The sequence below is a fragment of the Polaribacter sp. genome, assembly GCF_051251875.1.
Lineage (GTDB): Bacteria > Bacteroidota > Bacteroidia > Flavobacteriales > Flavobacteriaceae > Polaribacter.
In genome coordinates this window covers 57672-115342 of the sequence record NZ_JBPOGL010000003.1, presented here as the reverse complement: position 1 = coordinate 115342, position 57671 = coordinate 57672, and the positions used below count along the sequence as shown (strand labels likewise).

At 30.5% G+C, this 57671-nt stretch carries 52 protein-coding genes (2 of these 52 cut by a window edge); 34 read left to right on the top strand and 18 right to left on the bottom strand.

All coding sequences use genetic code 11. The annotated features are described in order from the left end of the window. From ACSHW5_RS02670 to ACSHW5_RS02660, 3 genes are all read left to right on the top strand, one after another. Positions 1-405 carry the 3' portion of a lysophospholipid acyltransferase family protein gene (locus ACSHW5_RS02670; protein ID WP_435674562.1) on the top strand. 324 nt of this gene lie to the left of the window's left edge, so the window shows 405 of its 729 coding nt (coding positions 325-729); the start codon falls outside the window, past its left edge; its stop codon occupies positions 403-405. Between the two features lie 6 nt (positions 406-411). Then, positions 412-1392 carry an acyl-ACP desaturase gene (locus ACSHW5_RS02665; RefSeq protein ID WP_435674561.1) on the top strand — a complete coding sequence of 327 codons (981 nt, stop codon included), beginning with the start codon at positions 412-414 and terminating at the stop codon, positions 1390-1392. 171 nt (positions 1393-1563) lie between these two features. After that, on the top strand, positions 1564-3741 hold the full coding sequence (locus ACSHW5_RS02660) for a PDZ domain-containing protein (RefSeq protein ID WP_435674560.1): 2178 nt from the start codon (positions 1564-1566) through the stop codon (positions 3739-3741). A 1-nt stretch (position 3742) separates the two neighbouring features. Here the strand turns inward: ACSHW5_RS02660 and ACSHW5_RS02655 are convergent, their stop codons facing one another. The 8 genes from ACSHW5_RS02655 to ACSHW5_RS02620 form a co-directional block, all read right to left on the bottom strand. Then, on the bottom strand, positions 3743-4933 hold the full coding sequence (locus ACSHW5_RS02655) for a DUF1501 domain-containing protein (RefSeq protein ID WP_435674559.1): 1191 nt from the start codon (positions 4931-4933) through the stop codon (positions 3743-3745). A gap of 12 nt (positions 4934-4945) precedes the next feature. Next, positions 4946-6319, bottom strand: a complete 1374-nt coding sequence (locus ACSHW5_RS02650; RefSeq protein ID WP_435674558.1) for a DUF1800 domain-containing protein — start codon at positions 6317-6319, stop codon at positions 4946-4948. Between the two features lie 156 nt (positions 6320-6475). After that, positions 6476-6979, bottom strand: coding sequence for a GDYXXLXY domain-containing protein (locus ACSHW5_RS02645; protein ID WP_435674557.1), 504 nt, complete (start codon positions 6977-6979; stop codon positions 6476-6478). Next, positions 6966-8042 (bottom strand): DUF4401 domain-containing protein, encoded by a 1077-nt coding sequence (locus tag ACSHW5_RS02640; RefSeq protein ID WP_435674556.1) that lies wholly within the window; start codon positions 8040-8042, stop codon positions 6966-6968. Before ACSHW5_RS02640 ends, ACSHW5_RS02645 begins: the two co-directional genes overlap by 14 nt. Continuing rightward, positions 8030-8977, bottom strand: coding sequence for a DUF2157 domain-containing protein (locus ACSHW5_RS02635; RefSeq protein ID WP_435674555.1), 948 nt, complete (start codon positions 8975-8977; stop codon positions 8030-8032). The genes ACSHW5_RS02640 and ACSHW5_RS02635 overlap by 13 nt, the downstream gene beginning before the upstream one ends. Before the next feature lie 176 nt (positions 8978-9153). Further along, positions 9154-11010 carry a glutamine--fructose-6-phosphate transaminase (isomerizing) gene (gene glmS / locus ACSHW5_RS02630; protein ID WP_435674554.1) on the bottom strand — a complete coding sequence of 619 codons (1857 nt, stop codon included), beginning with the start codon at positions 11008-11010 and terminating at the stop codon, positions 9154-9156. A gap of 15 nt (positions 11011-11025) precedes the next feature. Next, positions 11026-12630, bottom strand: a complete 1605-nt coding sequence (locus ACSHW5_RS02625; protein ID WP_435674553.1) for a DUF4270 family protein — start codon at positions 12628-12630, stop codon at positions 11026-11028. A gap of 10 nt (positions 12631-12640) precedes the next feature. Beyond that, positions 12641-13453 carry a glycogen/starch synthase gene (locus ACSHW5_RS02620; protein ID WP_435674552.1) on the bottom strand — a complete coding sequence of 271 codons (813 nt, stop codon included), beginning with the start codon at positions 13451-13453 and terminating at the stop codon, positions 12641-12643. Between the two features lie 97 nt (positions 13454-13550). Here ACSHW5_RS02620 and panC point away from each other — a divergent pair, with 97 nt between their 5' ends. The 10 genes from panC (at position 13551) to ACSHW5_RS02570 (ending at position 21256) form a co-directional block, all read left to right on the top strand. Beyond that, on the top strand, positions 13551-14399 hold the full coding sequence (gene panC / locus ACSHW5_RS02615; protein ID WP_435674551.1) for a pantoate--beta-alanine ligase: 849 nt from the start codon (positions 13551-13553) through the stop codon (positions 14397-14399). Positions 14400-14426: 27 nt separating this feature from the next. Continuing rightward, a complete protein-coding gene (gene panD / locus ACSHW5_RS02610; protein WP_435674550.1) occupies positions 14427-14777 on the top strand; it encodes an aspartate 1-decarboxylase in 351 nt (116 codons plus the stop codon). A gap of 2 nt (positions 14778-14779) precedes the next feature. Further along, positions 14780-15730, top strand: a complete 951-nt coding sequence (locus ACSHW5_RS02605; protein WP_435674549.1) for a lysylphosphatidylglycerol synthase transmembrane domain-containing protein — start codon at positions 14780-14782, stop codon at positions 15728-15730. A gap of 171 nt (positions 15731-15901) precedes the next feature. Then, positions 15902-16162 carry a hypothetical protein gene (locus ACSHW5_RS02600; RefSeq protein ID WP_435674548.1) on the top strand — a complete coding sequence of 87 codons (261 nt, stop codon included), beginning with the start codon at positions 15902-15904 and terminating at the stop codon, positions 16160-16162. Then, positions 16163-16471: a type II toxin-antitoxin system RelE/ParE family toxin gene (locus tag ACSHW5_RS02595; RefSeq protein ID WP_435674547.1), complete on the top strand. Its 309-nt coding sequence runs from the start codon at positions 16163-16165 to the stop codon at positions 16469-16471. A gap of 90 nt (positions 16472-16561) precedes the next feature. Continuing rightward, positions 16562-17923, top strand: coding sequence for a DNA repair protein RadA (gene radA / locus ACSHW5_RS02590; RefSeq protein WP_435674546.1), 1362 nt, complete (start codon positions 16562-16564; stop codon positions 17921-17923). A gap of 182 nt (positions 17924-18105) precedes the next feature. Further along, positions 18106-18546, top strand: a complete 441-nt coding sequence (locus ACSHW5_RS02585; protein WP_435674545.1) for a 3-hydroxyacyl-ACP dehydratase FabZ family protein — start codon at positions 18106-18108, stop codon at positions 18544-18546. Between the two features lie 23 nt (positions 18547-18569). Beyond that, positions 18570-19844 carry a beta-ketoacyl-[acyl-carrier-protein] synthase family protein gene (locus ACSHW5_RS02580; protein WP_435674635.1) on the top strand — a complete coding sequence of 425 codons (1275 nt, stop codon included), beginning with the start codon at positions 18570-18572 and terminating at the stop codon, positions 19842-19844. An 82-nt stretch (positions 19845-19926) separates the two neighbouring features. Continuing rightward, the gene (locus ACSHW5_RS02575; RefSeq protein WP_435674544.1) at positions 19927-20694 is read left to right on the top strand and encodes an enoyl-CoA hydratase/isomerase family protein; all 768 of its coding nucleotides are present in this window, start codon (positions 19927-19929) and stop codon (positions 20692-20694) included. A 4-nt stretch (positions 20695-20698) separates the two neighbouring features. Further along, positions 20699-21256: an MOSC domain-containing protein gene (locus ACSHW5_RS02570; protein WP_435674543.1), complete on the top strand. Its 558-nt coding sequence runs from the start codon at positions 20699-20701 to the stop codon at positions 21254-21256. Between the two features lie 133 nt (positions 21257-21389). Here ACSHW5_RS02570 and ACSHW5_RS02565 read toward each other — a convergent pair whose 3' ends face one another. Continuing rightward, positions 21390-22532: an ATP-binding protein gene (locus tag ACSHW5_RS02565; protein WP_435674542.1), complete on the bottom strand. Its 1143-nt coding sequence runs from the start codon at positions 22530-22532 to the stop codon at positions 21390-21392. A 179-nt stretch (positions 22533-22711) separates the two neighbouring features. Between ACSHW5_RS02565 and ACSHW5_RS02560 the strand changes: the two genes are divergently transcribed. The 20 genes from ACSHW5_RS02560 to tsaB all read left to right on the top strand — a co-directional run bounded on the left by ACSHW5_RS02560 (position 22712) and on the right by tsaB (position 44752). Then, on the top strand, positions 22712-23899 hold the full coding sequence (locus tag ACSHW5_RS02560) for a phosphoglycerate kinase (protein WP_435674541.1): 1188 nt from the start codon (positions 22712-22714) through the stop codon (positions 23897-23899). Between the two features lie 243 nt (positions 23900-24142). Then, on the top strand, positions 24143-25183 hold the full coding sequence (locus ACSHW5_RS02555; protein ID WP_435674540.1) for an aldo/keto reductase: 1041 nt from the start codon (positions 24143-24145) through the stop codon (positions 25181-25183). Between the two features lie 348 nt (positions 25184-25531). Next, the gene (locus ACSHW5_RS02550; RefSeq protein ID WP_435674539.1) at positions 25532-26689 is read left to right on the top strand and encodes a homogentisate 1,2-dioxygenase; all 1158 of its coding nucleotides are present in this window, start codon (positions 25532-25534) and stop codon (positions 26687-26689) included. A 228-nt stretch (positions 26690-26917) separates the two neighbouring features. Next, entirely contained in the window at positions 26918-28081 is a 1164-nt protein-coding gene (gene hppD, locus ACSHW5_RS02545) for a 4-hydroxyphenylpyruvate dioxygenase (RefSeq protein WP_435674538.1), read from the top strand. Positions 28082-28270: 189 nt separating this feature from the next. Further along, entirely contained in the window at positions 28271-29188 is a 918-nt protein-coding gene (locus ACSHW5_RS02540; protein ID WP_435674537.1) for a tryptophan 2,3-dioxygenase family protein, read from the top strand. Between the two features lie 134 nt (positions 29189-29322). Beyond that, positions 29323-30102: a DUF3108 domain-containing protein gene (locus ACSHW5_RS02535; protein WP_435674536.1), complete on the top strand. Its 780-nt coding sequence runs from the start codon at positions 29323-29325 to the stop codon at positions 30100-30102. A 90-nt stretch (positions 30103-30192) separates the two neighbouring features. Next, entirely contained in the window at positions 30193-31458 is a 1266-nt protein-coding gene (locus ACSHW5_RS02530; protein WP_435674535.1) for a peptidoglycan DD-metalloendopeptidase family protein, read from the top strand. Positions 31459-31465: 7 nt separating this feature from the next. After that, positions 31466-33034 carry a glucose-6-phosphate isomerase gene (gene pgi, locus ACSHW5_RS02525; RefSeq protein ID WP_435674534.1) on the top strand — a complete coding sequence of 523 codons (1569 nt, stop codon included), beginning with the start codon at positions 31466-31468 and terminating at the stop codon, positions 33032-33034. A gap of 218 nt (positions 33035-33252) precedes the next feature. Next, positions 33253-35814: a TonB-dependent receptor gene (locus tag ACSHW5_RS02520; protein ID WP_435674533.1), complete on the top strand. Its 2562-nt coding sequence runs from the start codon at positions 33253-33255 to the stop codon at positions 35812-35814. Between the two features lie 11 nt (positions 35815-35825). After that, positions 35826-36962: a hypothetical protein gene (locus ACSHW5_RS02515; RefSeq protein ID WP_435674532.1), complete on the top strand. Its 1137-nt coding sequence runs from the start codon at positions 35826-35828 to the stop codon at positions 36960-36962. 237 nt (positions 36963-37199) lie between these two features. Then, the gene (gene cyoE / locus ACSHW5_RS02510; protein ID WP_435674531.1) at positions 37200-38102 is read left to right on the top strand and encodes a heme o synthase; all 903 of its coding nucleotides are present in this window, start codon (positions 37200-37202) and stop codon (positions 38100-38102) included. Positions 38103-38191: 89 nt separating this feature from the next. Beyond that, positions 38192-38779 (top strand): cytochrome c oxidase subunit 3, encoded by a 588-nt coding sequence (locus ACSHW5_RS02505; protein WP_435674530.1) that lies wholly within the window; start codon positions 38192-38194, stop codon positions 38777-38779. Between the two features lie 55 nt (positions 38780-38834). Further along, the gene (locus ACSHW5_RS02500) at positions 38835-39815 is read left to right on the top strand and encodes a cytochrome c oxidase subunit 3 (RefSeq protein ID WP_435674529.1); all 981 of its coding nucleotides are present in this window, start codon (positions 38835-38837) and stop codon (positions 39813-39815) included. A 21-nt stretch (positions 39816-39836) separates the two neighbouring features. After that, positions 39837-40175, top strand: coding sequence for a cytochrome C oxidase subunit IV family protein (locus tag ACSHW5_RS02495; protein ID WP_435674528.1), 339 nt, complete (start codon positions 39837-39839; stop codon positions 40173-40175). 79 nt (positions 40176-40254) lie between these two features. Then, entirely contained in the window at positions 40255-40917 is a 663-nt protein-coding gene (locus ACSHW5_RS02490; RefSeq protein ID WP_435674527.1) for a hypothetical protein, read from the top strand. Next, a complete protein-coding gene (locus ACSHW5_RS02485; protein WP_435674526.1) occupies positions 40914-41621 on the top strand; it encodes an SCO family protein in 708 nt (235 codons plus the stop codon). The genes ACSHW5_RS02490 and ACSHW5_RS02485 overlap by 4 nt, the downstream gene beginning before the upstream one ends. Positions 41622-41652: 31 nt before the next feature. Further along, entirely contained in the window at positions 41653-42192 is a 540-nt protein-coding gene (locus tag ACSHW5_RS02480) for a DUF420 domain-containing protein (protein ID WP_435674525.1), read from the top strand. A 66-nt stretch (positions 42193-42258) separates the two neighbouring features. Continuing rightward, positions 42259-42468, top strand: a complete 210-nt coding sequence (locus ACSHW5_RS02475) for a hypothetical protein (RefSeq protein ID WP_435674524.1) — start codon at positions 42259-42261, stop codon at positions 42466-42468. 127 nt (positions 42469-42595) lie between these two features. Then, positions 42596-43957 carry a TolC family protein gene (locus tag ACSHW5_RS02470; protein ID WP_435674523.1) on the top strand — a complete coding sequence of 454 codons (1362 nt, stop codon included), beginning with the start codon at positions 42596-42598 and terminating at the stop codon, positions 43955-43957. A gap of 108 nt (positions 43958-44065) precedes the next feature. Further along, entirely contained in the window at positions 44066-44752 is a 687-nt protein-coding gene (gene tsaB, locus ACSHW5_RS02465) for a tRNA (adenosine(37)-N6)-threonylcarbamoyltransferase complex dimerization subunit type 1 TsaB (RefSeq protein WP_435674522.1), read from the top strand. Here the strand turns inward: tsaB and ACSHW5_RS02460 are convergent. The 3 genes from ACSHW5_RS02460 to ACSHW5_RS02450 all read right to left on the bottom strand — a co-directional run bounded on the left by ACSHW5_RS02460 (position 44742) and on the right by ACSHW5_RS02450 (position 46240). After that, on the bottom strand, positions 44742-45542 hold the full coding sequence (locus ACSHW5_RS02460; RefSeq protein ID WP_435674521.1) for a mechanosensitive ion channel family protein: 801 nt from the start codon (positions 45540-45542) through the stop codon (positions 44742-44744). The two genes, tsaB and ACSHW5_RS02460, sit on opposite strands and share 11 nt — an antisense overlap. A 66-nt stretch (positions 45543-45608) precedes the next feature. After that, positions 45609-45965 carry a DUF1304 domain-containing protein gene (locus ACSHW5_RS02455; protein WP_435674520.1) on the bottom strand — a complete coding sequence of 119 codons (357 nt, stop codon included), beginning with the start codon at positions 45963-45965 and terminating at the stop codon, positions 45609-45611. 74 nt (positions 45966-46039) lie between these two features. Next, positions 46040-46240: a dodecin family protein gene (locus ACSHW5_RS02450; RefSeq protein ID WP_435674519.1), complete on the bottom strand. Its 201-nt coding sequence runs from the start codon at positions 46238-46240 to the stop codon at positions 46040-46042. A gap of 172 nt (positions 46241-46412) precedes the next feature. Between ACSHW5_RS02450 and ACSHW5_RS02445 the strand changes: the two genes are divergently transcribed. Next, complete coding sequence (locus tag ACSHW5_RS02445) at positions 46413-46769, top strand: toxin-antitoxin system YwqK family antitoxin (RefSeq protein WP_435674518.1); 357 nt, start codon at positions 46413-46415, stop codon at positions 46767-46769. 449 nt (positions 46770-47218) lie between these two features. Here ACSHW5_RS02445 and ACSHW5_RS02440 read toward each other — a convergent pair whose 3' ends face one another. The 6 genes from ACSHW5_RS02440 to ACSHW5_RS02415 all read right to left on the bottom strand — a co-directional run. Beyond that, the gene (locus ACSHW5_RS02440) at positions 47219-47938 is read right to left on the bottom strand and encodes an energy transducer TonB (protein ID WP_435674517.1); all 720 of its coding nucleotides are present in this window, start codon (positions 47936-47938) and stop codon (positions 47219-47221) included. A 64-nt stretch (positions 47939-48002) separates the two neighbouring features. Next, positions 48003-48293 carry a VanZ family protein gene (locus ACSHW5_RS02435; protein ID WP_435674516.1) on the bottom strand — a complete coding sequence of 97 codons (291 nt, stop codon included), beginning with the start codon at positions 48291-48293 and terminating at the stop codon, positions 48003-48005. A 52-nt stretch (positions 48294-48345) separates the two neighbouring features. Next, complete coding sequence (gene gcvH / locus ACSHW5_RS02430; RefSeq protein ID WP_435674515.1) at positions 48346-48726, bottom strand: glycine cleavage system protein GcvH; 381 nt, start codon at positions 48724-48726, stop codon at positions 48346-48348. A gap of 32 nt (positions 48727-48758) precedes the next feature. Further along, positions 48759-55928 carry a cell surface protein SprA gene (gene sprA / locus ACSHW5_RS02425; protein ID WP_435674514.1) on the bottom strand — a complete coding sequence of 2390 codons (7170 nt, stop codon included), beginning with the start codon at positions 55926-55928 and terminating at the stop codon, positions 48759-48761. Between the two features lie 4 nt (positions 55929-55932). Next, positions 55933-56514 carry a Holliday junction branch migration protein RuvA gene (gene ruvA / locus ACSHW5_RS02420; RefSeq protein ID WP_435674513.1) on the bottom strand — a complete coding sequence of 194 codons (582 nt, stop codon included), beginning with the start codon at positions 56512-56514 and terminating at the stop codon, positions 55933-55935. A 218-nt stretch (positions 56515-56732) separates the two neighbouring features. Then, positions 56733-57671 carry the final stretch of an NADP-dependent malic enzyme gene (locus ACSHW5_RS02415; protein WP_435674512.1) on the bottom strand. It continues 1347 nt past the right edge of the window, so the window shows 939 of its 2286 coding nt (coding positions 1348-2286); the start codon falls outside the window, past its right edge; the stop codon is at positions 56733-56735.

The window sequence follows — 57671 nt, the reverse complement described above, 5'->3', positions numbered from 1 at the left end:
AAAGGGATTCCTAGTATTTCTTATAATTTACGAAATGGTGGGGCAGCATTAATAGATAGAAAAGATGCAAAACAAGCCATTGTAACTTTGGGTAAGTTTGCCAAAAATATTCAAAAACAAAAATGGTCTGCTGTTATCTTTCCGGAAGGCACTAGAAGTAGAGACGGAAAACCTAAAAAATTTGCTGCAAACGGATTAAAAATGATAGCAAAGTACAATAAAGAAGGATTTATTGTACCTTTAACTATAAATAATTCTTGGAAAGTATTTAAATACGGAAAATTTCCTTTAGGTATTGGTAGTCCAATTACTATAATTACCCACCAACCTATACAAATTTCATCCATGCCTTTTGATGAATTAATGGAGGCAACAGAAGAAGTAATTAAACAACACTTAAATTAAAAAATTATGTCAGTACAAAATATAAGAAAAGAAGTAATGGGTACGCTGGAAAAGAACATTGGCGATTTTGTAGATAAATTTTTAATTCCTGCAGAAAAAATTTGGCAACCTACAGATTTTTTGCCAAACTCTCAAAAAGATTCTTTTATTACTGAAGTAGAAGAAATAAGAGAACTATCTAAAGAATTACATGATGATTTTTGGGTAGTTTTAGTTGGAGATACTATTACAGAAGAAGCCTTACCAACATACGAATCTTGGTTATTAGACTTAGACGGCGTAAATCAAGATCCTGATAACGGTTGGGCAAAATGGGTAAGAACCTGGACCGCAGAAGAAAATAGACATGGAGATGTGTTAAATAAATATTTATATTTATCCGGACGTGTTAATATGCGCGAAGTAGAAATATCTACCCAACATTTAATAGCAGATGGTTTTGATATTGGTACTTCTACAGATCCGTATAAAAACTTTGTTTATACAAGTTTTCAAGAATTAGCAACTTATATTTCACATAATAATGTAGCAAAAATTGCTCGTAAGAAAGGACATAAAGCATTGGCAAAAATGTCTAAAATTATAGCAGGTGATGAAATGCGTCATCATCAAGCATATTCAGAATTTGTAAAAGAAATTTTTAAAATAGATCCTTCAGAAATGATGTTGGCTTTTCAACACATGATGAAATACAAAATTATAATGCCAGCAATGCATTTAAGAGAATCTCATGGTGCAAAAGGTAGTTTGTTTGATGATTTCTCTGCGGTAGCACAAAGAGTTGGTGTTTACACAGGTTTTGATTATGTAGATATTTTAAAGAAATTAAATACTGCTTGGGAAATTGATAAAATTACAAACCTAACACCAGAAGCAGAAAAAGCAAGAGATTATTTAATGAAATTGCCAGATAGAATGTATAGAATTACAGACAGAATTGTAGTTCCAGACACCAAGTTTAATTTTAAATGGATGCTTCCTGCCTAATTTTTTTTAAAAATTAAAAAAGTATAAATTGATTGCTTTTTTAGATGTTTTTACAACATTTAAAAAAGCAATTTTTGGTTTTAAAAGAGTGTGAAAAAGTAATTTTTAATCAAAATTTAATACATAAACTAACTTTATTAATTTTTTTTTATATTTAAATAAAAATTAAACATGCTTAAATCTACTTCTTTTTATATACTACTCCTGTTTTTTATATCCTCTTTACCGCTTACCGCGCAAGAAATACAAAATGAATTTTATAATTTTTTTAAATCTATGGAAAATGAGTTTCAATATGATTTAAAAGATTTAACTAGAGAAGAAAAATTAAAATACAATTCTTATAAAACTTCTATAGAAGGAATAGGAAGTATGAAAACGGAAACAGCCCAAATAATTAAAATGGACAATGGTGTTGTTTTATACGTCAACTATTTAAAGGAGCAAAAAGAAGAGATTATAAAATCTTTAGAATCCTTTCCTTCTTCTAGGGGTTATGAAATAGAAACCTTATCTAAACAAAATAATGTTATAGAATATCTAGTTAAGAAAAAATACGGTAAGGTTATTGGATTTTTAAAGTTTTATGTTTCCAAAGAAAACCTATGGGGTTTTCATGCATTGATACCTTATAAACTCGAAAAATTTGAGGTTGATATAAAAAATGTTTTAAACCATGCCAAGGATGGTTTTGTTCATCTAAAAAAAACATATATTAAAAATGAAGCTGGGGTTGCAATTTATGCTGTTGATAAGACTTATAATTATATTACAAACTCTTACTATAGCAATGTTGAGGATAAAAAGTTTAAAATTTTGTTTTTAGATTACAAAATGGGGCATTTTGAAGCTTTAAAGTATCAAATTAAAAAGATGAATTTGTCATTGCCCAATTTTAAAAGAGTGCAATATAAAAACGAAGAAAACTTATTTGGGTATCAATTTATCAGTAATAATAATGAAATTCAAATATTAATTTCAGCCAAAGATGGTCATTTAGAACCTACTATTAGTTTTTATTTTAGAGAAAATAAAAATACTCCTAAAAAAAGAAAAGATGTTAGTACCAAACTTATTAATAATGCAGGAAATAAGTTAGCAAAAACACTTACGTATTATAAACAAATATCTAAACAGCTAGAGCAAATAGCCAACGAGAAAAATACCATTAAAGTAGGTAGATTAAAAGACATTGTACGGCCAACACTAAAAATGGCAAATACGCTTGATGTAAATCAAAATGCAATTTTAAAAGATATCCAAATTATTAAAAAAGTACTTGTGCAGACAGATTGTATAGAGGCAAAGAAGGAGATAGAGGCAGCTCTTACCTTAATGAATGGTTTAATTAACAATATTAATAATTATAAAAAGGAAGTAAGTTTATGTTTGTCTAAAACCGGAAATACCGCATTATCTCATTTTAAAGTAGCTTATAAATCTTTTGAAGCTAGTTTTAAGGAATTATTTCCGACTGCAAAAAGGATAGATAACGTTTATACTGCTCCTTGTTTCTATGCTGGAGAAATAGATTTAAAAGAAACAAAAACCAACGAAAAAACACACAATAACAATGTTAAGACCACTAAAAAGTTACCAACTAAATATTATGATGTTGGCTTAACGGTAGATAATGATAAGAGTGTAAAACATATAAAAGTAGTGCATGTAAAACCAGGTTCTCCTGCGGACAAAGCAAATATTAAAGAGGGGGATATTGTTATAAAAGTAGGTAATCAACTTATGGCAAAATTATTTGGAAAATGGGCACAAGGTTATTTTAAGAATAAAGTAGAAGGCAAAAAAATTAGAATGGAAGTATATTCTAAAAAGAATGATAAGGTTAGAACTTTATTGGTAGAAACGGGTCCAAATGGTAATTTTCAACTAATAAAAGAAGAACCTTTTAAAGCAACCTTTAAAAAAATTGAATATTCTGACAATTCTGTATATGAGGGACTAACTAAATTTGGTGTGCCACATGGTAACGGAAACATGATTTGGAAAGACCAAAAAAAATCTTATAAAGGTAACTTTGAAAACGGAAAATGCCACGGCAATGGAGTTTATATAATGAGCGAAACAGAATCTTATGAAGGTACTTTTAAAAATGGAAGTATGACAGGAAAAGGAAAAAGATTTTATAGAGATGGTAGCAGTTATGAAGGCGAGATTTATAAAGGTGTTCCTTACGGTCAAGGAACCTACATTTTTCCGAACGGAAATCGCTATAGAGGTAAATTTGTAGATAAAAAAAGAGAAGGTGTTTTTTATTGTATTATTGATGGAAAAAAGTATGTTTTAGAATATGAAAATGATAAAGTAGTAAGTAAAAAGTTATTAGAATGACCTAAACAAAATTCAATTTAGAAAAAGTTTTATTTAAAATTGCAACATCATCTACTTGCAACCATTTGTCTAAAATAGTGGCGTAGATTTCTCTAAAATCTATCTCAAATTTAAGGTTACCATTTTTATCTAAATCACCTAAGTTTGGTAGGTTATTATACAAACCTTGTTTCTTTAAGTTTTTTCCCATCACAAAAACATTGTTAGCCGTTCCGTGATCTGTTCCTTTAGATTCGTTTTGTTTTACGCGTCTTCCAAATTCAGAAAAAGTAAGAATTAACACATCATCAAACGTATTGTTTTTTTGTAAATCATTGATAAAAACCTCCATACTTTCTGCATACACTTTTAACAACCTTTCTTGCGTTCCTGCTTGATTTGCATGTGTGTCAAAACCACTTAAACCTGCATAATAAACTTGAGTTTCTAACCCAGAATTTATAAATTGAGAAATGGTTTTTAACTGTTTTCCAAAGATATTTTTAGGATAGGCCGCAGCCGTATTTTTTGTATTGCTTTTTTCGTAAATGTGTTTTGCAGATGATTTTGCATCAATCATAGTATTGTACAAATACCCCAAGTTATGTTCACTTAAATGCGCATCATTATAATTGGTTACAACATTGTTAAAAAAGGGTGCATCCATAGAATTATAAAACATTTTTGGATCTGTAATTGCCAAACCGTTTTGTGTTTTTCCTTTTAGCATTAAAGACAAACTTTCATCTACTTCAATTGCATTGTACGGGTTTCCTTTGGTATAATCTAAATAGCTTCCAACCCAACCATTTTGTAAATATTCATTGCTATCACTAGCCGTTTGCCAAATATCTGTAGATCTAAAATGTGATAAATTAGGGTTCGGATATCCCACGTTATTTATAATACTTACAAAGCCTTTATTATATAAATTTTGCAAAGGTTGCAAACTTTTATGAAGCCCAACCTCATCAGAAATTTTAAATAAATCGTTTTGTTTTATGGCGATGTTATTTCTTTGTTGATAATAAATATCGTTGTTAAAAGGAACCACAGTATTTAACCCATCATTACCTCCTTTTAACTGAATAATTACTACCTTTTTATGGCTAAATGTTTTTACAGGAAGTTGTTCAAAAGCCTTTAAAAATTGAGGCACAAAAAACATCCCTGAAGCAAAAGTTGTCTGTTTTAAAAAATCTCTACGTTTCATAATTCTTAAAATTTAACAAAGTTGATATTCAGGTAAACTCATTAATTGCACAACAAAATCGTGCTTAGAAAGCTTTTGATTTCTTTCTAACATTTCTTTTGTGCCACTATTTATTTTTGATGTTATAATTTGATGTACCAATTCTTTATTTGATTCATTTTTATAATTTTCTTCAAAAGAATTCCAATCTGCAGTAACTTTTATAAAAGCTTTTCTTCGTAATTTTCTTTTCTTAAAATCGGTAATCATAGTTTCTTCATCACCAATTTCTGAATAGGCAATTTCTGCATTGTTTAACAACACAGAAGGCAAACGCAACCGTGTAACAATGGTATTGCTATCAATCCAATTTCTACCTGTTTTCCAACCAGCAACATTTGGTGGTCTCATTAAAACTTGCCCTAATAATCGTTGTAGTAATATAACTTGTCTAGATCTTTCTATTTTATAAGGCACAACGGTATTCATTCCTACCAAAAATTCAATAGGCGATTTTATTTTGGTTCCGATGTTTTCATCAGCATAAAACCAACTAGAAAGAAGCACAAAACGCATTAAATTTTCTATACTGTAATCTTTATAAAACACTTCTACCATTTCATCTATATGCTGTTTATGAATGTTTTCGTTTACAAAATAAGCATAGATTTTTTCTGAAATAAAACGTGCACATTGTTTTTTCTGTAGAATGATATCTATAATATCATCACCCTTAAAATCACCAGATTTATCAAAAAAAGTTTTTTCATTAGTATCATGATGTCTTTCCCTAAAGGAAAATTTTCCAACAAAATTATGGTTGTACCCTGTAAAAGCTCTTGCAGATTCTTTTATATCATTTTCGGTATATTGATCTTGCCCCAAGGTAAAAAGCTCCATTAATTCGCGCGCAAAGTTCTCATTCGGACTTTTTTTCTTGTTTTGTTTGTTGTTTAAATAATTAAGCATTGCGGCGTCTTTGGCTACAGATTTTGTAAAATCGCTAAAATTACCCAAAGCATTTTTACGCAACAGATTATTGTAATTCTGTACAAATACTATGTTTTTATTTTCGCACACAAAATGATTTGCCCAAAACAGTGTCATTTTTTCACGTAAAATTTCTGAAGGATTGTTTAACCGTTGAAACCATGCTTGAGAAAATTCTTGCACTTTTTCTCTACTAAATTTTTGAAGATCCTTTCGTTTATTTTTGTTTTTAAAATCTTTAATAGAAAGCTCTTTTAAATAAGAAGTATCTACAGATAAAGTAGTTGTTTTCTTTGAAGAAGCAAATAACGCATTCACTACATTTTTTTTGCTTTTCTTAGTTAAACGCGTCAATTCTTTTGGTATAATACCAAAACCAACTCTGTTATATAAATGTTGTATATGTGCTGATTTCATAAACCTTAGACTATAAAAATTAAAGATAGTTTAATTTATAGTATATAATTATAAGAATATGAAAAAAAGCTCTATCAAAAACCAATACAAACTAAAATTTATTCCTTAATTTTAATTTGTTTAAGAATAAGTTTTATACTATTTGAAACTGCAGAATTATTGTTTTTCAGATTGTTTAATTTCATTCAAATTTTCATCAAATAAACCAATTAAAAGACTGTTGCCTTTATGGTCTACTTTTAGTCCACCGTATTTGGCTTTTTCATATTTATACCCATCTCCCTCCTGAAAAAAGAAAGATTCTGCACCAATATTTAAAGTTCTCCAACCTTTAGAAGTATATTTTATTGCATACTCTTTATCATCAATTGGTGTTTTATTTTCTTGTATTCGAACCTTGTTAGCAATTCCATTTTCTTGTAATTTCACAATACAAAAACCAGTTTTAGAAATGCTATCATATTTAATATTTTCAGAAATAGCATATCTTAACCTCATATAATCTCCTTGTATTAAAGAACGTGGATCTACAGGCGCCAATTCTAATAAAATTAGTTTTCCATTAGAAAGTAATAGTTCTTTTTTTAGTATAGAATTATGAAACAATCCAAGTAACAAAACAAGATTCACAAGAATGATTATCACCTTATATTTTTTCATCTGAATGTAGATTTTTTGTTGTGAATAGATAAAATAACAGGAATAAAACTCCCGAAACAAATAAGAGTATTGATTTTGTTAATAATGTAAAATTTAAATCATAATAATACTGAGAAATAAAATAAATAAACGCAATAATTCCGATAATTACACCTGTTTTATAGTTTACCAAAAAACTTAATAGCATAATTAATATTGCACCTGAAATAGCAGGAGAGAATACCGTTGATAGCAATATAAAAAAACTTAAAGAGTATATTAATATTTTACTTTTTATGGCCTTAATTTGGTTTATTTTGATAATGATAGATACCAAATACAGAATTACCATAATCATTATTATTGATGATAACCAAAGATAATTTTCTTGAATTGGTAGTACATTTTTTTTACCAATTGCAACAAGACCAAATAATAAAGAGAGAATTAAACCAATTCTAACAGGATTATATAGTTTAGATAATTTTTGGTGGGTTACAATTATTTTTGCTTCATTTAGAAATAAATAACACATTATTAAAGTAGTAAATGCAATGTATAAATGCACTAAATTGTATAATTTATTTGAAACGATGAGCGAAAGGCAACAACCAAAAATGGTAAGTATAGAAATAAGTGATAAAAGATAGTTTTGTGTGATGCATAAAGAACAAATAGCAATGGCACTTATCAATAGAATAATACTATTTTCTTCAACTTTTAACCCTGTTAATCCTATGGCTAGCATTGCAAAACCAATAATATAAATTGATATACTAAAGGTGTCAATAATTAGTTTATCATATACTTTATTCAACCAAATAGCCAAAACAATAAAACCAATTCCGAAGAGTAACAATCCAGATTCAGAATTGTATAAGCCAGCAATTCCTAAAAAACCAAGAAATGCAAGCATTGCTAAAAGACCTCCAAAAATAGAAAGTATTTTAATAGCCAAGCTAGATTTATTTTCTAAAAGCAGTTCATATTCCTTAAAAACCGCGTTTTCATCGCATTCAAAATTAACACCTTCTGACAAACGAATAGTATCTAATAAAGCCTTTTTACTTGTTAATTTATCCATTTTTTCTGAAGGTCTATTAAGGCTTTAATGACATAGGTTACACTCACAATTACAAAAATACTGATGATGAAAAACATCCCTGCATCATTAGATAATTTTATAAGAAATGCAGTTATAATAATGATACAACTAAAAGGAATTATGGAAAGATAGAAAGCTTTTTTTGCTTTTAGTCCATACCTAATACCCAATGTATAAAATACTAAAGTAATAATGATTAGTACAAATAATGAAGTCTGTTGTTTACTAAAAAGACCAAAAGAAATACCCATTGTACTATAAGAAACACAGCCCAAAGCAATGAAGTTAGAAAACCAAATAGGCTGTTTTAATTCTTTATTTAATTTTTTTCCGAAAAAGGGAATCAATAAGAAACACAGATTAATTATAAAAAGTACGCTAAAAACAAAAACTTCTGACCAATTATGAGCAACTTGTTGCCAATACAATATAAATGTTGTGTTTACCAACACTATAAAAACAAGCCACAAAGGCGCAAAATTAGAAACTGTTACCCAAAGTGTGATGGCTATTGTCCACCCTAAAAAAAAATCATAGGCGTTTGCACCCGTTTGATATATTTGTCCGAAAACAGCAAATAAAACACCCACTAATATTGATGCTGATGTGAGCAGTATCTTTTTTAAATCTAACTTTAGTTTCGAGAATAAGGCAATTAAAGTTATGCTAACAATAAGGCTTTCAATGAGCCCTATTTTTATAAATTTATGAAGTTCGGTCCAATTATAGGCAAAAAAGAAAAGAATTCCGACGGTTGTAAAACCAACTCCTAAACTAATAAAAAGTAGATTTAGAAATTTAAGCCAAGACTCTTTTGTGCTATATATTTTCTCTTTATACACATGATTAATACTCTTTTCAGACCAATTACTGTGTCTACTTATTATTTGAATATCTTCTCTTTCAATTTTCATCTTCAGATTTAGTATTTTTTTAGTATTTCTTAAATAACAAAATTCATTTGTTATGATTACAATAATATAAGATATTTTTCTTCACGAAGTAAAATGACCGGTAGATAACTTTTTTAATGCAAAAAAGACTGCCTTATCAGACAGTCTCTTTAAAATATATACTTTACATCAAAAAATTACTCAACAGTTACTGACTTTGCTAAGTTTCTTGGTTGATCTACGTTTTTACCTAACATAACAGCAATATGGTAAGATAATAATTGAAACGGAATGGTGGTTAACAAAGGTGTTAAAGCCTCTTCTGTTTCTGGTATTTCTATTACATGATCTGCAATTTCTTTTACTTGGGTATCTCCTTCCGTAACAATTGCAATAATTTTTCCTGCTCTAGATTTTATTTCTTGAATATTACTAACTACTTTTTCATAATGTCCTTTACTTGTAGCAATCACAAAAATTGGCATATTTTCATCAATTAAAGCAATTGGACCATGTTTCATTTCTGCTGCAGGATAACCTTCTGCATGAATATAAGAAATTTCTTTTAACTTTAAAGCACCTTCTAAGGCCACAGGAAAGTTAAAACCTCTACCTAAATACAAACAATTTTTTGCATCTTTATAAACCGATGCAATCTCTTTTACTTTACTATCAATCTTTAAAAGCGCCTCTACTTTTGCAGGTATTAATTGCATTTTATGTAAAAACTCTCTTAATTCAGATTTAGAAATCTCTCCTTTTTTAGACGCTAATTTTAATGCAATTAATGTTAAAACTGTAATTTGTGTTGTAAACGCTTTAGTTGACGCAACACCAATTTCTGGTCCTGCATGCGTATATGCTCCGGCATCTGTCTCTCTAGCTATAGAAGATCCTACAACATTACATATTCCAAAAACAAATGCTCCTTTAGATTTTGCCAATTTAATGGCTGCTAAAGTATCTGCAGTTTCACCAGATTGAGAAATAGCAATTACTACATCTTTAGAAGTAATAATAGGGTTTCTATATCTAAATTCAGATGCATATTCTACTTCAACAGGAATACGAGCTTTGTCTTCTATAAGATATTCTCCTACCAAACCAGCATGCCAAGAAGTACCACAAGCTACTATAATAATTCTTTCGGCATTTAAAAACCTGTTCATGTTATTGTCTATACCAGACATTCTAATAATTCCTTCATCTGCCAACATTCTACCTCTGTAGGTATCTATAATAGCTTTAGGTTGCTCATGAATTTCTTTAAGCATAAAGTGTTCATAGCCACCTTTTTCTATTTGCTCTAAACTCATTTGTAACTCCTGAATTTTGGCATCAACTAAAGAATCATCATTTATATTACGAACACGTATATTTCTTCCTAACTTTATAATTGCAAGTTCTTCATCTTCTAAATAAATAGCATCTTTTGTATACTCTAAAAAAGGAGAAGCATCTGAAGCAATAAAAAACTCAGAATTGTCTTTACCTACTCCAATAGCTATTGGGCTTCCTAGTCTTGCAACAATAAACTCATTGGGTTTTGTTTTATCAAAAACAGCAATTGCATAAGCACCAATTACATTGTTTAATGCCAATTGTACCGCCTTACCTAATTTACATCCTTCTTGCTTTTTTACTTCTTCTATTAAATTAATAAGAACTTCAGTATCTGTATCACTTTTAAAAGTGTAACCACGAGAGATTAACTCTTTTCTTAGTGTATCGTAATTTTCTATAATTCCATTATGAACAATTACTAGATTTCCAGATTCAGAAAAATGAGGATGAGAATTAATATCATTTGGCACACCATGAGTTGCCCAACGTGTATGGCCAATACCAATATTTCCGTTTTTTCTTTCTACTTCTTTATTTGTAATTACCTCTAAATCTGAAACTTTCCCTTTAGTTTTTGAAAGATGAATATTTTTTCCATCATATATCATTACTCCAGCACTATCATAACCTCGGTATTCTAATCTTTTAAGGCCGTTTATAACTATTGGGTATGCTTCTCTAAAGCCAATGTAACCAGTAATTCCACACATAACATTTTTTTTAAGTTAATTTTTCTTCTTTGTATAAGATATTTTTAATTCAGCTTTTTTATCTCCGTTTATTTCAGAGTTATTAAATAATGTAATCGCTTTTGGGTTCCAATTAAAGCGTGTAAAAATAGTATCTGAAACTACAGCATCTGTTGGATTATACACTTTTAACTTTAATGTAGGTGAATAATTAGATTCACCGCTTAAAAGATCAGACACATAATCTGTAATTTTAAAAGTGTATTTTTCGGCTTTACCGTAATCAGCATCACTTTCATCTGTAACTCTTTCTAAAAACCCACCAAAAGTGGTTTCACTATACGTATCTTTTATTTGACTTAAGATTGAATTTTGAGTTGCATTTTCATCATCTTTATATAAATACAATCTATAAGGCAATGCCGTTGTATCTGCAGATTGATTGATATAAAAACTTAAAGAGGCATCATTTACCAATAAATTCTGAGCTCTTAATTCTTCAATTTTATCAGCTATATTATTACCATCTAAATCTGCACCAAAAAGATCTATTTTAGCCTCATTACCCGCAGCACCTTGCACAATAACTTCATTGTTTATTGGATAGATTTTATTATCCATTTTATAAGAAGCTACACGTATTCCAGATAGAGAATAAGAATCATTTTCGCTAAAAGTCTTAATAGTATCATTTGTAGCTGTTTCTAAGACAGTGTTGGTGTAATAAACCTCTATAGACGGGTTTAAAGCAGCAGAAGTATTGTTAAAATTAAAAGAAATTAAAGAGCCTTCTGTTCCTGTTGCTTCTAGGATAATTCCTCTGAAGTAATCATTAAAAGCATCTTGTGAATCAAATTCTGATAATTCATATTTGTCTAAAAACAGTGTTTTTATAAGATCTTCTTTTAAAGGAATTCTTGCAAAAGGGTAAGGAACTTCAGATGAAGAATATTGAAATGTATCTTTTTTTATGAGCACATTTGTACTTGTTCTTCTGCTTACTATAACTACAGTATCATTTTCATTTGGAATAAACTGATAGTTGAGTTGGCTATTTAATTCACTTCCAACTTTATCAAAAACATCATTAGAATAATACTTATTAACTTGCGAAGGTTCCGTAGGATTTAATCTACTTAAATACGTACTTGTTTGATAGGCATTAAAAGTAAAGGCTTTATTAGAATCTCCAATAATTGAATCTAAAGTATATGTTGGCCCTGTAGAAATATTATCTGTTAAAGTTGCCTGATACGGAAGCTTTATAAAAGCCGTATCTATTGTTGTAACAATATGTGTTGTTCCTGTTTCATACTTTGTAATTGTATCTGCATGAGCAACCGTTAAAGCAGTACTAATAGCTACCTGAGAAACAATAGAAGCCTCTATTTTCTCATAATCTGAACTTGCAAAAACACCTAATAAATATTGTCCTGGTTCACTAGTAAGATTGTCTGATGGCACTTTTTCTACAGCGCTATTTTCTAAAGAAATAGCTACCGGTATAAAGGTTGTAGAGAATTTTGTATTACTAACAATACTTGTACCTATGTCTGTAAAATCTTTTTCACAAGACATAATTCCTGAAAAAATAAGCATTAAACCGCCTATTAAAACACTTTTTCTAATAATATTTTTCACTTTAAAATAATTAATTAACCGCAATTAAATCGGTATAGAAATTTAAATAATTTTCTTTTAAGTTTTCTGGTAAATAGGCCAAAACAGGTAAATCTTTTTCTTTAATAAAAGAAGTTAGTTCTTCCGCAATGGTTTCACTACCAAGAATAATTGCATCAGAATTTTCTATGGCGCTTTTTAAAATATTAGTATGATTTGGTGTTTTTAATGTAGTAATTTTATCATCAGAAACTAAATCAAACTTTACCTTATTGGCTAAATCTTCATTTAAAGTTCCTTCAAAATTATTATTATTATACAATGAAGTTACTATCTTACTTTCTGTAAATAAAGGTTCTTCATTATAAAACTCTCTTAAATATAACGGTAACAAAGAAGCCATCCATCCATGAACATGAATAATATCTGGTGCCCAATTTAATTTTTTAACAGTTTCTATAACTCCTTTTGCAAAGAAAATTGCGCGTTCATCATTGTCTTCAAACAACTCATCATCCTCATCAGTAAAAACTGCTTTTCGTTTAAAATACTCTTCGTTGTCTATAAAATAAACTTGCATTCTTTCTTTAGGTATAGAAGCTACTTTTATTATTAATGGCATATCCATGTCATTAACAACCAGGTTCATACCAGACAAACGAATGACTTCGTGTAATTGATGTCTACGCTCATTAATTACGCCAAATCTTGGCATAAAAATACGTGTTTGTACTCCTTTAGAATGTGCGTTTTTAGCTGCATTAAATGCTGTTAGTGATAATTCTGTTTCAGGCAAGTAGGGCACTACTTCAGACGAAACAAACAATATTCTCTTGTCCTTCATTAAATCAATCTCTTTTATAAGAAGTGCAAAAATACAAATTATTATGCTAATATCGTGTTAAATTGGTAAGTTTGCAGACTTTACTTAATTTTTAAGGATGAAAATTTTCACAACAATACCAGATTTAAAATCATACGTATCAACCCAGAAAGCAGAAAATAAAACCATAGGTTTTGTTCCTACCATGGGTGCGCTTCATCAAGGGCATTTATCTCTAATTAAAAAAGCGAAACAAAAAAACGATATTGTTATTGTTAGTATTTTTGTGAATCCTACACAATTTGATAATACAGAAGATTTAAAAAAATACCCTAAAACCTTAGAAAACGACACTAAACTATTAGAAAGCGTTTCTTGCAATGTACTTTTTTCTCCATCCGTAAAAGAAATGTATAGCAATAATATTTCATCAGAAAAATTTGACTTTGATGGCTTAGAACATCAAATGGAAGGCAAATTTAGAGACGGTCATTTTAATGGAGTTGGCACCATTGTAAAAACACTTTTCGAAATTGTTACACCCAACAAAGCATATTTTGGTCAGAAAGATTTTCAACAATTACAAATTGTAAAAAAAATGGTTGAAAAACATCACCTAAATGTAAAAATTAAAGGATGTGACATTTTTAGAGAAGATGATGGTTTGGCCATGAGTTCTAGAAACACAAGATTAAGCAAAGAACATAGAAATGCGGCACCTTTTATCTACAAAACACTTAAAAAAGTCAGAAAAAAATTTGGCACAGAAAATGCTACTAAAGTAACAGAATGGGTAGAGAAACAGTTTAAAAAACATCCTTTATTAGATTTAGAGTATTTTACAATTGCTGATGAAAAATCATTAGAAACCATAAAAAACAAAGAATCTTCTAAAAAATATCGTGCTTTTATTGCTGTATTTGCAGGGAATATTAGATTGATAGATAACATTCAATTAAAAAATTAATAACCAAAAAAATAGTATTTTTGCCGCATGTTAGTACAAGTTGTAAAATCTAAAATCCACCGTGTAAAAGTTACTGGTGCAGATTTAAATTATATAGGAAGCATAACCATAGATGAAGATTTAATGGATGCAGCCAATATTATTGAAGGGGAACGCGTTCAAATTGTGAATAATAACAACGGAAACCGTTTAGAAACATACGCAATTCCTGGCCCTAGAGGAAGTGGTGAAATCACTTTAAATGGCGCAGCATCGCGTTTGGTTGCCGTTGGCGACGTCTTAATTTTAATCGTATATGCGTTTATGAAATTAAAAAAAGCAAAAACATTTAAACCTTCGTTGGTATTTCCTAACGAAACAGATAATACGCTTACCTAAGTTTGAATTCATCAACCAAAAAAATATTAAAAACCACTTTGCCTCTCTTATTGGGAGGCTTTTTAGTTTGGTATTCACTATCTAAAATTTCTATAAATATCTTAATAGGATATTTTAAAGAAGCCAATTATAGCTGGATTTTCCTTGGGTTATTCTTTGGCATTTTAAGCCATTTATCTAGAGCCTATAGATGGAAATTTATGCTAGAACCAATAGGCTTTAAACCCAAGTACACAAATAGTGTTTTAGCCGTTTTAGTAGGTTACTTAGTTAACTTGGCAATTCCAAGAGCAGGAGAAGTTAGCAGAGCTTTGGTGTTAACAAATTACGAAGAAGTACCTTTCGAAAAAGGATTTGGAACCATTGTAGCAGAAAGAATTGCAGATTTAATAATGATGTTGTCTATCATGTTAATCACACTTTTTGTTCAGTACGATTTTATTTACGAACTCCTAACAAAGAATTTTAACCCCGTAAAAATAATTATTGGATTGGCCATTTTAATACTAGGTTTTTACATTTTAACATCTTTTGTAAAAAAAGCAACATCAGGCTTTTTACTAAAAATTAAAACCTTTATCGCTGGTTTGGTAGAAGGTGTTACCAGTATTTTTAAAATGAAAAATAAATGGGCATTTATTTTTCACACAGTATTTATTTGGGCAATGTATGTAGCCATGTTCTGGGCAACAATACCTGCTATTAACGGCTTAAATGTTCCTTTTGGCGGAATTTTAATTGGCTTTATTGCCGGAGGTTTTGCCATTGCTGCAACCAATGGCGGCGTTGGTTTGTACCCAATTGCTGTTGCTAGCGCCTTGGCTTTATTTGGCGTACTAGAAGAACCTGCAACTGCTTTTGGTTGGATAATGTGGACCGCACAAACAGCCATGATTATCATTTTTGGAGGATTAGCCTTCTTGTTCCTACCAATTTACAATAAAAATAAATAATATTTGGGCGTTCCCTAAAGGTCGCGCTTTCATTACTCGCTTTTTTTGAAAATAAAAAAGAGCTCAAACATGCCATTCAATCGCTAACGCAACTGTTTGCCAACTTTTAGCAATTCACCAACATTTCGTTTATTTAAAAAATCAGTATATTTGGTATAAATCATTATTATTATGGATGATCAAGAAAAACGAAAAGCATTGGCCAAATGGATTTTAGAAACAGATAAAAATGTGCTAAATGAAGTAGAAGCTATCTATAATACACATTCTAAAAACGAAGAAACTTCGTCTAAAATTGTTGGTTATACCATTGACGGAAAACCTTTAACCAAAGAAACCTACATTCAAAAAGTAAAAGAAGCAGAAAAAAGCATGGAAGAAGGGCATTTTATAACTTCCGAAGATTTGAAAAAAAAAATGGCTTCTTGGTAAATGAGCCTTACAGTAGATTGGTCTTTAAAAGCTGAAAAAGATTTAGAAAAAATATTTGAATACGTAAAAGAAAAAACTCTTTCAAATAATTTAGCTTCAAATGTTGTAAATGATATTTTTGAAACAACTATGAATATCCATTTTATAAATCAATTTCAAATAGATGAAATTATAGGAAACCCATATAGAAGAATAATTGTTAGAAACTATAAGGTTATCTACGCCCCTAAAAACGAAAATGAAATAAGAGTTTTTCGAGTTTTTAATACACATCAAAACCCTGAGAACTTAACTGCGTCTAATCTCTAAAATAATACCTAATAAGTTCCATCAATTTAAAGGCTTTCAATTCAAAAACGTTGTAACTTTGTTACATTAAAACTTTGCAACTTATTTAAAATGGCTAAAACCAAAACAACTTTTTTTTGTCAGAATTGTGGCACACAACATGCTAAATGGGTTGGCCAATGTGGCGCCTGTAAAGAATGGAATACCATTGTAGAAGAAGTTATTCAAAAAGAAGAAAAACGAGTTTGGAAACAAGCCACTACCGCCAAACAAACCGTAAATAAGCCTTTAAAAATAGTAGATATTCAGCTAAATCCCGAAGAAAGAGTTGTAACCAATAACCAAGAATTAGACACTGTTTTAGGTGGTGGTTTAGTAAAAGGTTCTGTAACACTATTAGGAGGAGAACCAGGTATTGGTAAATCTACTTTATTATTACAAGTTGCCTTAAATATTAGTCAGAAAGTATTGTACGTTTCTGGAGAAGAAAGTCAGTCTCAAATAAAAATGAGAGCAGAAAGATTAGATGCAAATAATTCTAACTGTTTAATTCTTACAGAAACCAACACACAAAACATCTTCAAAAATATTGAAGAAACAGAACCAGAAGTTTTGGTCATAGATTCAATTCAAACATTACACACTAGCTCTATAGAAGCTTCTCCTGGTAGTATTTCTCAAATTAGAGAAACGGCAGCAGAACTCATAAAATACGCAAAAGAAACTGCCACTCCCGTTTTGTTAATTGGCCATATTAATAAAGACGGAAACATTGCCGGACCCAAAATTTTAGAACACATGGTAGATGTTGTTTTACAATTTGAAGGCGACAGAAATCATACCTACAGAATTTTAAGAAGTCAAAAAAACAGGTTTGGTTCTACCTCTGAATTAGGAATTTACGAAATGCTTTCTAACGGACTAAGAGAAATCTCAAATCCTTCAGAAATTCTAATTTCAAAAAAAGATGCAGATTTAAGCGGAACAGCAATTGCATCTACCCTAGAAGGAATTAGACCTTTAATGATAGAAATTCAAGCACTAGTTTCTACGGCGGTTTACGGAACTCCACAACGTTCTACAACAGGGTATAATCTTAAAAGATTAAACATGATTTTAGCCGTTTTAGAAAAAAGAGCAGGTTTTAAATTAGGAGCAAAAGACGTGTTTTTAAATATTACTGGTGGCATAAATGTAGATGACCCAGCAATTGATTTAGCTGTAGTTGCAGCCATATTATCATCAAACCAAGACGTTGCCATTAACCCAAATGTATGTTTTGCTGCAGAAGTTGGTTTGGCAGGAGAAATAAGACCCGTTTCCAAAATTGATCAACGAATTTTAGAAGCAGAAAAATTAGGCTATAAAACATTTGTTGCATCAAAATACAATAAGATTTCTTCTAAAAATCATGGCATAAAGTTAATTTTAGTGGGTAAAATTGAAGAAGCTTTTGCTACCTTGTTTGCTTAGATACGCTAAGAATTCAAAAAATAAAATTCCTTAAAAATAGTACAAAAAGGAGGATAACAAACTTCTGTAGAAAGACAAAATTGTTGTTTTACAGCTCATTTTTAAGATGCTTTTACTACCTTGTTTCCAAAAAAACGAACTACTTTTCTCTTTACCTTACATCGAAAAGAAATACTCACAAAATGGAAACCTCAGAAATTATACCTCTTTTACCTTATCAACCTCCATTTTTATTTGTAGATGAACTTTTAGAAGTTACAGAAAATGGAGTTACCGGAAATTATTCTTATAAAGAAAATGAATACTTTTACAAAGGTCATTTTAAGAATAACCCAATAACCCCTGGAGTTATTTTAACAGAAACCATGGCTCAAATTGGGTTGGTTTGCTTAGGAATTTATTTATTAAAAGATGATATTTCATCCCATAATAAACCTCAAATTGCGTTAACTTCCAATCAAATAGATTTTTTTCTACCCGTATTTCCAAAAGAAAAGGTAACCGTAATTTCAGAGAAAATTTATTTTAGATTTCACAAACTAAAATGTGCCGTAAAAATGATAAATACCAAAAACGAACTCGTTTGTAGAGGAACAATTTCTGGAATGATACTAACAAAATAGCGCATAAAATGAACACATCACCAATAAAAAACAGAGTGGTAATTACGGGTTTAGGAGTTGTAGCACCAAACGGAGTTGGTTTAAAAAATTTTAGGGAAGCCATTAAAAAAGGCACATCCGGCATTGCATTTCATCAACAATTAAAAGACCTTAATTTTTCTTGCTGTATTGGCGGAATTCCATCAATATCAGAAGAAAAAAAACGAAACTATTTAACTGAATTACAATTACGAGGCTTTAATAGTTCTGGCATTTTATACGGCTGTATTGCCGGAATTGATGCTTGGAAAGATGCAGGTTTTTCGGTTGACGAAAACTCCCCATTAGACTACCACTCAGGAATAGTTTTTGGTACAGGAACTTCGGGAATTGAAAAATTTAAAGAAGCCATTTACAAGCTAGATAACAAACAAGTAAAACGTTTAGGAAGTACTGTTGTTGTGCAAACTATGGCAAGCGGAGTTAGCGCTTATTTGGGTGGAATTCTGGGTTTTGGCAACCAAGTAACCACAAATTCTTCTGCATGTACAACGGGTACAGAAGCTTTACTTCTTGGTTTTGAACGTATAAAAACAGGCAAAGCAAAAAGAATGTTGGTTGGCAGTTGCTCTGATGATGGTCCTTATATTTGGGGCGGATTTGACGCCATGCGAGTAATGACTTACAAACACAATGAATCTCCAGAAAAAGGTTCTAGACCTATGAGTAAAACCGCTTCAGGTTTTGTTCCAGGAAGCGGAGCTGGTGCGTTAATTTTAGAATCTTTAGAAAGTGCTTTAGAAAGAAAAGCCACTATTTATGCTGAAGTTTTAGGCGGTAATATTAATTCTGGCGGTCAACGAAATGGCGGAACTATGACAGCACCAAATGCAGAAGCTGTGCAAAAATGTATTGTTGATGCACTTGCAGATGCACAAATTTATCCTCATGAAATTGATGCTATTAACGGACATTTAACAGCAACATCAAAAGATAGTCTAGAAATTGAAAATTGGACCAAAGCTTTGCAAAGAAGCGGACATAACTTCCCTTTTATCAACTCTTTAAAATCTATGGTTGGACATTGTTTAGCTGCCGCCGGATCAATAGAAAATGTAGCTACTGTGTTGCAATTAAAAGAACAATTTTTATTTCCGAACTTAAATTGTGAAGACCTACATCCAGCAATACAAAACTTAATTTCTTTGGATAAAATTCCTACAGAAAAAATGAATATGAAACTTAACATTATTGCCAAAGCAAGTTTTGGTTTTGGAGATGTAAATGGCTGTATTCTTTTTAAAAAATTTGATTCTTAAATTGTTTTAAAAACTCAAATTTAATTCTTGAGAAAAATTTCAACTAAAGAATAAACCTTATTTTTGATAAAAATCCTTTTTTATGACTACAAATAGACAAAACGGAAGCTTATATACCAACATTCAGCAACAGATTGCAACCATAGAATTTGGGCATCCGGCAAGTAATTCTTTTCCAAGTGAATTGTTAGCAAGGTTGGCAAAAGAGTTTATCTCTGTTGGAAAAAATGACGCTGTTTCCGTAATTATTTTAAAATCTGAAGGAGACAAAGCTTTTTGCGCTGGCGCTTCTTTTGATGAATTGGTTGCTATTTCTAATTTAGAAGAAGGAAAACAATTTTTCTCTGGTTTTGCCAATGTAATTAACGCCATGAGAACTTGTGGAAAATTAATTATTGGTAGCGTTCAAGGAAAAACAGTTGGTGGTGGCGTTGGTTTAGCAGCCGCTTGCGATTATATATTAGCAACAGAAAATGCAGCCATAAAACTATCAGAATTTACCATAGGTATTGGCCCTTTTGTAATTGAACCTGCTGTAACTCGTAAAATTGGAGTTTCAGGAACTGCAGAACTTACGCTAGATGCCACCAATTGGAAAAATGCCTATTGGGCAAAAGAAAAAGGCTTGTATGCAAAGGTTTTTGAATCGCAAAAAGAATTGGATGAGGAAGTAGCATTGTTGTCAGAAAAATTAGCTTCATACAATCCTGTAGCTTTATCAGAAATGAAGAAAGCATTGTGGCAAGGAACAGAAAATTGGGATGCATTATTAACTGAAAGAGCCACTATTTCTGGTCAATTGGTTTTATCAGAATTCACAAAAAAAGCATTGTCAAAATTCAAAAAATAAGAGAGTGAAAATTATTTCAACAAATATTGGAGAACGAAAAGAAATAGACTACAAAGGAACTTTAGTTACCACAGGTATTTATAAATATTCCGTAGAGAATCCTATTTTTTTAGATGTAGAAGACGTAAAAAATGATGCTATTTGTGATAGAGAAAATCATGGTGGAACTCTACAAGCTGTTTATGGCTATTCTTTAAAACATTACACCTTTTGGAAATCTGTGTATCCTAATGTAGTTTTTGAAATGGGGATTTTTGGAGAAAACTTAACCATAGATGACTTAGATGAATCTAAAATTCATCAGGGAGATACTTTTAAAGTGGGTGATACTATTTTAGAGGCAACAGTGCAAAGAGAACCTTGTTATAAACTAGGAGTTCGTTTTAATAAAATGACCATTGTAAAGAAGTTTTGGAAGACCACTTTTTGTGGTGTTTATTTTAAAGTTTTACAAACAGGTTTTGTAAAAGCTGGAGATGAATTTATCCAAATAAAAAGTTGCCCAGAAAACCCAACCATTGCAGATTTGTTTGTTGCAAAAAGAATTCTAAACGGAATTTAACAGGTATTCATACTTAAAAATACTTGTTTGTAGTAGTTGGCAAACAAGTTTAGCCCAGATAGAGCGGTCTGTTTGAGCTCTTTTTTACCTTTTTTTGGTAAAAAAAGCGAGTAGCGAAAGCTGGAAATAGCTTCTAAACGGTATCTTCTTTTTTATGTAAAAAACGCGTTAGTTTCATAGAAAGATCTAACAAAATAATTTTGGCATTTCCGTTTCTTTCAATGTGATACATGGCCTCATTTAGTTCTTTTTCAATTTCTAAAATATTTCCACCATGTACAAAAGGTGCAAATTTAGACAAGTTAAATCCGGTTTTAGTTTCCATAAAAACCAAGTTTTCAGATTTATAATTTAGCAATAGTGCTTGTCTAAAAAACTGCAAACAATACTCTAAAAAACGCTTTTGAGTTTCGCGACCGGTTTTGGCAATAGTGTCTGACCATTCTATTAATTGTTGTACCACAGCTGCATTTCCTTTCGCTCTAAAAGCAGTTCTAATCCAAGCAATAAACCATTCTTCAAAAATAAGATCGCTAGAATCTTTTTGTAATAAATGCAATGCTTTGTTAAAATTTCCTTCGGCTTGATGCGCAATATTGGCAGCTTCATTATCAGAAACTTGATGATTTACAATTAAAGTATTTGAAATATCTTGTTCACTCAAAGCAGGAAAATGTAGTGCCTGACAACGAGATTTTATGGTATTTATAATTTGCTCTTCATTTTCTGTAATTAAAATAAAAACAGTTTTTTCTGGTGGTTCTTCAATTAGTTTTAATAGTTTATTTGCTGCAGCAATATTTAATTTTTCTGCCATCCAAATAATCATCACTTTAAAACCGCCTTCGTAACTTTTAAGGCGCAGTTTTTTTACTACATCTTCCGCTTCATCAACACCAATAATTCCTTGTTTATTTTCTACACCAATGTGTTGCAACCAATTAAACAAACTTCCATAAGGTTGCATTTCTATAAACTCTCTCCATTCACTTAAAAACAAACTACTTACAGGATGTTTTTTTACTATTTCATTAGAAGTAACAGGAAAAGCAAAATGCAAATCTGGATGCTGAAGTTTATCGCACTTTAAATTACAAACGTCAACATCATCAGAAAAATTACACAATAAAAATTGTGCATATGCAATTGCCATTGGCAAAGCACCGCTTCCTTCTTTGCCCACAAATAATTGTGCATGCGGAATTCTGCCGTTTTCAGCAGATACTTTTAGATGTTTTTTAATGTGTTCTTGTCCGATAATTTGGTTGAAAAGCATGGGCAAATATAAAATTTGTTTAGCATTTATCCTTCTATTTTAGAAAGCAATCTTTTTCTATGGTAAATTCATGGCAAGCGCAGTAATTGTCTTCGCAAACGTTGTATTAAATTTTAGGATTTACAGTTCAAAAAGAACAAATAATTCGGTATTTTTGTTGAAAATAGATTTAATAAAAGATGAAAACACTAAAAGATTTTAATTTCAAAAATAAGAAAGCGCTAATTCGTGTAGATTTTAATGTGCCTTTAAATGATAAATTTGAAGTAACTGATGCTACCAGAATTCAAGCTGCAAAATCTACAATTATAGATATTTTAGAACAAGAAGGAAGCTGTATCTTAATGTCTCATTTAGGTCGCCCAAAAGGATTTCAAGATGAATTTTCTTTAGGACACATTGTAGACAAAGCAACTGAAATTTTAGGCGTTAAAGTAAAATTTGTTGCAGATTGTATTGGCGATAAAGTAGAAGAAGCTGTTGCAAATTTAGAATCTGGAGAAATCTTATTATTAGAAAACTTACGTTTCTACGAAGAAGAGAAAAAAGGAGATGTTGCTTTTGCAGAAAAATTATCAAAATTTGGTGATGTGTATGTAAATGATGCTTTTGGTACTGCGCACAGAGCACACGCTTCTACAACAATTATTGCTCAATTTTTTCCTGAAAACAAATGTTTTGGAAACTTATTGGCAAGAGAAATTGAAAGTATAGATAAAGTATTAAACAATTCTGAAAAACCAGTTTTAGCAATTTTAGGGGGTGCAAAAGTATCTTCTAAAATTACGGTAATTGAAAATATTTTAGACAAAGTAGATCACTTAATTATTGGTGGTGGAATGAGCTTTACTTTTATTAAAGCACAAGGAGGAACTATAGGAGATTCTATTTGTGAAGATGATAAAATGGAATTGGCTTTAGATATTTTAAAACAAGCAAAAGAAAAAGGAGTAGAAGTTCATATTCCTGTAGATGTAATTGCTGCTGATGATTTTTCTAATGATGCAAATACTCAGATTTTAGACATTAATACAATTCCTGATGGATGGCAAGGTTTAGATGCCGGACCAAAATCTAGAGAAAATTTTGATACCGTTGTTAACAAGTGTAAAACTATTTTATGGAACGGACCTTTAGGTGTTTTTGAAATGGAATCTTTTGCAGGAGGAACAATTGCCTTAGGTCATTCTATTGATAAAGCAACCAAAAACGGAGCTTTCTCTTTAGTTGGTGGTGGAGATTCTGTTGCTGCTGTAAAACAATTTGGTTTTGCAGAAAAAGTAAGTTATGTTTCTACCGGTGGTGGAGCAATGCTAGAAATGTTAGAAGGTAAAACCTTACCAGGAATTAATGCTATATTAAAATAGTCGTTTATTTGTTTAATCGTTATAATTTTAAACAAAAAAACAATTCACATGTAAGATGTCAAACTGAGCTTGTCGAAGTTTCATTTTAAAATATAAATTAATTAAATAAGCGTGTAATTGTTAAAATTGCACGCTTATTTTTTGGTTAAAATATTAGTTTCTAAATTCGCATTGGTTGTTTGAAACAATTACACAAATAAACAATTACACGTTTACACAGTTAAAACGTTTACACATCAAAAAATGAAATACACAAAACTACCACATACAGATATTAAAGTTTCTAAAATTTGTTTAGGAACCATGACTTGGGGAAAACAAAACACACAAGAAGAAGGTTTTGAACAAATGGATTTTGCTTTAGAACAAGGCGTCAATTTTTTTGATACGGCAGAATTGTATTCAGTTCCTGCAACACCAGAAACTTATGGCACCACAGAAACTATTATTGGAAACTGGTTTAAAAAATCTGGAAATAGAGATAAAGTTGTATTAGGAAGTAAAATTGCTGGTCCAGGACCTTACACAGCACATATTAGAGAAAATGGGTTTGCAAAAGAAGCAATTATTGATGCAGTAGAAGGAAGTCTTAAGAGATTGCAAACAGATTATATAGATCTATATCAATTACATTGGCCAGAAAGAGGAGTTAATACTTTCGGATTAAGAGATTACCCTTATAAAACATCTAGAAAAGAAGCAGAAAATCATGTAGAAATATTAGAAACTCTGCAAAAATTAATAAATGAAGGTAAAATAAGACAAGTTGGTTTGTCTAATGAAACTCCTTGGGGAACACTGCAATATTTACAAGCAGCCAAAGAATTAAATTTACCAAGAATGATTACCATGCAGAATTCATATTCTTTAGTACATAGAAGTTATGAATACGGAATGTCTGAAGTTTCTATGAGAGAAAACATCGGTTTATTAACGTATTCTCCCCTAGCTCAAGGTGTGTTAACAGGTAAGTATTTAAGAGGACAAAAACCTGCTGATGCCAGAGGAATTTTGTTTCCTAATTATATTGCAAGATATCAATCTGATTTGGTGCAACAAGCAGTTTTAAGGTATGAAGCCCTTGCTTTAAAACATGGTATTACTTTAACAGAATTGTCTTTAGCTTACATAAATCAGTTGCCATTTGTAACTGCAAATATTATTGGAGCAACTAAAATAAGTCAGTTGAAGGAAAATATTGGCAGTATTCATATTAATTTATCTGAAGAAATAATAAATGAAATAGAAGCAATTCATAAACTATTTCCTAATCCTGCGCCTTAACAAAAAAACAGCAATTTATGGATGATTGGTTTTAAGAAGAGATTGTTAAAACTGAAAAAAACCTCAATAAACCCTTCATATTTTCAAAACCTGAAGGGTTTTTTATGCGTGCTAAAACCTAAATATTTAATACTGAAAACCAGTCTTCTAACAATCTTTTCCTATATTTGTAGTACAACGAAATCGATTGAAATGTTTTCAGATTTACTTACATATTTAAAATTCTTCATAAAGCGCAATCCAGAGTGATGGATGAATGTATCAATTTTTCAATTTAAAAATGTAACAATTGTGAACTCAAAAACATTGGTACATTATTTTATGAACTCATTAATACATTAAAAAAATATGCCTTTTTATCATAAATTAGGAGAAATTCCACCCAAAAGACACACGCAATTTCGTAAAAAAGACGGCAGTTTGTATTACGAGCAATTATTTGGTACAATCGGTTTCGACGGAATGTCTACAAATTCGTATCACGAGCACAGACCAACAATGGTAAAACATATTGGCAAACAATATTCTGTAAAACCTAAAATAGCAAAAGCAAATAATATTCAATCGTATCGCTTTCGCGGATTTCAAGTTCCGCCAGAAAATGATTATTTAGAAAGCAGAAAAATTGTGCTAACAAATACCGATTGTAATATTATTTTATCGGCACCAAAAAAATCAACCAAAGATTATTTTTATAAAAATACAGATGCAGACGAAGTAATTTTTATACATAAAGGAAGTGGAAAATTAAGAACACATCTTGGAAACATCAACTTTAAATACGGAGATTACTTGGTAATTCCTCGCGGAATTATTTACAAATTAGATTTTGATGATGAACACAATCGCCTCTTTATTGTAGAATCTTATTCGCCTGTGTATACACCAAAAAGATACAGAAACTACTTTGGTCAATTATTAGAACATGCTCCTTTTTGCGAACGCGATTTAAGAAGGCCTCAAGAATTAGAAACCTATAACAAGTTAGGAGATTTCTTAATAAAAGTAAAAAAACAAGGCGAAATTATAGAAATGGTGTACGCATCGCATCCTTTTGATGTGGTTGGTTATGATGGTTATAACTTTCCGTATGCTTTTTCCATTCACGATTTCGAACCCATTACAGGTCGCATTCATCAACCGCCGCCAGTACATCAAACTTTTGAAACAAACACTTTTGTAATTTGCAGTTTTGTGCCACGTTTGTATGATTATCACCCAAATTCAATTCCTGCGCCATACAATCATAGTAACATAGATTCAGACGAGGTTTTGTATTATGTAGATGGCGATTTTATGAGCAGAAATGATATAGATCAAGGCCATATTTCCTTGCATCCGGCAGGCATTCCTCATGGTCCACATCCAGGTGCAACAGAACGCAGTATCGGGCATACAAAAACCGAAGAATTGGCCGTAATGGTAGATACTTTTAAACCTTTAATGGTAACAGAAGAAGCTATGAAAATTGCCGATGAAGACTATTATAAATCGTGGTTGGAATAAAATAATTATTAGAAGCTATTTCGCGCTTTCCATTATATCTTTTTTTATGAAAAATAAAAAAAGGATGCCATTTCAATCACGGCTAAACTTGTTTGCAACCAAATAACAGTTTTAAGGCGTAATGCCATTTTAAAATCTTTTTAATAACCCTTAAAGGGTTTGAAACCCTTTAAGGGTTAAGTTCAATAAAAACTATAAAAAAACCTTTAAGGCCTACAAAACATAAACATGAGTAAAAAAGAAATAAAATCCGTTAATTACGGACTCGAAAAAATATTCTCAGAAGCACAAGATTTCCTTCCACTTTTAGGAACCGATTATGTAGAATTTTACGTTGGCAACGCAAAACAAGCGGCGCATTTTTATAAAACAGCTTTTGGCTTTCAATCGCATGCATATCGCGGACTAGAAACGGGCTCTAAAGATTCGGTAAGTTATGTATTAACACAAGACAAAATAAAGTTGATGTTAACAACACCTTTAAATAGCAAATCTGCCATAAACAATCATATTGTAAAACATGGCGATGGCGTAAAAATAATAGCACTTTGGGTAGAAGATGCAAGAAAAGCTTATGAAGAAACAACATCTCGCGGAGCGAAATCTTATATGGAACCAACCATAGAAAAAGACGAATTTGGTGAAGTTGTAAGAGCAGGAATTTATACCTACGGAGAAACGGTACACATGTTTGTTGAGCGCAAAAACTACAACGGCGCATTTTTACCAGGCTTTCAAAAATGGGAGTCAGACTACAATCCGCCTGCTGCAGGTTTAAAATACATAGATCACATGGTGGGTAATGTGGGTTGGAATCAAATGAATACTTGGGTAAAATTCTATGAAGACGTTATGGGTTTTGTAAACTTTTTATCTTTTGATGACAAGCAAATTCACACAGAATATTCTGCATTAATGAGCAAAGTTATGTCTAACGGAAACGGTAGAATTAAATTCCCGATAAACGAACCAGCAGAAGGAAAAAAACGTTCTCAAATAGAAGAATATTTAGATTTTTACGAAGGTTCTGGCGTACAACATATTGCAGTTGCCACAGATGATATTATAAAAACTGTTGGACAATTAAAAGCAAATGGCGTAGAGTTTTTGTCTACTCCACCAGAGGAATACTACCGCGCAGTTCCTGGAAGATTAGAAGAACATAGTCATGAATTAAGAGAAGATATCGAAAAACTAAAAGATTTAGGAATTATGATAGATGCCGATGAAGAAGGATATCTTTTACAAATTTTTACAAAACCAGTTGAAGACAGACCTACTTTGTTTTTCGAGATTATTCAAAGAATGGGCGCTAGAGGCTTTGGAGCCGGAAACTTTAAGGCGTTGTTTGAATCTATAGAAAGAGAACAAGCAAAAAGAGGAACGCTTTAAAAAAAAATCAAGTAAAAAATAATACCAAGAATCAAGATTTAACCATCTTAGTTCTTGGTATTTTATTTTCATAAAACTTCAATAAAAAGATGAAATAATCTTTAATTATTATAGTAAATTGCATCCATAAAGTCCAAAAACCAAAATTAACTTGTTTCTTGGCTCTAATTATCTTGATTCTTAAAAAACATGAACAGAGACGAAATTTTAAAAGCTATAGAAGAAAAGTACGATAAATTAGGCGTTCCGGTAGATTCTATGTTAGAAGGTTTGTTGTGGAGTACACCAATTACCTACTGGGATTATATTCAGACAGACGCACTTTTGGGCTTGCAAACTCCAAGAACCACACAGCCAGATGAAATGGTATTTATTATGTACCATCAAGTAAATGAGTTGTTATTTAAAATGATTTTGTGGGAAATTGACCAAGTAGCAAAAACCATTGAAGTTTCTGCTGAAAAATTCTCGTTACATTTGGGTAGAATTAGTAGATATTTTGATATGCTTTGTAGCTCTTTTAACGTTATGGCAGACGGAATGGAGCGTGAACAATACATAAAATTTAGAAATACTTTAACTCCAGCAAGCGGGTTTCAAAGTGCGCAATACAGGAAAATAGAATTTGCTTCTACAGAGCTTATCAACCTAATAGATGTGCGTTATAGAGATTCTATAGACAGGCATTCTTCTTTTAGAAACGCCTACAATCATTTGTACTGGCAAGCTGCCGGAAAAAATTATACTACTGGTCAAAAATCGACCTTATTAAATCTTTTTGAAATAAAATACAAAGGAGAATTTATAGATTTTATGGAAGATTATAATGACTGTAATTTATCTTTAAAGTTTAAACAACTCCCTAAAGAAGTTCAAGAAAACGAAGATTTAATAAAAGCCATGAGGCACTATGATTACACTGTAAATGTAAAATGGGTAATGGCGCATTACAATGCTGCAGCCAAATATATTGGTGGTGATGACTCAGAATTAAAAGCTACAGGAGGTAGTAATTGGCGTAAATATATGCACCCAAAATTTCAAAGAAGAATTTTTTATCCCTTTTTATGGAACGAAGATGAATTAAAAAACTGGGGAACATTTTAAAAAACCAGCAACTGATTTACAACTACTTATAAATATTGTATCCTCTCTAAATAATTTTTAAAAAATCCTTGAACACAACTTTTTTTATTTTTGGAACAGTAATTGTCATTACTTTTTTATAAGTTTGATTTTTTATGAAAAAGCACATTATATTTCTTTGTACATTATTTCTATTGACTACAACTTTTAGTCAAGAAAAACCCGCAGCCTTTAAAGATGGAGAATGGTTGCGATACAAAATGAGTTACAGTGGTTTTTTAAGAGCAGGTACAGCAGTTTTAGAAGTAAAAGAAACCAATTTAAAAGGAAAAAAAGTATTTTATACCAAAGGATCTGGTTGGACTACTGGATTGATAAAATGGTTTTTTAAGGTTGATGATGTTTATGAATCTTATTTTGCCAAAGACACTATAAAACCATATCTTTTTAAAAGAAAAATTGATGAAGGTGGTTATAAAAAACACAGAAATACTACTTTTAATCATCAAACCAAAGAAGCATTTGTGCAAGATTTTATCCATAAAAAAGATACCCTTATTCCTTTTAGAAATGTACAAGATATGTTATCATCTTTCTACTATTTAAGAAATCAAGATGTAAATCATCTTAAAGAAGGAGATGAATTTGCCATAGATATGTTTCTAGACTCACAAGTTTACCCTTTTAAATTAAGGTATTTAGGTAAAGAAATGTTACAAACAAAGTTTGGTAAAATAGCAACATTAATTTTTAGACCTTTGGTACAATCTGGTAGAATTTTTAAAGCAGAAGAAAGTGTAACCATTTGGATTACTAATGATGACAATAAAATTCCTATTAAAATGAAAGCTTCTTTAGCGGTTGGTTCTTTGCAAGCAGAATTAGAATCTTACAAAGGTTTGGCAAACTCATTTAAAGTTGTGTTTAATGAATAAAGAAATTAGCCTAATTTTAACGAAACACATTTAAGGGAATCATCAATTTTATTTGTATTTTTGACACTGCACCTAATAGCCACCATTTCCTTGAAAAATATTGTATTACTCCTTGTTTGTATCCTTTCCTTTCTATCTTGTAAAAAAGAAGAGAAAAAACCCACTCCTGTAAAAATAATTGTACCAGAACCACTTATTAAATATGGTTACAATTTAGATAAATTTACCGTAATAAAAGACACCATACTTAGCGGAGAAAGTTTTGGCACTATTCTAGACAAACATCATGTGTATTACCCTACTATTAACAAAATTGCAGGAGCAATAAAAGACGTTTTTGATGTAAGAAGAGTAAGAGCTGGCAAACCTTATACTATTTTAGCAAGTAAAGACTCACTAGAAAAAGCACAAGTATTCATATATAAACATGATAAAATAAATGCAACAATTGTAGATTTTAAAGACTCTATTATTACGGCTATTCGTCATAAAAGATATATTACCTTAAGAGAAAGAAAGGTTACAGGAATTATTAATTCTAACCTATCTGTTACTATGGATAGCTTAGGTTTATCGCCAAGCTTAACTTGGTCTATTGCAGATATTTATGCATGGACCTTAGATTTTTACAAATTACAAAAAGGAGATTCTTTTAAATTTGTCTATGACGAAAAATTTATAGACGACACCATTTTTGCTGGTTATGGAGATGTAAAATCCGCCGTTTTTAATCATAAAGGGCAAGATTTATATGCCTATAGATTTATTGCTGATTCTATAAAGAATATTGCAGAATATTATGATGAAAAAGGAAATATGTTGCGCAGTCAATTTTTAAAATCTCCTATTAAATTTCAATATAGAATATCATCTAGATACAATTTAAAAAGAAGAATTGCGTATTATGGTAATAGAATAAAACCTCATAAAGGTACCGATTTTGCAGCCAACATTGGTACACCAATTATTGCTACCGCAAGTGGTACCGTATTAGAATCTGCAAGAAGAGGTGGTAATGGTAATTATGTTAAAATTAAACACAATAGCACGTATGCCACCCAATATTTACACATGAAAAAACGTAAAGTAAAAAAGGGACAATACGTAAAACAAGGAGAAGTTATTGGCTGGGTTGGTATGACAGGAAATACTGGCGGACCTCATGTTTGCTATCGTTTTTGGAAATTTGGGCAACAAGTAGATCCGTTTAGAGAAAAATTACCATCTGCAGAACCTTTAAAAGAAAGCTTAAAACCAGCGTATTTTAAATATATAAAACCGCTAAAATATCAATTAGATTACAACAAACTACCTATAAAAAAACCTGACGTACTGCAAAGTATTGTCCAAAACTAAAAAATAAATGGCATTAAAAAACATCAACCCAACTACAACAAACGCATGGACAGCATTAACAAATCATTTTAATGAGATTGAAAATATCAACATTAAAGATTTGGCTAAAGAAAATAATAGAAAAGAAGATTTTTCTATCAAATTAAATGATTTAGAAGTAGATTTTTCTAAGAACAGAATTACACAAAAAACTATTGATTTACTAGTAGAATTGGCAAATGAAGTTGATTTGAAAGATGCTATTGACAAACAATTTTCTGGTGAAGTTATTAATGTTACTGAAGGAAGAGAAGTTTTACATACAGCTTTAAGAAGTAATTCTGAAGAACCAATTATAATAGAAGGCAAAAACATAAAACCACAAATACAAGCAGCTTTAAGAAAAATAAAAAGTTTTTCTAACAAAGTTATTTCCGGAAAATGGAAAGGTTATACAGGTAAATCAATTACAGATATTGTAAATATTGGAATTGGTGGTTCAGATTTAGGACCAGACATGGTGGTAGAATCTTTACAATATTATAAAAATCAATTAACCACACACTTTGTTTCTAATATTGATGGAGATCATGTTTCTGAAGTTATGAAAAAACTGAACCCAGAAACAACATTGTTTGTGATTGTATCTAAAACCTTTACAACTCAAGAAACTATTACCAATGCAGAAACGCTTAAAAATTGGTTTTTAAAATCTGCTACTATTTTTGACATTCCTAAACACTTTGTTGCCGTATCAACAAATTTAGAAGCTGTAGATAATTTTGGAATTGATAAAACAAACGTTTTTCCTATGTGGAACTGGGTTGGAGGGCGTTTCTCTATTTGGTCTGCAGTAGGTTTATCTATCAGTTTATCTGTAGGTTATGACAATTACAAAGCACTTTTAAATGGTGCTGAAGAAATGGATCTTCATTTCAAAAACGAAGATTTTAACAAAAACCTTCCTGTAGTTTTAGCATTGTTAAGCGTTTGGTATAATAATTTTTACGGTGCAGAAACAGAAGCTGTTTTACCGTATTCTCAATACTTATCAAAACTTCCTGCATATTTACAACAAGCCATTATGGAAAGTAACGGAAAAGGTGTAGATAGAAATGGTAATAAAGTAACCTATCAAACAGGAACTATTGTTTGGGGAAGCACAGGAACCAACATGCAACATGCTTTTATGCAATTAGTGCATCAAGGAACTAAATTAATTCCTGCAGATTTTATTGGTTACAAAGAATCTTTATATGGTTTAACAGATCATCATAAAAAATTGATGGCAAATTACTACGGACAAATGGAAGCTTTGGCTTTTGGTAAAACCAAAGAAGAAGCACATTTAGAATTAAAGTTTTCTGGTGATGCTGCTAAAATTGAAAAACTATTACCTTTTAAGGTATTTGAAGGAAACAGACCTAGCAATACCATTCTTTTTGACAAACTTACACCACACTCCTTAGGAAAGTTAATTGCACTTTATGAACATAAAATATTTGCACAAGGAATTTTATGGAACATCTACAGTTATGACCAATTTGGAGTTGAATTAGGAAAAGAATTAGCAAATAAGCTATTAAAAAATTCCTAATTAGAGTACATGAAACTTTAAAACTCTAAATATTAACATAAATATTTGTTTTTGTTAACAAAATTGTTCATATTTAAATGATTGATTAACAGTGTTTAATTTATATTATTAGTACATTCCATAGTCTTAATTTTTTGTTAAACCTTAACATTAAGTTAACATTGCAATGCTGTAAAATCTTGAATTTTGCAGAATATTTATAAACATAAATTCAAACAATGAAAAATTTTAAAAACTTATTATTTGTGGCTTTATTTTTTGTAACAGCTACTGTTTTAGGACAAACTAAAATTTCTGGTTTAGTGGTAGATGATACCAATCAACCTTTACCAGGAGCTAGTGTTGTTGTAAAAGGAACAACAAACGGAACTTCAACGGATTTTGATGGGAAGTTTATGCTAACAGCAAAAACAAATTCAGGAACTTTAATAGTTTCTTTTATTGGTTACACAACAAAAGAAGTTTCTTTCTCTTCTTCAAAAGCGAACCTTGGAAAAATTAAATTAGCTGAAGACGCAGGTGCATTAGATGAAATTGTGATATCTGCAACTTCTTTTGCAATTGATAGAAAAACACCGGTAGCGGTTTCTACAATTAAAGCAACTGATATTGAATTAAAATTAGGAACTCAAGAATTTCCTGAGATTTTAAAATCAACACCAGGTGTATATGCTACAAAAACAGGTGGTGGTTACGGAGATGGTAGAATTAACTTAAGAGGGTTTAGTTCAGAAAACGTTGCTGTTATGATTAACGGAGTTCCCGTAAATGATATGGAAAACGGTTCTGTATACTGGTCTAACTGGGCAGGTTTATCTGACGTTACTTCTGCAATGCAGGTTCAAAGAGGTTTAGGTGCTTCTAAAGTAGCAGTTCCTTCTGTTGGGGGTACAATTAATATTATCTCTAAATCTACAGATGCAGAACAAGGTGGTAATGTAAAAATGTCTACAGGTAATGATGGTTATTTTAAATATGGAATGACTTTATCTACAGGTTTAATGGAAAACGGTCTTGCAGTTACTGCTTCTGCCGCTAAAATTACTGGAGATGGTTATGTAGATGGTTTACAATTTAGTGGTGTAAATTACTTCTTAAATATTTCTAAAATATTAAATGATGATCACAAATTATCTTTTAACATTATAGGTGCTCAACAAACACACGGACAAAGATTTACTACAAATTCTATTGAGACAAATAGAGCTACAGAGCAAGGTGGTAAGAAATTTAACCCAGATTGGGGATATAGAAATGGACAAATAGAAAACTCTTCTTTCAATTTCTACCATAAACCTCAAATTTCTTTAAATCATGATTGGACTATTTCTGACAAAACTTTCTTAACAACAGTTGTATACGCATCTTTTGGAACAGGTGGAGGAAGAAGAACCGGTAGAGCAAGCGGTACATCTGGTAAAACAGGTACAGATGACTACAGATTAGGAGACACAGACCAACCAATTGATTTTGATAGAATTGTTCAAGAAAATAAAGACAGAGGAGCTTTAGGTTCTTCTGATGTGTTTTTATCTTCTATTAACGATCATGAATGGTATGGTGTTTTATCAACTTTAAAAACAAACGTAACAGAAGAGTTAGCTTTATCTGTAGGTTTAGACGGTAGATATTATATAGGTACTCACTATTATGAAGTAGATGATTTATTAGGTGGTCAATATTTCTTAAATCCATATTCAGATGATAACAACGCAAACGAAGCATTACAAGTTGGTGATCGTTTAAATAGAGATTACGAAGGACGCGTTTTAAGATATGGAGCTTTTGCTCAATTAGAATATAGCAAAGATGACTTAGCTGTTTTCTTTTCAACTACAATTTCTAATGATAGATATGGTAGATCTAGTTTCTTAGATGATTCTTCAAATCCTAACGGAAGAGTTTCTGAAGACATTAACTTCTTAGGTTTTGGTACCAAAGGTGGAGCAAATTATAACTTAGATGATACTAACAATGTTTTTGCCAACGTTGGTTACTTCTCTAAAGCTCCTTTTTTAACTGATAACGTTTTTATTGATAAACAATCAGTAGAAATAAATGAAGAAGCATTAAATGAAAAAATATTCAGTTTAGAAGTTGGGTATGGTTTTAGAAGCGAAAAATTTAACGCTAACGTAAACCTTTACAGAACTTCTTGGTTAGATAAATCTGTTACTGCTACTAGACAAGATCCAATTAACATCGGACAGCAAGTAGAAGGAAATTTCTCTGGATTAGATGCATTACACCAAGGTATTGAGGTAGATTTTGTTTACAAATTAAGTGACAAATTAAGAATGAATGGTATGATCTCTTTAGGAGATTGGCAATGGACAAGTGATGTTCAAGGAGAACTATTTGATCAATCAGGAGCTTCTTTAGGAACTGTAATAGTAAATGCTGATGGTTTAAAAGTATCTGATGCCGCACAAACAACAGTTGCATTTGGACTTAATTATAAAGCTTTAGAAAATACATCTTTCTATTTAGACTATAACTACGCAGGAGATTTGTATGCAAAATTTGACGTAAGTCAAGGAACTACAGACAGATTAGATACTTGGAAAATACCTTCTTATCACCTATTTGACCTAGGTATTACTCATGGGTTTAAAATAGCAGATTTTGACGCCACTATTTCTGGTAAAATGAACAATGCACTAGATGTTGAATACATTTCTGATGCATTTGATAACAAAGACACACACTCAGCTGCAGATGCAAGCGTATATTATGGAGCTGGAAGAACATTTAGTTTAGGATTAAAAGTTAACTTTTAAAAAATACAATCATGAAAAAAATACTTTTATTATTAACAGTTTTTACAATGGTATTCACATCATGTGACCCATTAGAAGATATCAACGCAGAAGTTGATGCAATAGACAACCCAATTGTTGGAGATGTTGTTTTTACAATGACTGAAGACGATTATAAAGTTGTAAATAAATCATTCAATAACTTTGATGATGAAGAGGAAGCTAAAGAATTAATTCCTACATTATTAAACGACAAATACCCAGCATGGGGAAACAAATCTTCAGCTACCGTAACTTTTAAACGTTATAACAAAAAAAATGACGAAAAAAGTTTAATCGTATATACTGTACAAAATTCAGATTATGGTAATGCAGGTTTATCATACTCTTCTATTTCTAGTGATTCTCAAATGAATCAATTGTTAAACTATTTATACCCTACTCCAGAAGATAGAGTATTAATCTCTTTAACATATGCTAAATATGATAGCGGTATTACTACAACAGTAGAAAACGGCTTTATTTATTCTAACGGAAATTGGGAAGAATCTATGGGTATTACTTTAGATGAATACAAAGCAATGGGAGAGTCTAGAGAACAATTCTCTAATGAAGACGAAGCATTGGTAAAAATTCCTATCTTTTTAAAGAACAAATTAGCATACGAAGGACCAACATCTGGAGACATACAAGGTGTAATGTATAAACTATATGTTACAGATTATCAAGATATAGATGGAGATGGTAGAACTAATGATAGTGCAGTGTATAGCTTTGTTGTATTTTATACCTACGATGGTATAGACTGGGTAAAATATGATAATAATGTAAACGAAACCATTCAGTTTGGTCATGATGGTACTACTTGGGTTCCAGACAACACAATTAAATATACCTTAGTTAGAAATGCTGATTATGAATACATGGCATCTCAATTAACAGGTGCAGAGTATGCAAGTTTAATTGGTAATTTAGCTGGTTACGGAGATTTTGACTATAACTGGTCTTCAGCTCAAATTGAATATGCTTTAACACTTTTATTAGATCACTTAGATCCTGATGCTGCAGAAGGTCAAAAATATATTTTAACCTATGTAATTTATGACAACGGTGAAAATGATTACCAAACAAGTTTTATTAAAACTAATGGAGCTTGGGAAGTAAATTAATTTAATTACCAACAATATTTCAAAAAGTCGTTTAGAATTCATTTCTAGACGATTTTTTTTTAATCAAAAATGTACAAAAACTCCTTATTAAAAATTATTTCTAAGGCATTAGTACATCTAAATTATCAACAAAACAATTTTTACTTATAAATTACCACTTGTAAATAGTAGAATTGGTACAAAAACTATGGTAAATTCAGATTTATCAAATATCTTTGCACGCGATTAAGCAAAATAATGAATTCAACAGTTATCATTAAGAATAAAACAACAATCCAAGAGCTGATTTCAGACATCAAACAACTTACCAAAGTTGGTTTGTCTTTAAGCGTGGTATTTTCTTCGGTAGCCGGATATTTATTAGCTGCAGATATAATTAACTATTCTACATTACTTATTTTGGCTGTAGGTGGTTTTTTTATGGTTGGTGCTTCTAATGCCTATAATCAAATTATAGAAAAAGAAACAGATGCAATCATGAAACGCACACAGAACAGACCTTTGCCAACTGGTAGAATGTCTGTAAACACTGCGTTAACTATTGCAATAACCTTTACTATTTTAGGAATTTTAATGCTGTATAGCATCAATCCTAAAACAGCTTTGTTTGGCGCAATTTCCATCTTTTTATACACAAGTGTTTATACGCCTTTAAAATCTGTTACACCTTTATCAGTATTTGTAGGTGCAATTCCTGGCGCAATACCATTTATGTTAGGTTGGGTTGCTGCCACAAATGAATTTGGTATAGAAGCAGGTTTTTTATTTATGATTCAATTTTTCTGGCAATTTCCGCATTTTTGGGCAATTGGTTGGTTGCAATTTGAAGAATATAAAAAAGCTGGCTTTAACATGTTGCCCATGAATACAAAAGATAAAAAAGCGGTAGCACAGATTATATTCTATACTTTTATAATGATTTTAGTTTCAGTGGCTCCTGTTTTAAAAGTATCGGGTGCATTTTACATTTACCCAGTAACGGCAGTTATTATTGCTTTATTAGGATTTATAATGTTATATTATGCCACACAACTATACAAAAGTGAAAAAAATACAGACGCAAGAAAACTAATGTTATCAAGCGTATTATACATTACTCTGGTACAAATTATATATGTAGTAGATAAATTTTTACATTAATAAGAAACAAACTAAAAAAAAGAACAATCTTACGTAGTATTAATAGTCAATTTCTGATAAAATAACTGAGGAATATTCAATAGTAAAAAATGACAAAAGAACAAACTTTACAAGAAGAATTAATTGTAGCTAAAAGAAAATCAGCAAAACCGATGTTGTGGGTTTCTATGATTAGTATGGTTATGTTTTTTGCTGGATTAACAAGTGCTTATGTTATCAGTATGAAAAGAGATGATTGGGTTTCTTTTGATTTACCACAAGCATTTTACACCAGTACTTTTTTAATTGTAGCAAGTAGTATTACATTATACATTTCTCAACAATTACTAAAAAAAGACAAAAGACAACTGTCTTTAGCACTTGCTGTTGCCACTTTAGTATTAGGAATTGGTTTTATTTGGCAACAATATATTGGTTTCTTAGAATTAAAAAGTGTGGGTCTATTTTTTACAGGACCAGAAAGTACAGTATCAACATCTTTTATCATTGGTATTACTTTTATGCACGTTTTACACCTATTAGCAGGGTTAATTGTGCTTATAGTCGTTATTTATAATCATTTTAAATACAAATACAAATCAGATGATCTACTAGGCTTTGAGTTAGGTGCAATCTTCTGGCATTTTGTAGATATACTATGGATTTACCTATTTTTCTTTTTCTATTTTATTAGGTGATGAAAAATAGTTATTTTTGGCAAACTAATTAAGAACTATTTAACAGAGAATTTATATGGAAGCAAATATTGCTATACCTTCTGACGAGAAAAACACTTGGAGCGGTGGTGGTAAAAAACCATTTGGCGCAAGTTATGGTAAAATGATGATGTGGTTTTTTATCGTTTCAGATGCATTAACCTTTTCAGGGTTTTTAGCAGCTTACGGTTTAACACGTTTTAAATTTATTGATTCATGGCCAATTGCCGATGAAGTATTTACACACATTCCTTTTTTCCACGGAAATTACCCAATGATTTATGTGGCATTTATGACATTTGTTTTAATTGCATCATCTGTAACTATGGTATTAGCCGTAGACGCAGGTCATCACATGAACAAAAAGAAAGTAACACTATATATGTTTTTAACCATTATTGGAGGTTTAATATTTATAGGTTCTCAAGCTTGGGAATGGAATACTTTTATTAAAGGTTCTTATGGTGCAGTAAAAACCACAGAAGGTAAAGTATTACAGTTTGTAAAAGATGGTCATCAAATAGCGCTATCAGACTTTGTAGTTGGTGAGCGAGAAGATCATAGAGTAGAACATTCTAAGAAAAATGGTTTATGGTTTGAGAAAGAAGGAACCATATCTACCTATTCTATAGATCAAATAATTACTGCCTATAATGCAGATCCTTCAATTCATATAAAGTCAGAATTAATAGATGCTGATAAAAAACAAAAAGTAATTTTATCTAGAGAAGCCGGAGCTGCACAATTAGCAAAAACTAAAATGGTTGTTGAAGGAGCAAACTTAGAAGTAAATGAATATGGAAATACCATTTTTGCAGATTTCTTTTTCTTTATAACAGGTTTTCATGGTTTTCACGTACTATCTGGTATTATTATTAATATTATCATTTTCTTTAATGTTATTCTAGGAACTTACGAAAGAAGAGGACATTATGAGATGGTAGAAAAAGTAGGATTATATTGGCACTTTGTAGATTTAGTTTGGGTATTTGTATTCACTTTCTTCTACTTAGTTTAATAAATAAAAGGATCATAAAAAATGGCACACGCACAATCACATACAAAAAGAATCTGGAATGTATTTTGGATCTTATCTGCAATAACAATTGTTGAAGTTATATTAGGTATTTATAAACCAGGTGTATTACATCTTAGCAGTTTTCTTGGCACAAGCCCGTTAAACTGGATATTTATCATTTTAACGCTTGCAAAAGCGTACGGAATTACATGGGCATTTATGCACATGGAGGGAGAGAAAAAATGGTTTAGACGTTCTGTAGTTTGGACCGCCGTTTTTCTAATCTGTTATTTAGTAACATTGCTATTAATAGAAGGAGATTACCTCCACAGCACATTAGCGCCACTTGTAAGATGGTAATTAAAAAAATTATAAGGTGGTTTTAACCACCTTTTTTTTGTGCTAAACTTTAATTCAGTATCACTATAAAAAGTACATCATGCAAATAACAAAAAAAAGGGTTGTATTGTTTTTACTCTTTATTTTTCCATTAATCTGTTTCTTAATTTTATCTACAGGGAAAAATAATTTTACAAAATTACCAGTTCTTACAAATCAAGTTTTAGATGTATCTTTAATAGATTCAACAAAAACATTTAATGATCACATTACTATAGTTTGCTTTTTAGGTTCTAATATAAACCAAAACAAAGGCGGTTTTTTTAACCTTAATGAAAAGATTTATAAAAAATTTATCGAATATAAAAAATTTCAAATCATAGCAATTTATCCGCATGGCAAAGAAAAAGAAGTAAATCTTCTTAAAACAGAGATTAGTGCTTTTACAAACATGATACATTGGAATTTTATTGCAGGCTCTAAAAAAGATATAACAGCATTACATTCTGGTTTAGGCACCAATGATGTATTGTCTAACCTGTATACTTCTAACGTTTATTTAGTTGATAAAAATGGCGATTTAAGAGGTAGAATTAATGATCAAGATAGCAAAGACGGAAAATTATTTAGTTACAATATGAATTCCGTTTCTGAGTTAAACGCTAAATTAAAAGATGATGTATTAGTACTTTATTACGAGTATTACGCAGCGTTTAAAGAAAAAAATAAAAACAAAGCAGATAGAAAAGAAATTGGATTATGAAAAAAAAATATTCATACATAGGTATTTCATTTATTATACTTTTATTCGGAATTTTTGTTGTTAGAAACATAGATAGTAGAATAAAGAATAATACCATTATTAAAGATAGCAAAATAAATGTCGTAAAAAAAAATACGGCAAATACATCTAGTCTATTTAAATTTAATAAAGTACCAGATTTTGAATTTACAGACCAACATGGTAACACTATTTCTAACAAATCATACCAAGGAAAAGTATATGTGGTAGAATTTTTCTTTTCTACTTGCCCATCTATTTGTCCGATTATGAACAAAAAAATGGTAACAATTCAAGATAAATTTTCTAAAAACGATAATTTCGGAATAGCATCCATTTCTATTACACCAGAAATAGATACTGAAGAAATTTTAAAAGAATATGCAGACAATAACAAAATAACACATAAAAATTGGCATTTACTTACTGGTAAAAGTCAAGACATAGTTTATGCTTTGGCTAATAAAGGTTTTAAATTATACGCAGGTAAAGGCGATGAAGATCATGGAGGTTTTGAGCATTCTGGGTTGTTTGCTTTGGTTGATAAAGATGGTTTTATTCGTTCTAGAAAAGATAAATTCGGAAATCCTATAATGTACTACAGAGCACTAGAAGAACAAGGTTTTGAAGATCAAATAAAAGAATTAAAAGAAGATATTAAGATTTTATTGAGTGAAATCAAGTAAACCTTAATACCAAAGATATAACTTATTTGTTATGAGTAGTTTAGAGCAAGAAAAAAAGTACAAAAAAATAATAATTGCATTATCAATTATTATTCCCTTAGTGGTTGCGGGTTTATTTAAGGTAAATTTAAAGAGTTTAGGTTTTAATGTAACGCCATTAACGTTTTTACCACCAATTTATGCGTCTATTAATGCATTAACCGCAGTAGTTTTAATTGCGGCTGTTATCGCCATAAAAAAAGGAAACAAAAAATTGCACTCACAATTAAATACCTTTGCCATTGGTTGTTCTTTGCTTTTTTTAATTTTATATATTGGGTATCACATGACCACTGATTCTACCAAATTTGGAGGAGAAGGATTTATAAAATATATCTATATTTTTATATTGGTTACCCATATTATTTTATCCATCATAATAATTCCCTTAGTTTTAATTACTTTTATGAGAGCAAAATTAGGAAACTTTCCGCAGCATAAAAAAATAGCAAAACTCACTTTCCCTTTATGGTTATATGTTGCAATTACCGGCGTTATAGTATATCTTATGATATCTCCTTATTATACATAATTCTAGTTTCCTTCTAAAAAAACAACCATATCAAAAGAAAATTCTACCTTTATTAAAATTAATACAATGAAAAAATATATAATTCTTATAGCACTTTTTTTATCAGAATTTGTGTCTGCACAATGTGCTATGTGCAAGGCTGTAGTGCAAAATGGCGATATTTCAATGGCAGAAGGTGTAAACAACGGAATTACTTATTTAATGGTTTTTCCTTATCTATTAATTGGTATCTTATTTTATGTAATTTACAGGTATAAAAAGAGGGCTAAAATTTAACGTTTCAATAAGATAAAAATTATGTAACAAATTCTATTTTTAGTCGTCTTATGTTCACAATCATTAGCATTTATTTCTGTTGATAATTGCATAAACTAAAATATACCAACCAAAAAACCCAAACATCTTGAAAAATAAAGGGATCTTATTTATCGTCATATTTACTACCATTACCACTTTTTCTCAAAAAAAATGGACACTTAGAGAATGTGTAGATCAAGCATTAGAAAACAACATCTCTATTCAACAGAATAAATTAAGTGTAGCACTCGCAGAAAAAGATGTGGCCATTGCCAAAGGTAATTTTTTACCAAATTTGAATAGTAATATTAATAATTCAGGAAGCTTTGGTTTGTCTACCGGTGGAGATAACACAAGAAGTTCAGCCGATAGATATACGTTATCTTTAGGAATAAATGCTGGAGGTACTATATTTAACGGCTTTAGAAACACCAATACTTATAAACAAGCTCAACTAGGTGTAGAAACCAGTAAATTAGATCTACAAAAAATAGAAAATGATATTTCTTTATTTGTAGTTAATGGCTATTTAAACGTATTATTTGCAAAAGAAAATTTAGGTGTTGCAAATGTGCAAGCTGAAATTAGTAAAAAACAGGTTGCTGCTTCAAAAAGTAGGTTTGAAGCAGGTGTTATACCAAAAGGAGATTTATTAAATACACAATCTACCTTAGCAAATGATTTACAAAATGTAATTACTCAAGAAAATGCATTAGACATTGCATTGTTAAATTTAGCGCAATTATTGCAAGAAGAAGTTACAGGTTTTGATGTTTCTCCTATTGATGTTGGCTCTCCATCTTCAAATTTATTGTATAAAAATTCTTCTACAGTATATGATAAATCAATAACCAGAATGCCAGAAATTGAAAGAGCAAAATTAGCAATTGAAAATGCTGAATTTAATATTGAAATTGCAAAAGGAGCTTTTTTACCAACTTTAACTTATTCTCTTGGTACAAATACTTTTTACAATACTACATTAGGGGAACCAGAAGTTTTTACGGGTACAGATTCAACAGGTTATCCTTTTGTACTTGACAATAGATTTACAAATCAGCTTGATAATAATTTAGGTTATAGTGTTGGTCTTTCTTTGAATATTCCTATTTTTAATGGTTTTCAAACAAAAAATAATGTAGCAAAATCTGTGATAAACAAGGAGATTTTTGAAACAAGGTTAGAAAGTGAAAAACTACAATTAAAACAAACCATAGAACAAGCCTTTTTAGATGTAAAATCTTCTTTAAAAGCCTACGAAGCCGCAAAAATTTCTTTAGAAGCACAAAATGAAGCTTTTAAAAATGCACAAGAAAGCTATAATTTTGGCGCATTAACATTATTCGATTTTGATTTGGTAAGAACACGTTTGGTAAATGCAGAAGGCATTATGATTCGTTCTAAATATGATTATGTATTTAAAACCAAAGTATTACAGTTTTATTCTGGCGAGCTAGTTTTAGAATAATACTAATAAAATGTTTACTAGACCCTTCAGGTTTTAAAAGTCTGGAGGGTCTTTATTTATATAATGATTTCTTTATTTTGAAATAGTATCTTTGTAAAAAAATAGAAATTGGCAACAATCCTAAACATAGAAACTGCTACTAAAAACTGCTCGGTTAGTATTGCAAAAAACGGTAAAATTTTAGCATTAAAAGAATTGAATAATGGTAATTATTCTCATGCAGAAGTCTTGCATTCTTTTATAACTGATATTCTTACAAAAGCACAGATTAATTTAGAAGAAATAGACGCTGTTGCCGTTAGTAAAGGACCAGGTTCTTATACTGGTTTAAGAATTGGTGTTTCTGCGGCAAAAGGGCTTTGTTTTGCGTTAAACAAACCGTTAATATCTATAGAAACTTTAAAATCATTAGCACATGCTATTTCTATTGATAAAGGTACTATTGTACCTATGTTAGATGCCCGAAGAATGGAAGTTTATGCAGCTGTTTTTGACAAAAATTATGTATCACTAAGAGAAATTAAAGCAGAAATAATTGATGAAAACTCTTTTTTTGAATATTTAAAAAACGGAACTGTATATTTTCTAGGCGATGGTGCAGATAAATGTAAAGAAGTAATTACTCATAAAAATGCGGTTTTTATTGATGATAAGTTTCCTTCTGCAAAAGAAATGGCGACTTTATCTTATAATAAATACAAAAAAAACGACATCGAAGATGTCGCTTATTTTGAACCTTTTTATTTAAAAGATTTTGTGGTGATACCTCAAAAGAAGAAGAAACCTATTTATTAACATTTACTTGATGAGGATATGGAATTTCAATTCCTGCTTTATCAAGCGCTATTTTTACATTTTCAGTTACATCAAAATATACAGTCCAATAATCTTCAGTTTTACACCAAGGTCTTACTGCAAAGTTTACAGAACTATCTGCTAATTCAGAAACAGTAACTCCAGGAGTCGGATCTTTTAAAACCTTAGGATGAGAAGTTAAGACATTCATCATAACTTCTTTAGTTTGCTTAATATCTGCATCATAAGAAACACCAATAGTTAAATCTACACGTCTTGTACCTTCTGTAGTATAATTTATAATATTACCATTAGATAAAATACCGTTTGGTATAATAATTTCTTTGTTAGATAAACCAGTTAATTTTGTAGTAAAGATTTCAATTTCTTTTACAACACCAATTTCTCCTTGTGCTTCAACCAAATCTCCTAGTTTAAAAGGTTTAAAAACCATTATTAAAACACCACCAGCAAAGTTTGCTAGAGAACCTTGCAATGCCAAACCAACAGCCAAACCTGCAGCAGCCAAAATAGCGGCAAAAGATGTTGTTTCTACACCCAATTTAGATATCACAGCTATAATTAATAATATTTTTAGTCCCCAACCTATTAAGTTTCCTAAAAATTCTTGAAGTGTACTATCAATGCCACCTTTATCTATGGCTTTTTTAGAAGCTTTAACAATTACTTTTATAACCAATAAACCGATTATTAAAATAGCTAATGCTACTAATATTTTAGGCGTAAATTCAATAATTAACCCTTTTAAGTATTCAATATAATTTTCCATTTTTATTTTTGTTAGAAATTAGCCGCAAAAATAATGGTTTCTTATTGAACAATAAAAAAAGAATCACTAAAATAATAAAATGGAAACAATACCTAAAGCAGCTGGTATTGTTTGAATATACAGAATGCGAACTATCTTTGTTGAATAAGCGCCATATAAACCTGCAATTGCAACACAAGATAAAAAGAAGATGGCTACATCAATTTTTGTGGCTAATAAAGACCATATTAACCCTGCAGCTATAAAACCGTTATACAAACCTTGGTTTGCAGCCATTGTTTTGGTTGCTTCTGCAAACTCTTTGTTTTTTAATCCAAAAGCTTTCCTTGCTTTTTTAGAAGTCCAAATAATCATTTCTAAATAAACAATATAGAGATGTATAATAGCAACCAAACTAATTAGAATGATTTGTATAATATTCATAGACTTTTAATAAAACTACCTTAAAACTATATAATTTGAAATTAAATAGTTTTATGGCAGTTTGTTTTTAAATTTTAATTTACTTCAAAAGTAATTTTTAAATTTACTCTAAATTCAGTAACCTCATCATCTTTTACAACCGCACTTTGAGATTGCACAAAAACAGACTTGATGTTATTAACAGACTTTGCTGCTTGTTTAACAGCTTTCTTTGTAGCCTCTTCCCAACTTTTATCAGAATTAGCTAGTACTTCTATAACTTTCATTATTGCCATAATATTTAACTGTATTAAGATTTATAATGAGTAAATATAGAATATTTTTTGGTTTTTTACATTCAAATTCACTTCCAATGTTAATTTAATGTTACCAAATTGTTGGTAAATTGTAAAAATTGTATTACTTTTGTATCTATAATTTAGTATTAACCTCCATAAAAAAAACATTATGAAAAATATTTTAACAATATGTCTGTTTTGCATAGCAGCAATATCATACGCTCAAGAAAATAAACCTACTTATACAGCTCAAGGAGATTTAGTGAAAGCCACTTATTATAGTGAAGATGGATCTATTAGTACTCAAGGGTATTTTAAAGATAAAAAACTAACCGGAGAATGGGTTCGTTTTGATAACCAAGGAAATAAAACTCAAATTGCATATTATGACAATGGCAAAAAAGTTGGCAAATGGTTTGTTTGGGCAAACGAATCTCTAAAAGAGATTAACTATAGTAACAACGCTGTTGTAAGCGTTAATACTTGGAAATCTGATTCAAAATTTGCAGTGAATAACACTCCATAATTAAACTCTTATTTCAGTATAAAAAACACCAAAGAATATTTATTTCTTTGGTGTTTTTTATTTGTGTATTATTGAAGTCCTTCATACTCTACATTACTCTATTATTAACATAGTATCTTAGTAAATCTATAAACCCTGAATAGCATTCCTAACTACCTTTAATGCAGCATAACTAATTGTATACAATACATCCATTTTAATAGTTTTCTAACTTTAATTTTACAACCTTAAATTAATAGGTATTACAACTTCCTTATAAAAATAGGATTCAAAATATTATATATCAATTAGTATTCAATAATTTTTACACGCTTTAAGAATAAAAAACGATAAGGAAAACAGCACTTTAAGTTTACAAAAATAAAGAGAACTTACTTAAATTAACGCCAACAAAAAATCGCTTAGAAAAGTTCTAAGCGATTTTTTATATTATAAATGGCGTACTTTATTTACTCTACAATTAATGTAAAAGGAATACTATATTTTACACCTACTGGCTTACCTCTTTGTTTACCTGGTTTCATTTTAGGCAATTGCTTCATTACGTCAATTACTTCGCTTTTAATTTTTGGATGCGGAGCTCTAGCGTTAATATTTACAACATTACCTTGTTTATCTATTTTAAACCCAATAAAAACTCTTTTCTTTCCAGAAGATAAACCTAACTCATTAGGTAAATCTGCATTAAATTTTCTTGAAAAGTGTTTTTGTACCATTTTACTAAAACAAGATTTTAGTTCTGCTTTACTTCCTTTACAACCAGGAAAAACAGGAACATCTTCAATAATCATAAAACTTACATCTTCTACAACCTCTTCTATTTCTTCTACTTCTACAATTTCTTCTACTTCTACAGCTTCTGTTTCATCTGTTTCTGTAGATTCAATTACAGTTTCTTCAACCTCTGTTTTATCTTCTACAATTTCAATTTTTTCAGGAGTTGGAGGTGGTGGTGTTTTTGGTTTTACAGGTTCTACTCTTTCAGTAATTGGAATATCTTCTTCAATTTCTGAACTCATAACCACATCTGCAAAGGCATCAATGTTTTTGTCATAAGTTTTCTGTTCTATAGCCGCATAGGTTACAAAAAGAGCCAAAACAAGGCCAATTTGCATAAATATTTTACTATAATTTTCTAAATTTGATTTTGGGTTTTTCTTAATTTCCATGGGTAAAGAGTTTTAATAGTTCGCTAATTTAACTAAATTATTATATTATACACAAGTCTTATTCTTATTTAACTCGATTTTTTTTCAAAATTTGATTAAAAACGGTTAATCCTAAGAGAACACCTATACTATTTGCTATTGCATCTAAATAATCTGCTGTTCTATAGTTTGTTAATGTTCCTTGTAAACCTTCAAGAATGATGCCATAAACAATACATGCGAAAACAATATAGTATTTTATTTTAGGATTTTTATAAAAGGCAAACAACCAACAAATACTTAAGGTAAAATAAGCAAAACTATGCTCCCATTTATCAATTCCATTAAATGTAGCAGGGAATTTAGGAACTTTCATTAAACTTAAATACGCAATTGCAATGGTAATACAAATAGCTATGATAAAAATATTATCCTTGAATAGCTTCTTTATAAGCGGCTGCATCTAGTAAATTGTCTATTTGTGAATTGTCAGAAATTTTAATTTTAATCATCCAGCCTTTGTTATAAGGGTCTGTATTTACCAGTTCTGGATTTTCTTCTAAAGTTTCATTAAACGCTACTACCTCTCCTGATAAAGGCATAAATAAATCTGAAACTGTTTTAACGGCCTCTACAGAACCAAAAATTTCTCCTGCATCTAATGTATCATCTAAAGTTTCTACTTCTACATAAACGATGTCTCCTAATTCCGATTGTGCAAATTCTGTAATTCCAACAGTGGCAATATCGTCTTCAATTTTAACCCACTCGTGGTCTGATGTATACTTTAGTTCTAATGGAAAATTCATATAATATTTAAAAATTTATGTTCGTTTTTAGTTTAATTCCCTAAGTTGTAAACAATATTAAATCCACCATTAATTGCTTGTCTAGGAAAAGTTGTAGAAATGGCATATTTAGAGGTTTGATGATTGTAATAGAATGAAGCAGTTAAATTACTACTTAATTGATAATCTGCTGTAAATTTAATCGAAAATAATTTCTGACCACCACTTATTTGGCTATTATCATCTAAAACAGATCTAATTTGCGTAATATTATCTCGTAGAGAAATATCTCCTCTTAAAGTAATATCTCCTTTAAATGTTTGTTTAGAACCTGTAAATCTGGTATTCATTTTTACATCTTTAAACACATAACCTAAACCAACAATATATTCTGTTCCTTTAATGTCTGTTAAGGTACTATTGTTAAAATTCATGGTTAATGTTCTGTCTGTTTTTACTTCTCCTCTAAAAGAAAAGGAGTTTCTTAATTTCATATCTACTTTTATCAACGGAGAAAATTCATCAACCAAAGTTACTGCGCTTACTAGTAATTCCGATTCATAATTACCAGAATTTATATTTGTACTTCCAAAAGGATTGTTTTCATCGTATTGCAAGTTATTGGTAAAACCTGCAACTGTATACGAAGATCTATATCCGTGAGAAACCACAAAATTACTGAAGGTTTTTTTGAAAAAATTAAATTTCATTAAACCATTATAACGCAATGTCCAGTTTGGAATAGGAATGTTTCTAAACAAACCTGTTTTTACTTTTTCTGCACTTTTACCAGAGTATGCCGCCATAAATGCTGGTAATAAAACCTGTTGGCTATCGTCTCCAAAACCACTTGCTGGCACGCCATTTTCAAGAGCTAATCTATTAGCAATTGCTCCTCTAATGTCTTTCATGTTTTGAAAAAGTTCATCACCATCTGTAAAAGCAGTAGAGATCATAGAATAACTAGTACTAAAGTTTCCTGTTTCAAAAGGATCGATATCATAATCTATAGCTCCAAATTCAGAGCCATCATCAATTACATCTAATTGTTGTTGTAAATCGCTGGTTTCAATTTTATTTCCTCTAACATCAATAGTTAAATCCTTAATTGGTTTTAAACTAAAATTGTAGTCTAGCTTTTGGTATTGTGTTTTGCTGTATGTTTTATTATAATATTCACTATTTGAAGGGTCTCTAGCGTCTACTAACCAACCATTTAAAAGTGCTTTATTTCTAATATCTACTTGGCTACCAAATGCAAATTCTGTTGGCGCACCTCCTAAAAAGCCAATACCTTCATCATATCCTTCTAAATACTGACCGTTATTTTCTGCATAACTTATTTTACCTTGTTTTAAAGAAGTTACAACAGTATATAGTCCTTTTAAAACTTTCTTTACAACGGGTATTTTCTTTCCTGGATAAGGAATTCTTTTATATTTTTGTTTAATACGTTTTGGTTTTTTAGCCAAACTATCTAATTCTGCCTGAATTTTTTCTAACGGCAAAGGTTCTCTTTTTGTTTCTGCCCATTTTTCAAAACCTAAACTTTTATAAAATCTGTCGAAATTTAAAGTAGTATTAATATTGTGTGTATTTGCATTCTGAACCACATTTCCTACCAAGTCTTCATAGGCTACATTTACACCGTTTATGGCAATTTCACTTTGTGCTGCTGCTTGCCAATCAAAATCTGCTGTATATGCATAATCTGCTTTTATAAAACTTAAAAACGGAATTTTATCAATAGGTAAATTATAGGTTGCATTTAGCTTTTGATGATAGTGATTTGCTCTTCCTGTGTTAAAGAAATCATCAAAAATTTCTATGTCTTCATCGCTGTTAAATGTATCATACATATAACTATTGGTAGCATTAAAATTTAATTGTAACGATTTTGTTAAATCAAATCCAATCATATAATCCCAATCAAACAAAAACTTACGTTGTTTTAATTCTGGTTGTGCAGACAAACCTTCTATTAAATTTCTAGATTGTTGCGCATTAAAATTTCTATTGATTCTGGAATTAATTGCCAACGTTTTTGGAATTGGATTAAAATTAATGTCTTTAATTAATTTCCAATACTTACTTTTTAAAACTTCCGGATTTTTAAACGGCTCTATAGGTTTTGATTCAAAACTAAAATTATAGGATGCAGAAGCGTTTACATTTTCATTAATATATTTTTGTACATTATAATCTCTATGAGTTTCTGTATTATGAGCATAAGAAACAGACACATTTTCTACGTCGTAAAATTTTGGTTTTTTGGTAGTATTTGGGTTTCTATTCTTTTTTACATTGATAAAACTAATGCTTGTTCTTTTTGTATAATCTCTAGAAAATTCACTATTTGAGTTTTGTTCTAATGCATCTTCTAATTTAACATCTTGGTATTGTGGATCATATTGTGGATCTATAAATTTTTCTCCAGTACTATAAGACATTGGTATTTGAAGTCCCCATTTTTGAGGCGTTAATACTTTTGCTAAATTAATACTTGTAGAAACATCATATTCTTTGGTTTCATCTAAACTACGCTGTCCTACCCTATCTTCTACATTTCCAAAACCAACGGTAGACATACTACCTGATAAAGAAACATTGGCAACATCTGCAAAATTTGCATCTGCATTTACAACAGCTGCCCAACCACCTTTGTTATCAAAATTAGCAGAACGTAATTCGTTAAACCAGACCTCACCACTTAAAGGATTAGAAGTGTTATTTTTTAACCCTAACATAATAGTTCTTAACTGTGCTAAGGTTGGATTTCCTTTAACGCTTAGTATATAAGGTACATCTGGATTTTGCTGTGTGTATAATTCATTAACTGGCGCAATGATAATACCCAAAGCATCTCTTTCTAATTTTATTTGTCCGAAACTCTCTAAAAAAGCATCTAAATTATTGACTTCTGGCCAAATATCTAATTGTGATGTTCCAGATTTGGTTACTTTTAAAGGTACTTCTATTTGATAAAAGTTATCATCTAAATCTGTACCAAGACGAATAATTGCAGAAAATTCATCATCATTTACAAGCACACCAGAATTTTGGTTTTCTTGTAAATGCATAAACATCTTTAAGTTTTTAAATCGTCTTAAATCTACACTTATATTTTTATAAATGGCTCTTATTTTATCTGCAGGTAAATTGTTTACTTTTAACGTTACAGATTGTTCATTTTGTAATTGAACACTTGTACTTCCTTGTAAACGTTCTCTTTCTATACCTGGTGGTTGTATATAACTTCCTTCGTTTTGTTCTATACTTACTACACCAACTTCAAAATCGTTTAATTCTGCTTGTGTTAAATCTATTGGCGTTGTAATTGTTTCATCTAAAGTTCTGGTATAACGTCTCCAATCTCCACGTACCAAATCTAGTTCTCCAAAACGAATTACCACTGGCATTTTAAAATTGGTTAAGTACATTCTTACAAAACGGATACTGTTAAAATCTGTAATACCATTTATAGCTGTTCCGCTTCTAATAGGAACTCTAAATTGATACCATTTTGTTTCTCTAGAACTTCCGTTTTCTAAAGTTACAGTAGTTGTTTTTTCATCAACAATAAAATTAGAACCTTTTACCAAATTGTTTCTATTCATAGAAATTTTGTACTCAAAATAACTTTCTATGGTACTCATGGTTTGGTCTCTGTTAATATCTTCTACATCTGGGTAGGTTGTAGATGAAGTAGGATATGCTTCTGGAGATTGGTTTAAGGTTGGCGAATTTCCTTGGGTATTATTAAATTGTTTATATCTTGAAATAACCGTTGCATTGGTTGCATCTAAACTTGCTCCTCTAAAATATTGAAAATTATCTGCTGCTGGATCTGATAATCCTGAAAACTTAGGATCTATACCCGTTAAGCTTTTTTCATCAATATCATTTAAACCGTCAAAACCAACATCTTGATTTAATCTATTTTCATCTACTTCATCAAATGCATAAATAATAGACGTATTTGTTGGCACTTTACCAAACGTTGTAGCAACAGTATTTATGGTTCCTCCTTCTTCAGGTAAACCATTCTCATACATTTTTCTACTATCTTTTAAAATATCTTCAGAAATATTACCCAAATTAATTACTAAATCTCCTACTTGATTTGAAATATCTTGCGGATTTATAGTATTTGGTAATCCTTCTTCATTTGTAATAGAATAATTTTGATACGGATCCATTACCCAAAACTGAATGTATTCTACATTGGCTTGATCAAAATTATTGGTGGTTAAAGCACGCATAATTCCACCCCAATTAGTCTCAGGATTTTGTAATTGTACATCATCACCCACTACATTTGAATTTGGGTTATAATTGTAAGAACCTCTTTCTGATGGAAAATAAGCCAAATCTAACGTTCTTACTAACGTATTTTGTGTAATATCAAATTGTTGATTGGGAAATAATTCTGAATAATTAATTTGTCTAGTTTCTGCTCTAGACAACTCATCTGCGGTAATACTTGCAGGAGTATCACCCGCGCCGTAAAAAAGTTGATCTATATTATACCAAGCTAATTTTGCTCTTTTATAATTATATTCTAAACCGGTACTATTTCCATTAAAAACATCATTTGCATCATTTTTTGGAGTACTTGCTTCATACCAATCTAATGGAGATAATAAACTAATAGGAATTTGTGAAGCCTCAAAATCATCTATATATGAAGTTGCCGCACCAGTAACATCAATACCACTTGGCGTGCCAGGTAATAAATATGCCATGTCTGCTCTTACAGAAATATTAGAAGGCACATCTGTATCTACAAACGGTAATTTATTTGCCAGTTTTGTAAAATACGGAATTTCTGAAGCATAATCTATATTAACCCCTAACATGGTATTGTTAATAGGTTCTGAACCAAAGTTTACTTTGGCTGTTAAAGGTCTTTCGTTTACATTTAAAATAGTTGCTCCTACAATTAATTCGTCTGAAAATTTATGCTCAACATCTACCCCCATAAAGGTTTTTCTTTGTTGATTAAAAACCGCATTATTTTCTGTTGATACACTAATTGGTGTTCCAGAAGCTTGCAAACCTGGGTCTGTTATTTGTACACGTCCTAATTGATAATCTACCACATAATCTACACCTTCTACTAATTGCCTTCCTCCTGCAGTTACTTTTACAGAACCTCTTGGTACATTGTATGCGCCAATAGCAATTCCTCCTGCAGATTCAGATTTAAAATATCCTTTTAAGAAATATTTATCTTTATTTTGATAGTTGTTCTGAGCGTTAATTTTTGTGTTTAAATACAGTTCTTTAAATAAAAACTTTTCATCCGAAGTATTTGTTAACTGATTTTCTAAATCATTACCAAAAGGTTCTGGTTCTGGAAAAAATATAAATCCGTTTTGCGAGTTTACCGTAATACCTTCTACATAATCAAAAAATCCATCGGCATTTCTAAACTGACTTTGGTCTAACTGGTCTAATTTTAAAACTTGTAATAATGGCAAATTTGCAATGCCAGAAGTTTGTGCATTTTGCAATACATTAGAAGAAATTCCTGTAGCATCATCTCTATATTGTATTTCAAATCTAAAACCATCTTGTGTTAACGGATAAGCTCCTAAAGCATACACGTTTTTCATCATTAAACGCCAGGTAGGAAAAGATTCTTCAATATTTGTTGTTGCATCTGTACGCGAGGTTTGCAAAATTTCTGAACGTAATAATTTTACTGCTAAATTATTAGGAGATTGTACCCCGTCATTAGAAAATTCACCAACTTTAAAAGACTTTTCTGTACTTCCGTTTACAGCACCTGCAACCGTATATTCATAAGCAACAGCTAATACTTCGCCATCATTTAATCTTCTATTTAAAGAGATAAATCCTAATTTAGAATTTAAGGTGTATTCATTAAGGCTTAACATTCTTGCATTTTCTAGTGTAGAATAATCTGTACCTTGCTTCATATTATATGCAGCCAAGGTAGCATCTACAGTAGAAATATTTCTAATACCGCTATTTGTGGTTAATAATGTAGATAAATTATTAGAAGCGTTTGTTGGTAAGTTTCCACCTGAAACACTTGGCGGACTTGTTGGCACAACAGCCCCAGTTTGATTTACAAAATTATCATTTGTAGATTCACCAATATCTGCAAAAGCAACAATAGATCTATAATCTTCTGTGCTTGCGGTTCTATTGGTAATCCAAACCTCAATTCTAGAAATATTTATTTGACTGTTTATTAACGGATAACTTTTTAAAGAATTTGCATAATTATTGATAAAATATTGTGATAAGAAAAAGTGCCTATCATTATCATAATCTGTGGCTTGCAACTCAAATTCTTGAATAGAAGCACCTGCTTCTGCAACCACGGTTTTACTTTCAGAATTTTGTTGAGAAAACACTGCAGTTACACTTGTATTACCAAACTGTAATTTTGTTTTTACACCAAATAAACTTTGCGCTCCGTTTATTAAAGAGTTTTTAATAGGCATGGCAATATTACCCGCTTCAATACCTTGTATAATACCATCTTCTCCATATTTTACATCTGACAATGAAGGCGGTATAAACTCTACACGCACTAAATTTTGAAAATCGAAAGTAGATTGTGTATCATAGTTTGCTGTAAAAAGTAATCTTTCTCCAACTTTTGCTTGAATACTTGCGTTTATTTGTTGATCAAAATCAAAAGTAAAACTGCTACGGTTTTTTTCTGATAATTGTGGATTGTCTGTATTTTGATAAATAAAACCTAATTTTAAATTCAAATTTCCAGAAGGATTTACCTCAATTGTATTTCCACCAAAAATAGTTTCAAAGAATTTAGAATTCACATAATAGGTAGGTAATAAGTTTTTTTGCGCATCTTTAGATCCTTTTTTCTTAGAATTTGTTGCACTCACTTTTTCCTTAAAATATTCTAACATATCGCGTTTTAAACGATATTGCTCATATTCTTTTGGGGTTAAAAATATAGGTGTTTTTGTTTGATAACCTCCAACGGTTTCTACAATAACATATTTATTTAGTGCTTTGTCAAAAACAATTGTTTTTTTTGCCAAATCATCTAAAAACAAGCCTCCACGCTGGTTTTCTGTAAAGTTATATCTTAATTGTAAGCTGTCATTTTCTACACTAGTGGTATCTCTCGGATTTGTAACTTGTCCGTAAAAAGAAAGATTTACTATAAAAGTAAATACGAAGAGTAAAAATATGTTTTTAAAAAAGGTGTTCAATGGATTATAAATTTTTTAAAGCTAATTTTATTATTTTTTCTACGGTAGCATCAGGATTTTCTTTCAAAATAAAAGTTACAATTTTTTCGGATTGTTTTCTTTGAAAACCTAATACGTCTAAAGCAGATAACGCTTCATCTTTGTTAGTATTGCTTGTAATAACAGAAACATCATCAATATTAAAAGTTTTTAAAATTTTATCTTTTAAATCTACAATAACTCTTTGCGCTGTTTTTACACCAATGCCTTTTACAGATTGTATTAACTTTACATTTTCTGATGCAATGGCATGTTGAATTTCTTCTGAAGTCATAGAAGAACACATGGTTCTTGCAATGCTTGGTCCAACACCAGAAACCGAAATTAGTAATTTAAAAACTTCCCTTTCGGTTTTGTTAATAAACCCAAAAAGGGTGTGCGCGTCTTCTCTTATAGATAAATGAGTGTATAAAACTACAGCCTCATCATCTGGTAAACTAGAAAAAGTATTTAGAGAAATATGCAGCAAATACCCAACACCATTACAATCTACAACAACTTCTGTTGGACTTTTTTCTACTAACCTACCTCTAACTTGTGTAATCATTTACTTCTTTTTCTTGGCGACTAAAGTAAGAATTTATTTAGTGAATCTCTAATTTAATAAATTACAACGCAATTTATAAATAATAGAGGTTAGAAAATAGGTGCTAAACTATATTTTGAAAGTCTAAAGTCATTTTTAATAACTTTAATTATTAAATTTCATGTACGTCTTTTATCTATTTTCTAACCTTTAAAATCAATTTTTAACTGATTATTTTCTTAATTATTCTTATACTTTTTTTCTTTCTCTTGCGCATCTACAACAGCTAAGGCAGTCATGTTTACCATTTCATCTACACTAGCACCTAATTGCAAAATATGTACTGGTTTGCTTAATCCTAAAAGAATTGGGCCAATAGATTCTGCCTGGTTTAATTGTTTTAACAATTTATAGGTAATATTTGCTGCTTCTAAATTAGGGAAAATTAAAACATTTACTTTTTTTCCATTTAATTTAGAGAACGGAAATTCTTTCGCTAACATTTCAGAATTTAAAGCAAAATCTGCTTGAAGCTCACCATCTATTACAGTATCTGGAAAATGACGGTGCATATAAGAAACAGCTTCTCTAATTTTTTTAGATGTTTCTGTATTTGAAGATCCAAAATTTGAAAAAGAAACCATTGCCATATTTGGTTTCATACCAAACATTTTAACAAACTGTGCTGTCATTTGCGAAATCTTAGCCAAATCTTTTGCACTAGGATTTACATTAATAGTAGTATCTGCTAAAAATAACGGACCTTGTTTGGTTAACATTAAATTACAGGCTGCAATTTTTGTAATACCTCGCTCTTTTTCTACCAGCTCTAAAATAGGTTTTACTACCGTAGGATAAGGTCTAGAATACCCAGTAATTAAAGCATCTGCTTCTCCTTCATTTACCATCATAGTGGCAAAATAATTACGCTCTCGCATTAATTTTTTAGCTTCAGAAAGTGTTCTACCTTTTCGTTGACGTGTTTTCCAATACGCTTCTCCAAAACGATTTCTTCTATCTTCTTCTTTGTCTGTTTTAGGGTCTATAATTGGCACATCACCCGTAAAACCAATTTCTTCTTTTAATGCTAAAATAACTTCTTTTCTACCTAATAAAATTACGTTTCCAAGTTTCTCTTCATGAACTCTTTGCGCAGCTTTTAATACATCTAAATGATC

Coding starts and splice junctions, on each gene's coding strand:
- ACSHW5_RS02645 (WP_435674557.1), bottom strand. CDS start 6,979: ATGAAAAAATATAAGGTGATAATCATTCTTGTGAATCTTGTTTTGTTA.
- ACSHW5_RS02595 (WP_435674547.1), top strand. CDS start 16,163: ATGAGCCTTACAGTAGATTGGTCTTTAAAAGCTGAAAAAGATTTAGAA.
- ACSHW5_RS02520 (WP_435674533.1), top strand. CDS start 33,253: ATGAAAAATTTTAAAAACTTATTATTTGTGGCTTTATTTTTTGTAACA.
- glmS (WP_435674554.1), bottom strand. CDS start 11,010: ATGTGTGGAATTACTGGTTACATTGGCTTTAGAGAAGCATACCCAATA.
- ACSHW5_RS02535 (WP_435674536.1), top strand. CDS start 29,323: ATGAAAAAGCACATTATATTTCTTTGTACATTATTTCTATTGACTACA.
- pgi (WP_435674534.1), top strand. CDS start 31,466: ATGGCATTAAAAAACATCAACCCAACTACAACAAACGCATGGACAGCA.
- ACSHW5_RS02650 (WP_435674558.1), bottom strand. CDS start 6,319: ATGAAATCAGCACATATACAACATTTATATAACAGAGTTGGTTTTGGT.
- ACSHW5_RS02600 (WP_435674548.1), top strand. CDS start 15,902: ATGGATGATCAAGAAAAACGAAAAGCATTGGCCAAATGGATTTTAGAA.
- ACSHW5_RS02575 (WP_435674544.1), top strand. CDS start 19,927: ATGACTACAAATAGACAAAACGGAAGCTTATATACCAACATTCAGCAA.
- ACSHW5_RS02640 (WP_435674556.1), bottom strand. CDS start 8,042: ATGGATAAATTAACAAGTAAAAAGGCTTTATTAGATACTATTCGTTTG.
- ACSHW5_RS02635 (WP_435674555.1), bottom strand. CDS start 8,977: ATGAAAATTGAAAGAGAAGATATTCAAATAATAAGTAGACACAGTAAT.
- ACSHW5_RS02455 (WP_435674520.1), bottom strand. CDS start 45,965: ATGAATATTATACAAATCATTCTAATTAGTTTGGTTGCTATTATACAT.
- ruvA (WP_435674513.1), bottom strand. CDS start 56,514: ATGATTACACAAGTTAGAGGTAGGTTAGTAGAAAAAAGTCCAACAGAA.
- ACSHW5_RS02475 (WP_435674524.1), top strand. CDS start 42,259: ATGAAAAAATATATAATTCTTATAGCACTTTTTTTATCAGAATTTGTG.
- ACSHW5_RS02485 (WP_435674526.1), top strand. CDS start 40,914: ATGAAAAAAAAATATTCATACATAGGTATTTCATTTATTATACTTTTA.
- ACSHW5_RS02435 (WP_435674516.1), bottom strand. CDS start 48,293: ATGAAAGTTCCTAAATTCCCTGCTACATTTAATGGAATTGATAAATGG.
- radA (WP_435674546.1), top strand. CDS start 16,562: ATGGCTAAAACCAAAACAACTTTTTTTTGTCAGAATTGTGGCACACAA.
- hppD (WP_435674538.1), top strand. CDS start 26,918: ATGAGTAAAAAAGAAATAAAATCCGTTAATTACGGACTCGAAAAAATA.
- ACSHW5_RS02500 (WP_435674529.1), top strand. CDS start 38,835: ATGGAAGCAAATATTGCTATACCTTCTGACGAGAAAAACACTTGGAGC.
- ACSHW5_RS02540 (WP_435674537.1), top strand. CDS start 28,271: ATGAACAGAGACGAAATTTTAAAAGCTATAGAAGAAAAGTACGATAAA.
- ACSHW5_RS02440 (WP_435674517.1), bottom strand. CDS start 47,938: ATGGAAATTAAGAAAAACCCAAAATCAAATTTAGAAAATTATAGTAAA.
- ACSHW5_RS02505 (WP_435674530.1), top strand. CDS start 38,192: ATGACAAAAGAACAAACTTTACAAGAAGAATTAATTGTAGCTAAAAGA.
- ACSHW5_RS02515 (WP_435674532.1), top strand. CDS start 35,826: ATGAAAAAAATACTTTTATTATTAACAGTTTTTACAATGGTATTCACA.
- gcvH (WP_435674515.1), bottom strand. CDS start 48,726: ATGAATTTTCCATTAGAACTAAAGTATACATCAGACCACGAGTGGGTT.
- ACSHW5_RS02490 (WP_435674527.1), top strand. CDS start 40,255: ATGCAAATAACAAAAAAAAGGGTTGTATTGTTTTTACTCTTTATTTTT.
- ACSHW5_RS02495 (WP_435674528.1), top strand. CDS start 39,837: ATGGCACACGCACAATCACATACAAAAAGAATCTGGAATGTATTTTGG.
- ACSHW5_RS02550 (WP_435674539.1), top strand. CDS start 25,532: ATGCCTTTTTATCATAAATTAGGAGAAATTCCACCCAAAAGACACACG.
- ACSHW5_RS02565 (WP_435674542.1), bottom strand. CDS start 22,532: ATGCTTTTCAACCAAATTATCGGACAAGAACACATTAAAAAACATCTA.
- panC (WP_435674551.1), top strand. CDS start 13,551: ATGAAAATTTTCACAACAATACCAGATTTAAAATCATACGTATCAACC.
- ACSHW5_RS02585 (WP_435674545.1), top strand. CDS start 18,106: ATGGAAACCTCAGAAATTATACCTCTTTTACCTTATCAACCTCCATTT.
- ACSHW5_RS02665 (WP_435674561.1), top strand. CDS start 412: ATGTCAGTACAAAATATAAGAAAAGAAGTAATGGGTACGCTGGAAAAG.
- ACSHW5_RS02555 (WP_435674540.1), top strand. CDS start 24,143: ATGAAATACACAAAACTACCACATACAGATATTAAAGTTTCTAAAATT.
- ACSHW5_RS02660 (WP_435674560.1), top strand. CDS start 1,564: ATGCTTAAATCTACTTCTTTTTATATACTACTCCTGTTTTTTATATCC.
- ACSHW5_RS02655 (WP_435674559.1), bottom strand. CDS start 4,933: ATGAAACGTAGAGATTTTTTAAAACAGACAACTTTTGCTTCAGGGATG.
- ACSHW5_RS02560 (WP_435674541.1), top strand. CDS start 22,712: ATGAAAACACTAAAAGATTTTAATTTCAAAAATAAGAAAGCGCTAATT.
- ACSHW5_RS02620 (WP_435674552.1), bottom strand. CDS start 13,453: ATGAAGGACAAGAGAATATTGTTTGTTTCGTCTGAAGTAGTGCCCTAC.
- ACSHW5_RS02445 (WP_435674518.1), top strand. CDS start 46,413: ATGAAAAATATTTTAACAATATGTCTGTTTTGCATAGCAGCAATATCA.
- ACSHW5_RS02480 (WP_435674525.1), top strand. CDS start 41,653: ATGAGTAGTTTAGAGCAAGAAAAAAAGTACAAAAAAATAATAATTGCA.
- cyoE (WP_435674531.1), top strand. CDS start 37,200: ATGAATTCAACAGTTATCATTAAGAATAAAACAACAATCCAAGAGCTG.
- ACSHW5_RS02450 (WP_435674519.1), bottom strand. CDS start 46,240: ATGGCAATAATGAAAGTTATAGAAGTACTAGCTAATTCTGATAAAAGT.
- ACSHW5_RS02460 (WP_435674521.1), bottom strand. CDS start 45,542: ATGGAAAATTATATTGAATACTTAAAAGGGTTAATTATTGAATTTACG.
- panD (WP_435674550.1), top strand. CDS start 14,427: ATGTTAGTACAAGTTGTAAAATCTAAAATCCACCGTGTAAAAGTTACT.